The sequence below is a fragment of the Streptomyces sp. NPDC056373 genome, from assembly GCF_042262425.1.
Classification (GTDB): Bacteria; Actinomycetota; Actinomycetes; order Streptomycetales; family Streptomycetaceae; genus Streptomyces.
The window spans coordinates 140,732-197,003 of record NZ_JBHJPX010000007.1 but is presented as its reverse complement, the minus strand read 5'-3'; the positions used below and the strand labels follow the sequence as shown (position 1 = coordinate 197,003).

Sequence of the window (56,272 nt, the reverse complement as noted above, 5' to 3'; positions counted from 1 at the left end):
TGCGGATCGCCGTCGGCGTCACGCAGCAGGGAGACCGTCAGATTGGTCCACAGCACCGTTCCGTCGGGGCGGTAGAACGCCTTCTCCAGGTGGTAGTGCTCTCGCTCGCCGCGGACGAGTTCGTCGTAGAGCCGCCAGGTCTGGGGAGCGTCGTCGGGGTGGGTCCACTCCCGGACGTTGCGGCTGCGCAGCGTCTGCTCGGAGACCCCGAACATGCGCAGCAGCGCGCCGTTGACCTGCAGTATGTTCCCCTCGAGGTCGGCCATGCCGATTCCTATGGCCGCACCCTCGAACACGGCGCGGAAACGCGCCTCGCTCGCGTGCAGGGCCTGCGCCACCACGCCCTGCGCCTGGAGGGCGGCCTGCGCGATGGCCTCCTGCTCGGCCAGCGTCCGCTCGCGCAGCGCCCGGGCGAAACCGGCCGCCATCGCGTGCTGGAGCCGCGCACAGCGGGCCCGCAGGTCCTCCTGGTCGCCGTCACCCCCGCAGTACAGGACGAGGTAGGCGTCGACGCAGTCCAGGGTGCGGCTGAGCGCCTCCGGGTCGGTGCAGTGCGCGTTCACCAGGGCGGCTCCGACCGCCCTGCCCGCCTCGGAGTCGAAGGTACGGGCCAGCAGTGCCTCGCTCAGCCGCCGCGCCTGGGGCAGCAGTTGCGCCTCGAACTCGGTCCGGGTCGACGACGTCGAGGTCACCGGGAAGACGGCCCGGCTCCAGATCGTCGCGAACCGGCGCAGTCTGTCCTCCGGCCCGTCCGGTTCCGCGGTCACGCCGTACGCCCCACGCCCGCGAACCCGGAGAACGCATACGGATCCTCGTCCTCCGGTGCGGCGTCGGGCCGCCAGCGCGGCATCGCCACCAGTCCGGGTTCCACCATGTCGTACCCCTCGAAGAACCGCGCGATCTCCTCGCGCGAGCGCATGATCAGCGGGTTGCGGATGTCCCTGTACACGTCCACCGCACCCCCGGCCCGCTCCGGCGGCAGCGGGACCCCCTCGTAGGAGGCGTGGGTGAGCACGAGCAGGCTGCCCGGCGCGAGCGCCTCGCCCAGTTCGGCCACGGCCCCGTACGGGTCGTCCTCGTCTTCCACGAAGTGCAGTATGGCAACGAGGAGCAGCGCCACTGGCTGATTCAGGTCGATCAGCCGCTCCACCTCGGGGCTGCGCAGGATCTCCTGGGGCTTGCGCAGGTCCGCGGCGACGACCCCCGTGTCCTCGTTGCCCTCCAGGACCGCCTGGCTGTGCGCCACGGCCACCGGGTCGTGGTCGACGTACACCACGCGGGCACCGGGACGGGCGGCCTGCGCCTCCTCGTGCACATTGCCGAAGGTGGGGATGCCGGAGCCGATGTCGAGGAACTGGGAGATGCCCTGGTCGGCCGCGTAGCGAACGGCGCGGCGCAGGAAAGCGCGGTTCGCCTGCATGATCTTGGGGAGTCCCGGCATGAACTCCATGGCCCTGCGGGCCGCTTCCCGGTCGACCTCGAAGTTGTGCGATCCGCCCAGGTAGTAGTCGTACATCCGGGAAACACTGGGCACCGAGATGTCGATGCTCCGTGGGGCCCAGGCGGGACGCTCCATCTATCTCTCCAAGGCGTAGGCGATCCGGTGTTCGAGCAGAGGCTACTGATCGCCCGCCAATGGAGCGACCCGAAACGGAAATTGACCATCCGTTCCCGGTCACTGCCTGCGGCACGTGCCGAATTGATACCCCTGCGCATGCCCTTCGAACATATGACGAACAGTGTTCGGGGCATTCCGGAGAGTTCCGGTCCGGGAGGGAAGAGTGTCAGGAATTCGACGGGTTCCGGTGAAGCACGGCAAAACGGTCCACCCCTCCGTGGGTCACGGAGGGGTGGACCGGGTCTGCGCTTCGGGTGGACGAGATGATCAACCCTGGGGAGGTTTCCCTGCTACTCCGAGGCGCCGACCAGCTTTCCGTCGGGCCTGACGGCGTACCAGGTGCCGCCCACACCCTGGCCGTTGGTGTCGCCGGGGGCCTTGTCGCCGGCGAAGGTGTAGATGGGCGAGCAGTTGATCGTCTGCTGCTTGCCCTTGCCGTCGGTCCGGTCGAAGGTCATGTAGCCCTTCTTCTGGATGCCCTTGGTGTCGGCGAAGTCGACGGGCTCCACGAGCGGCCACTTCTCCAGGCACGCACCGGCGCAGTTGGAGACCGGCTTGGGCCAGGCCTCGTCCTTCTTGAACCGGTAGACGGTCATGCCGTTCTTGTCGACGACGATCTCGCCGAGCTTGGGGTCCTTGCGCGTGGACAGTCCGGCCTGGACGGCTTCGCCGCCGCCCTCCGCACCGGCCCCGGCACCCCCCTGCGCCTTCTTGCCGTCGGGGGCGAGCGCGTACCACTTGCCGCCCACACCCTGGCCCTTGACGTCACCGGCGTTGACGTCCTTGGCGTAGCGGTAGGCGGGCCAGCCGCCGACCGTGAGCTGCTTGGTGCCGTCGGCCCGGGTGACCGAGCCGAGCAGCGCCTTGTCGATGCCCTCGCCGGCCTCGGCGTCGTCGGCCGGAACCGGCGGCCAGGTCTTGGCGCAGTCACCGTCGCAGTTCGACTTGGGGGGCTGCTCGGTGTCCTGGTCGAACCGGTACAGGGTGAGGCCGAGACTGTCGGTGACCACCTTGCCGACCTTCTCGGCGGTGGAGACGGACAGCTTGCCCGCGGGGCTGGACGGGCTGGAGGCGCTCGGTGCCGCCGGCTGGCTCGGCGCGGCGCCGCCCGCCGCGCCCGCGGTGCCCGAGCCGATGTTCCCGTAGTCCCCGGGCGCGGCCGTGGCGCCCACGTTCTGGCTGGCCGCCGGTGGGCTGTCCTGACCGCACGCCGTCGTCAGCGCCAGGACCGCCGCGGCGCTCGCCACGAGTGAGGCGCTCCGCCAGGAGGTCTTCATCGTCAACTCCCCATAATCGCAAGGGTGTTGCAGCGCCCTGCTGCGCCGCCGCACGGTCATGAGTACGGATGGGGACGGCGATCGTGTTCAACCGTCGGCCAAATTTCTTTCCGGAACCTGCGGCGAGCGTCTCGAGTCGTCGTACACACGTCCACCTCGGACTCCCTGCGGGCGACCGCAGATCAAACCCTTGATGCCCGGATATCCCTCTTTCGGGGCAATCCCCTTGCACTCCGGCCCATCCGGGCGGCACAGGGCTCATGATCTTCGTCGTGCATGGACCCCTTTCGACTCAACCCGCCCTTGCGGCACGGGCCTTGGCGGCGGCGACGCTGACCTGGGCGCTCGTCGGCGCACCGGCCGGGGTCGCGGTGGCCGACGCCTGCGCGTACGCCTCGACGGGGCCGGACGGCACCGAGGCGGTGGCGTACGCCGGCAGCAAGAAGACGTGGCCGTGCCCGACACCCACGCCGACCCCCTCCCCGACTCCGACCCCGACGCCGCCGCCCCCGGAGCCGACCCCACCGCCGAAGCCGAGGCCGGAGCCTCCGCCCCCACCGAAGCCCCCGCCCCCCGAGCCGACCCCCACGGTCAGGCCCGAGCCGCCGGCACCGGCACCGCCCACGCCACGCCCGGCACCACCCCCGCCGCGGCAGGCCCCCAGGCCCGTACCTCCGGCGCCCCCGCCCCCCGCACCGGAGCCCGCTCCCCCGCCGCCGGCGCCGCCGGCCACCCCCGCGCCCGGCCCGTCCGCGACGCCCGTGCACTACCCGCGCTACCGCGCCGCGCCCCCGCGGCCACGGAGGGCCGACGGCACGCTGTCGCCGCTCACCTTCGTCCTGCTCGTCACGGTGCCCGCGGTGGTGGCCGTCGCCGCGCTGCGCGCGCGCTGATCCCTGAAGCCCAGGAGGTACCTCTTGCCGGAATGGCTTGTTCTCACCCTCGCGATGCTGGCCGCCTGTGCCGTGGTGGTCATCATCACCTTCGTACGCCACCGCGCGGCCCGCGAGGACGAGGACCCCAGTGAGACCCCTGACGTCATCGAGTACATGACGATGTGGATCGGCGTGGTCTACGCCATCGTCCTGGGCCTGGCGATCGCCGGTGTCTGGGAGGGACGCAGCGCCGCGCAGGACCACGTCCAGGCCGAGGCGACCGCACTGCACGAGATCTCGGAGCGGGTGCGGGTCTATCCGGCCGCGGAACGCGACCGCATCCGGGACGACATCCGGACGTACGTGAGTCATGTCGTGACCACCGAGTGGGACACCATGGCCGACAAGGGCGAGGTCACCCCGCGCGGCGCCGAGCTGTTCGAACGGATCCGCCAGGACGTCACCGACTACGAACCGGCGACGGACTTCGAGGCCCAGGCCTACCAGCCGCTGCTGGACCAGGTGACGGCGGCGAACCAGGCCCGGATCGCCAGGGCGGAGTCGACCGGGGAGACCATGCCGGGGGTGGTGTGGTTCGGGCTGATCGCCGGGGCCGTCATCACCATCGGGATGATCTTCGCGCTGCAGATCCGCAGAACGACCCGCGAACTGGTCCTCGCCGGGCTGTTCTCGGCGCTGATCGCCTTCCTGCTGTTCCTGATCTGGGACTTCGACTCGCCGTACAGCAGGGGCGTGACCGCCTCGGCGGACCCGTTCCTGAACCTCTTCCCGGGCGTCGGGGACTGACGGCGCCGCACAGCACGGATCCCGGCCGGGGGATGCGCGACACACCGTCGCCGTCCCCCGGCCGCCTGGGTGCCGTTCCCCCGGGCGGCGCACATCCATGCCCCATTCGCGCTACTGCGATCGCGCCGTCGCACGCCTCTTCTTAGCGTTTCGGGCATCGAGGTGCATGTGTGACGTGCGCGGAACAGGTCCGCGGCTGCTCCTCGGGGACCCGGAGGATTCCATGCGCGCGATATGTCTCGCCTCGGCCGTACTGCTGGGTGCCGGCGCCCTCACCTCCTGCGTGCCCGCCGCCGACGCGGCGGTCCGGACCGACTTCGGCTTCAACATCCTGCCCTCCACCGTGAGAGCGGGGGGCGAGGTGACCCTGCACGTCACGCGCAACCGGGCATGCCGGGGGGAGGCGACGGTCGACTCTCCCGCCTTCGACCGGGTCACCATCCCGCGGGACGAGTCCTGGACGACGGTGGTCGTCGACTGGGACACCAGGCCCGGCGCCGTCTACGAGGTCGAGTTCGAGTGCGACAGGTCGATCGGCATCGCGCGCCTGACGATCGCGGGTGCCCGGCCGCCGCACCACCCCACCCGTCACCCGACGCGCCACCCCGACAAGGGGGTGCACGCCGGTGAGGGCGGCACCCTGGCCGGGTTCGACCTCAAGAAGGTCGGTCTGGGCGCCGCTCTGATCACCGGGTCGCTCGGCGTCGCCTACCACTTCTCGCGCCGCCGCACCGACGGGGACGCCGGCTGACACATTGCAGGCCTTCGCCCCGGCTCCCCCTCATCAACAAGGGGAGCCGGGGCGAAACGCGTTCACGTGCGAGGTGGCGACTCGTCGAGCAGGCGATGCCCCGTGTCAGATGCGCCGCTCGGCCCGGCGGCGCATCCAGAACACACCGCCGCCGACCACCGCCGCGGCCACGAGACCGCCGCCGATGGCCATGTCGGCCGGCGTCGCACCGGTGGTGCTGCTGCCGCCGATGCCGCCGCGGACACCGCCGATGACGGTGAAGGCCTGCGGCTTGGTCATCCGCCTGCCGTTGCAGTCGACCGTGATGTCGTACGAGCCGGGGCGGGCGTTGCTGTTGATGGTGGCGGTGCCCCGCGCGGTCCCGTTGCCGGCGCCGCCCCGGTCGCCTTCGTTGCCCTTGCCGCCGCTGACCGGCGAGAGCCGCGTCGGCGAGAACGCGTTGGACGTCGCCGTGCCGCCGCCCCGGCAGCCGTCGACCGTGATGGTCAGCTGGCCGCCAGGGGCGATCACGCTGGGCAGGGCGGTGATGTTGCTCGGCGTGTCCCACGCGACGGCCGCGGGGGCGGAGAGGCCGAGGGCGGCGACCGCTGCGCCGGCGACCGCCAGGGCACGAGTGTTACGCATGTGAACCTCCGCGGAAGACGCCCCGGGACCCGTCCCCGGTCGATCGGCGAGAAAGCGCCTCCCAGAAAGACAGTCAGTTGCCGTGCCGCAAGCCGCATTTCGGGAATGGTCCGTACCGGTGAGAGAAGGCGCTGCGGCTGTGGCGTCCATTCGGATATCGCCGCAGGTCACAGACCGTCAGAAATTTCCTCGCGGCGGCAACTCGGATGGCTCACCTCATGTCCCCGCACCGCCCCTCGCGGTCCCCGGCCACCCGTTCGCCGCCGCCCCGTCGCCGGTTCGCCGCACGCCACTTAGCGTGTCGCTATGCGCGATGGACACGGCGACGGCCGCGTCGAGAGGGGATGGCGAATGTCTGCGTCCGAGCTGGCCCAGGCGGAAGAGGAGGCGCGGCCCAGGAAGCGCGCCCCGTGGGGCGTGATAGCGCTGGTCCTGCTGACCGGCCTCGCTCTCATCCGGAACGGTTCGGGAGAGTTCGACGAGGGCCCGCCACAGCCGGCGAGTGCGGCCGCGGCGGACAGCAGGGTGCCCGGCGGCACCTTCGCGGGAAGCGTCCGGCCCTTGCCCTACGCCCTCCCCGACCGGGTCAGGATCCCGGCCATCCAGGTCGACGCGCCGATCGTCCCCGTGGGCCTGGACGCGGACGGCTGGGTCGGCGCACCGCCGCCGGAGGACCCCAACCTGGCCGGCTGGTTCACCGGTGCCGTCACCCCCGGCGAGAAGGGCACCGCGATCGTGGTCGGCCATGTCGACAACCAGCAGGGTCCCGCCGTGTTCTACGGCCTCGGAGCCCTGCGGCAGGGACATCGCGTCGAGGTCGCCCGGCAGGACGGAAAGACCGCCGAGTTCGAGATCTACGGCGTCGAGGTGTTCGAGAAGAACAACTTCCCCGGCGACCGTGTGTACGCCTCCAAGGGCGCGCCGGAGCTGCGGGTCATCACCTGCGGGGGCGGCTTCTCCAAGCAGGAGGGCTACGCGGGCAATGTCGTCGCCTTCGCCCGCCTGGTCGCGGTGCGCTGAGCGCACGCGGCACGGCGGGCGAAAGCCCGGAGGAACCCCTTACGCGTAGCTCCGCCGGGGCACGGTGACGTGGTAGCCGGAGTCCAGCAGTTCCGGCAGATAGCGCCGCAGGGCCCGCACACTCTGCGAGCGGTCGCCGCCGGCGTCGTGCGAGAGCACCACGACGCCGGGTGCGGCGCCGCGCTCGACCCGGTTCGCGATGGACCGGACCCCGGGGGTGGTCCAGTCGAGGGTGTCGACCGTCCAGCCGAGGGGTTCCATGCCGAGTTCGGCGCCGAGCCGGAAGGCGGTGCGGTTCCAGGCGCCGTAGGGCGCGCGGAACCACTCGGGGCGCTCACCGTAGGCATCCTCGATGGCGTCGCTGGTGCGTTCCATCTCGGAGCGGATCTGCCGTCGGGTGAGACGGGTGAGCAGGGGGTGGGACCAGGTGTGGTTCCCCACGACATGGCCCTCGTCGGCCATCCGGGCCAGCAGGTTCCTGCCACCGGCGACCATCTCGCCGCACACGAAGAACATCGCCCGCACGTCGTACTCGGCCAGGGTGTCCAGGATGTGCGGGGTGTAGCGGGGATCGGGGCCGTCGTCGAAGGTGAGCACCATGGTGCGGCCACGGCCGGACACACGCAGCGGCGCCTCGCGGTGCACCAGGGTCCGGCGGGGTGCGGCGCGCGGGGGGCCGTAGCCGGTCAGGGGCTGCAGCCGGTACGCCGAGGACTTGACGAGGCGGCGGGCCTGGGGGCCCGCGGCGGCGGTCGAGGTGCCGGGTCCGTCCCCGGTGACAGCCGTGACCACTCCGGCCGTCGCGGCCGCTCCCACGGCGCCGGCGCCCGCGATCAAGGCGTGGCGCCTGGTGAACAGCCGGGTCGGCAACTGATCCTTCTTCATGACTCATGAGTCGCCCGGCGGAAGGCCGACGCACACGAGCAACACCGGTGCGGCGGCACACATTCACCCGTTCGGCCCACCCGTTCGGATCAGCGGCTGCGCACCAGCGGGAAGGGCAGGGTCTCGCGGATGGTGAGTCCGGTGAGGAACATGACCAGCCGGTCGACGCCGATGCCGAGGCCGCCGGTGGGGGGCATGGCGTATTCGAGGGCGTCGAGGAAGTCCTCGTCGAGTTCCATCGCCTCGGGATCGCCCCCGGCGGCGAGCAGGGACTGGGCGGTGAGGCGGCGGCGCTGCTCGACGGGGTCGGTGAGCTCCGAGTAGGCGGTGCCCAGTTCGGTGCCGAACGCGACGAGGTCCCAGCGTTCGGCGAGGCGCGGGTCGGTGCGGTGCTGCCGGGTGAGCGGGGAGACGTCGGTCGGGAAGTCCTTGTAGAAGGTGGGCAGCCCGGTCCGCTCCTCCACCAGCCGCTCGTACATCTCCAGGACGATGTCGCCGTGGCCGTCGTCGGCGACGTAGGGCACGCCGGCACCGTCGCACAGCCGTTTGAGCGTGTCGATGCCGGTGCCGGGACGGACCTCTTCGCCGAGGGCCTCGCTGATCGCCCCGTAGACGGTCTTGACGGGCCACTGCCCGGAGATGTCGTACTCCTTGCCGTCCTTGCGGGCGACGGGCCTGCCGAAGGCGGCGGTGGCGGCGCCCTGGATCAGTTCGCGCACGAGGTCGAGCATCACGTCGTAGTCGGCGTACGCCTGGTAGGCCTCCAGGATCGTGAACTCGGGGTTGTGCTTGTAGTCCGTGCCCTCGTTGCGGAAGGTACGGCCCATCTCGAAGACCTTCTCCACGCCGCCCACGCACAGCCGCTTGAGGTACAGCTCGGGGGCGATGCGCAGGTAGAGGTCGAGATCGTAGGCGTTGATGTGGGTGGTGAAGGGCCGGGCGTTGGCGCCGCCGTGGATCTGCTGGAGCACCGGCGTCTCGACCTCCAGGTAGCCGCGTGCCAGCAGGCCCTGACGCACGGCCTGGACGGCGGTGGAGCGGGCGCGGACCACGTCACGGGCGGCGGGGCTGGCGGCCAGGTCGAGGTAGCGCATGCGGACCTTGGCCTCGGGGTCGGCCAGGCCGCGGCGCTTGTCGGGCAGCGGGCGCAGGCACTTGCCGGTGAGCTGCCAGGAGGTGACGAAGACGGTCGGTTCGCCCTTGTCGCTGACGCCGGCGTGTCCGGTGGCGGTGATGTGGTCGCCGATGTCGGTGTCGGCGGTGAAGCGGTCCAGGGCGGGGCCGGAGCGGTCGCGGGTCAGGGCGAGCTGGTGGTCGCCGGACCAGTCGCGCAGGACGGCGAAGACGATGCCGCCGAAGTCGCGGACCAGCATGATCCGGCCGGCGACGGTGACCTCCTCGCCCCGCGGGACCTCGGCGAGGGTGTGGGTGCGGGCCGGGACGCCCACCGGGTAGGGGTCGGTGCCGTCGGCGCGCAGCCGTTCGAGTTTGCGGTGGCGGACGCGGACCTGGTCGGACAGGCCGGAGAGGGGGTCGGCGGGCTCGGTCCCGTCCCCTCCGGCGAGGCCGAGCGCCGCCAACGACGGCAGCCCCTCCGTGGTGGCGGGCCGCTGCCCGCCCCTCGGGTGCCCTTTTCCCCTGCCCCACAACGTGCGCATCGACGGTACGGAGACGAAGCCCTCGGCGATGCCGGAGGCGAGGCCGACCCGGGCGAGGGAGGCGGCCTCGGCGTAGCAGAGGAAGCGCGGGTACCACTCGGGGCGGTACTTGGCGTTGGAACGGTACAGGGCCTCCAGTTGCCACCACTTGGAGAAGAACAGCAGCAGGCGGCGCCAGAGGCGGAGCACCGGGCCGGCGCCGATGCGGGCGCCCTCCTCGAAGACGGAGCGGAACACCGCGAAGTTCAGCGAGACCTTGCGCACGCCCAGCTTCGGTGCGGCGGCGCACAGTTCGGCGACCATGAACTCCATGACGCCGTTGGGAGCGGTGCGGTCACGGCGCATCAGGTCCAGGGAGACGCCGTCCTTGCCCCAGGGCACGAAGGACTGGATGGCGAGGAGCCGGCCGTCCTGGTCGAGGGCCTCGGCGAGGAGGCAGTCGCCGTCTGCCGGGTCGCCGAGACGGTCCAGGGCCATGGAGAAGCCGCGTTCGGTCTCGGTGTCGCGCCAGGCGTCGGCGCGCTCCACGAGCCGGCGCATCTCGTCGTCGCCGAGTGTGGAGTGGCGGCGGACGCGGCAGGTGACCCCGGTGCGGCGGACCCGGTTGACGGCCTGGCGGGTGACGCGCATGTCGCGGCCGTCCAGGTCGAAGCCGAGGACGTGCAGGATGGCCTCGTCGCCGAGCTGGAGGGCGCCGAGCCCGGCGCGGACGAAGGCCCGGGCGCCCTCCTCGGAGGCGCCCATCACGGCGGGGACCCAGGCGTAGCGGCGGGCCACCTCCTGCCAGGCGGCGATCGCGTGCGGCCAGGCCTCGCGGTCGCCCACCGGGTCACCGCTGGCCAGGCACACCCCGGCCTCGACGCGGTAGGTGACGGCGGCCTTGCCGCTGGGCGAGAAGACGGCGGCCTTGTCGCGGCGGGTGGCGAAGTAGCCGAGGGAGTCCTGGTCTCCGTAGCGGCCGAGGAGGGCGCGGATCCGCGCCTCCTCGTCGTCGTGCAGAGCGGCTTCCAGGCGCTGGGAGCGGAAGAGGGTGGCGGCGGCGTTCAGCAGGACGAGTGCGCCGAACAGGCCGAGCAGGAAATACAGGGCGTGCGGCGGGCGTCCGTCGAAGGAGCCGGCGGGCACCAGGCCGCCGCAGACCCGGTTCGCGGCCCAGGCGAGCCGCTCGCCACGCGGCAGACTGCCCGGGAAGGCCTCGACCAGGGCCCAGCCGACCAGGATGGCCACGACCAGACCGGCCACCAGGACGGCCAGGGCCCGGCGTACGGCGGCGCGGCGGGAGGCGGCGTAGAACTCCTCGCGGGAGTAGATCAGCAGGATCAGGGCGAGGCCGCACACCACGAAGGAGGGGACGGACTCGGCGAACTCGCCGACGGCCATGCCGAGGACGTCGGTGAGGACCAGCAGGCCCAGGTAGACGACGACCAGCCACCAGGCGATCTTCTTGCGGGCGCCGGTCGCGGCGGCGAGCAGGAACAGGAAGACCGCGTAGGCGAGGTTGGCGCTGACCGGGACGAGCAGCCGGTCCAGGAAGTGGACCAGGGGGCGCAGCCCGGTGCGCAGCGGCGGGATCAGCGCCAGCAGGGCGCAGAGCAGACCGAGGGCGCCGAAGAAGACCGCGAAGCCCTGGGGTACCCGGCTCAGGAAGCCGTGCGCCCGGTGGGGCGGCCGTATCGCTCCTGAGGTGTCCTCGGCCGTCCCGGTGTCCGCGCTGACGCTCATGCTTTCGACTCTAGGAACACCGGCGCCTCCTCGCCCGTCGAGCGCTCGCGCCCCGTGCGGCACAGGAGGCCCGTGGCGTCGCCCCGCCGGTCCCCGTCCCGCCCGGCAGCCGGACCTGGGGGTTCCGATAGCCTCGCGGCTGTGACGGAACAGCACTCCCATCAGTTCGAGCGGGGCACGGACGGGCCGAAGGTGATCGTGGCCGGGGTGGACGGCTCCGACTCCTCCTTGCGGGCCGCGGCCTACGCGGCCGGCCTGGCCCGGCGGCAGCACGCGCTGCTCGCCGTGGTGTACGTGCAGCCCGTGCTGGCGGCGGGTGCGGCGCTGGGGGCGCCGGTGGCCGGGACGACGGACGAGATCGCCGAGGACCTGGTGGCGCAGATCCGGGACGCGGCCGAGCGGCTCAAGGGGGCCTTCGAGGTCCGCTGGGAGTTCCACACGTTCCGCGGCGACCCGTACAACGGCCTCGTGACGGCCGCCGACGAACTCAAGGCGGACGCGGTGGTCGTGGGTGCCTCGGAGCAGGCGGGCCACCGTATCGTCGGCTCGGTGGCGATACGCCTGGTGAAGGCGGGGCGGTGGCCGGTGACGGTGGTGCCGTAGGCGCTGCGGCACCCGCGACGCCGGCCCGCTTCGGCACCCATGACGCCGGCCAGCTTCGGCACCCGTGACGTCGGCCCGCTACTCCCCCATCACCAGTCCGTCCTCGGCCGCGCCCCGGCTGAGGACGACGTCGCGGATGCGGTCGCGGACGGCTCGGACGTCGGCGCCCTGGGCGAGTGCCCGGTTGAGGTTCACGACCCGGCCGGCGTCGACGTCGAAGAGCTGGGGGACGAACTCCGCCTTCGTCACCTTCCAGCGCTCTCCCGGCCGTGCGGGCGGGGCGAAGGTGAAGCGGCCGAGGGTGGACTGGTTGCCGCGCGGATCCTTGGCGCCCTGGTGGTTGGTCATCTCGCCGGCGATCTGGTCGCCCATGCCGTAGATCACCCAGGTGCCGTTGACCTTCTCGTAGGCCTGCGGGACGTGCGCGTGGGTACCGAGGATCAGGTCGATGTCGGGGCGGCCACCGGTGCGCGAGGCGGTGAGGCTCCCGGCCAGGGTCAGCTGCCGGTCGTCGGGGGCGTCCTGCCATTCGGTGCCCCAGTGCAGCGAGACCACGACCACGTCGGCGCCGGCCCGGCGCGCGGCCCGGGCGTCCTCGACGATCCTCGCCTCGTCGGTGAGGTTGACGGCCCAGGGCTGCCCGTCCGGGAACGGCAGGCCGTTGGTGTCGTAGGTGTAGGCGAGGTGGGCGACCTTGGCCGGGCCCGCCTCGAGGACCGTCACCGTGCGGGCCTCCTCCTCGGTGCGTGCCGAGCCCGCGTGCCGGACGCCCGCCCGGTCGAGGGCGTCGAGGGTGCGGTGGATACCGTCCGCGCCGTCGTCCAGGGTGTGGTTGGAGGCGGTGGAGCAGCCGTCGTAGCCGGTTTCGGCCAGGGCCCGGGCCACCTCGGGCGGGGACTTGAAGGTGGGGTAGCCGGTGTAGACGCCGTTCGCGCCGTAGACGGTCTCCATGTGGCACAGGGCGATGTCGGCGCGGGAGACGACGGAGCGGATCCCGGCGAGCATCGGGCGGAAGTCGTAGCCGGTGCCGCCGGCGTCGAAGCGGGCCCGGTCGATGATCGTGGTGTGCGGGAGGACGTCACCGGAGGCGACCAGTGTGAACCCGCGTCCCCCGGCGGCCGGTGCCGGGCGTCCGCGGTGGGACTCGTCGTGGCCGCGGGCCTGGCAGGCGGCGCCTGCGGCCAGGACGACGGTCAGGGCCAGGGCGATCTGTCGACTGCGCGTGAGCATGCATTCACCCCACTGTGGGCGTTGTGGTCATATTTACGCACCATCAGGAAAGAAGGCTCCTGGTGTCCCACACGTCTCCGACACGCTCATCAGCCCGTCCGGCACCCACATGGCCGGGTGCCGCGACCGTTCGTCGAACCGTTCGTCGACGCGATCGACCGTCCGTCGCACAGCCGGGTACGTGCCCTGTGCCCGGGCCACGCCCTGCGGTGGCATACGGCCATGACGGCCGGATCCACTCTCACGAACGGAACGACCGCCGAGCACGAGCTCGCCGCACTGCAGCGCGAGCACGGCCGGCCCCTCTTCGCGCTGCTGCTGCGGCTCTGCGACGGTGACCGGCAGCGCGCCGAGGACCTGGCCCAGGAGACGCTGGTGCGCGCCTGGCAGCACCCGGAGGCCCTGCGCGCCGACGACTTCGACTCGGTGCGGCCCTGGCTGATGACCGTCGCGCGGCGCCTCGCGATCGACGCCCGGCGGGCCCGCCAGGCCCGTCCGCCCGAGGTCGGCGACGCGGTGCTGGAGAACGCGCGGGTCATCTCCGACCACGCCGAGCGGGCGGCGGCGATGCTGGACGTCCGCGAGGCTGTGAAGACACTCACTCCGCAGCACCGTGAAGTCCTGGTGCTCGTGTACTTCCAGGGGGCGAGTGTGGCGGAAGCCGCGACGGCCCTCGGGATTCCGCCCGGTACCGTGAAGTCCCGCGCGTACTACGCGCTGCGCGCCCTGCGCAGGGTGCTCCCGGGGTACGCCGCCGACCTGCGATGAAACCAATGGGTCGGTCAAGCCTCCGTAAAGCGCCTTGCCGATGACCCCGGTTGAGTAATCGGCTGTTCCCATCCGTGTTCCGGAGGGGGCCGTCAGCGCCCCCGGGGCCCGGTGTCGGGCGACGCGCACGTACCGGAGGAAGGCAGGAAGGGATGCTGGACGAAGAGCAGGGGAGCACGGACGGTTCCGACGGCGAACTGACCGTCCCCATGGCGTGGTTGTACGCCGAGTACATCGCCGACGAGCTGCTGCGGACCGGCGATCTGATGCCGCCGACGTCCTTCGAGTTCCGTGCCGGGCGGGATGCCCTGGCGCTGACCGTCTTCCTGTCCGACACCGACGGGGAGCTGTCCGGCATCCGGGTCGTCACGCAGCTGGAGACGTGGCTGTCGCTGACGGCGTACGACCAGCCGTGGCAGGAGTGGGTGCGCGAACGGCTGGCCGAGCTCGCCGCCGGCGCCGCGACCTCGGGCCGGCCCGCGCCGGACCTGGACCTCGCGGAGGAGGCCTGGCGCTGGCTGCAGGAGACGGAACTGCTCGCGCCCGATCTGAACGCGGTCCCGGGCGGCGCTCCGGTGGTCGGGGAGGACGAGGGACCGAAGGTCTGGACGCCCGCCTGGCAGCTCGGACTGCCGCTGGGACACCTCGCGATCCATCTTTTTTGATTTCTGCGGCCCCGGACCAATCCGGGAGCCGGAGGGCTCCGAATCCTTTGGTTGCGATTGTGTCACCGGCTTGAGTGATTCAGCTGCCTGGTCCGTACCGGTGGGAGCAAGGAGTAACCCCACCCGCACCCAACGGCACGAGGATTCGGCATGAGGTCCCTGGAGAGGCATCGCGACGTCGCGGCCTACGCGCTCGGCGTGCTGGACGAGGCGGAGGCCTTCCGCTTCGAGGACCACCTCATGGAGTGCCCTCGGTGCGCTGCAGAGGTGACGGAATTCGGCCCGACCACACGGCAGTTGATGCTGTACCGGCGGTCGACACCACGGTTCGTGCACCCCATGGCCCAGCCCGGGCCGCGCATGCTGGACGGGTTGCTGGCCGAGGTGGCGACCCGGCACCGGGCCGGGCGCAGACGCCTGCTGTTCGCCCTGGCCGCCTCGGTCGTCTTCGCGGCGTCGGTCCCCGGCATCGCGATGATGGCCGAGGGCAGCGCCGAGGAGCAGCCCCGGACCGTCGCGGCGACCGACACGCGGACGGGGGTGTGGGCGCAGGTCACCACGGGGGACGAGGCCTCGGGCAGCCAGGTCGAGCTGAAGGTCAGGGACGGCGCGGGCCCGCGCGCCTGCCACCTGGTGATCATCGGCCACGACGGCACCGAGGAGACCGCGACCAGCTGGCACGGACCGGGCCACGACGACCCCAACACGATGATGGCCAGCTCCTCCCTGCACCCGGAGGACATCGCCCGCTACGAGATCCGCTCGGCGGCCGGCGAGGTCCTGTGGAGGATCCAGCCGAGCTGACCATCCGTCCGCCCCTGCCGCCGAGCGCCGGGCACCGGCCGGTGTGAGACTGCTGGACGACGCACCCGGAAGTCCGCCCGGGCGCCCACGGTCCCGCTGAGGGGAGACGAGGTGACGGCAGAGCCCGGGGACGGCCGGCTGGAGGAGTTCCTCGCCGACCCGGAGAACGCGACCCTGGACCTTCCCACCGCGGCGGCCCGCTGCACCAAGGCCCTCGGGCTGCAGAGCTCCGTCGTCTACCTCTCCGACATCCAGCAACGCCGGCTGGTACCGCTCACCGACGTGGCCTCCCCACTGCTCGTCGACGGCTCCCTCGCGGGCTGGACCTACCGCACCCAGTCCCTGCGCGTGGCGGTGTCCGACACAGGCGGCATGACCGCCTGGATCCCGCTCGTGGACGGCGCCGAACGCCTCGGCGTCATCGCCGTGAACTCCCCCGCGCTGACACCCGACGTGCTGCGCCGCGGCCGCGCCCTGGCCACGCTGCTCGCCATGATGATCACGTCGGCGCGGGCGTACCAGGACTCCTTCGTACGGCGTCTGCGCACCCGGCCCATGCGCCTGCCCGCCGAGATGCTGCGGGCCTTCCTCCCGCCCCGGACGATCGGCACCTCACACGTCGTGTCGACGGCCGTGCTGGAGCCGGCCTACGAACTCGGCGGCGACGCGTTCGACCACTCCCTGACGGAGACGACCCTGCACGTAGCGGTCCTCGACGCCATGGGGCACAACCTGGCGTCCGGGCTCACCACGGCGGTGTCGCTGGCCGCGTGCCGCAACGCCCGGCGCACCGGGGCGGATCTGCCCGAGCTGGTGGAGAGCGTCGACGACGCGCTGTCGCAGTGGCTCCCGGACCAGTTCTGCACCGGTGTCCTGGCCCAGCTGGACCTGGCGTCGGGGATGCTGCGGTGGGTCAACTGCGGGCACCCCACCCCGCTGCTCATCCGCGACCGGCGGCCGCTGGTCGACGCCATGCGGCGCGATCCGGACCTGCCGATGGGGATGCCGTCCCTGCTGAGCGAGCGGCGGCGGGAGACGCACGAGATCGCGTTGAAGCCAGGCGACCGGGTGCTGATGTACACCGACGGGGTCACGGAGGCCAGGGCCGTCGACGGCGCGGAGTTCGGGCTCGAACAGTTCGCCGACTACATCATCGGGGCGACGGCCGCGGGCGAGCTGCCGTCCGAGACGCTGCGACGGCTCATCCACTCCATCCTCGACTCGCCGACGAGCCGGCTGCGGGACGACGCGACCATCCTGATGTTCGAGTGGTCACCGCCGTCCCGGTAGCCGCGAGAGCGGGCCGGGTCACTTCAGCAGCCGGGACATCCTGCGGTCCGCCAGCGGCTTGCCGCCCGTCTGGCAGGCCGGGCAGTACTGGAGCGAGGAGTCGCTGAAGGACACCTCACGGATGGTGTCGCCGCACACCGGGCAGGGCCGGCCGGTGCGGCCGTGGACGCGCAGCCCGCTCTTCTTCTCGGCCTTGAGCCGCCCGGCCGCCACGCCCCGGGAGCGCTCGACCGCCCCCGTGAGCGTGTCGCGCAGGGCCGCGTACAGCCGCCCGGTCTCCTCCTCGCTCAGGGACCCCGCCGGTTTGAAGGGCGACATCTTCGCCACGTGCAGGATCTCGTCGCTGTAGGCGTTGCCGACGCCCGCGATCAGACCCTGGTCGCGCAACGCGCCCTTGAGCCGGCGCCGTTCACCGGCCAGGAGTTCCGCGAGGCGCCGCTCGTCGAAGTCGTCGGCGAGCGGGTCGGGGCCGAGCCGGGCGACTCCCGGGACCTCCTGCGGGTCGCCCACGACGTACACCGCGAGCCGCTTCTGGGTACCGGCCTCGGTCAGGTCGAACCCGGCGCCGGTCTCCAGGGCCACGCGCAGCGCGAGGGGGCCCTTGCCCGGGCGGGGCGGGCCGTCGGGGAGGCGGTCCTTCCAGTGCAGCCAGCCGGCCCGGGCCAGGTGCGTCACGAGGTGCGGGCCGCCGGCGGTCGCGAGGCCGAGGAACTTGCCGTACCGGCGTACGGCGGTGACCTCCTGGCCCTCCAGCGCGGACAGGGGAGGTTCGTACGTCTTCAGGACGCTGATCGCGACGGGCAGCACCCGGACGATCTCGTGGCCGACGAGGTGCTCGGTCAGGAAGTCCTTGAGCGCCTCGACCTCGGGGAGTTCCGGCATGAGTCCAGAGTGCCACGCCGGGTCAGCCGGAGCCGGGCACCACGAACTCGCACCACACGGCCTTGCCGCCGCCCCGGGCCTCCACGCCCCACACGTCGGTGAGCAGCTCGACCAGGAGCAGGCCCCGCCCGGAGACGCCCGACTCGCCCGCCTCGCGCCGGCGCGGCAGGGCGCTGGAGGGGTCCGCGACCTCGACGCGCAGCCGGCGCTCGGAGCCCGCGAAGGCCCGCAGGGTGACGACCGCGGAGCCCTCGGTGTGCATCAGGGCGTTGGTGATCAGCTCGTCGGCGACCAGTTCGATCTCGTCGGCGCGCTCGCCCGCTCCCCACGCTGCGACCGCGGTGCGGATCATGTGCCGGGTCTCGGCGAGGGCAGCGGGGTCGCCGGGGGCCACGCGCCGTTGGAGCGGGCGGCCGGACTGCGGGCCCTCGGGGCCGCGCCGGCGCAGCAGGAGCAGCGCCACGTCGTCGTCGCCGCCGCGCTCGGCGGCCACGTCGATGAGCCGCTCGGCGAGGTCCCGTACGTCGTCGGGGCCGGTGGCGACGAGCGCGCTCAGGGTGCGCATGCCGTCGTCGAGATCGGCCCCCGGCTGCTCCACCAGACCGTCGGTGCACAGCAGCAGGGTGTCGCCGGGGTCGAGCTCCATGGTGGTCACGGGGTACTCCAGACGGCCGAACTCGGCGGACAGGCCGAGCGGCAGCCCGCCGGGTACGGGGACGCGGCGGCAGAAGCCGTCGGGGTGCCGCACCAGCGGGTCGATGTGGCCGGCCCGGACCATCTGGAGCACGCCGGTGGCCAGGTCGGCCTCGGCGTAGAGGCAGGTCGCGGAGCGGTCGGTGTCGAGTTCGTGCAGGAAGACGGAGGCCCTGGCCATGACGGTGGCCGGGGGGTGCCCCTCGGCGGCGTAGGCGCGCAGCACGATGCGCAACTGTCCCATGACGGCGGCGGCGTGCGTGTCGTGCCCCTGGACGTCGCCGATGACGGCGCCGACCCGGCCGCCGGGCAGCGGGATCAGGTCGTACCAGTCGCCGCCGATGTCCCGGCCGACGGAGCCGCCGACGGAGCCGCCGATGGTGGCGGCGCGGTAGCGCACGGCGACGTCGGCGCCGGGCACGCTCGGGATGGTCCGGGGCAGCATGGCCTGCTGGAGGCCCTGCGCGAGGTCCATCTCCTGTTCGTAGAACATGGCCCGCTGCAGGCTCTGCGCGATGCTGCTGCCGAGGGCGACGAGGATGTTCCGCTCTTCGGAGGTGAAGCCGTACCGGTCGCTGTAGAGCAGGCCCATCGCGCCGATCGGGCGGGCCTGGACGATGAGCGGCAGGTAGGCGGCCGAGGTGATGTCGAGGTCGGTGATGTGCGGCCACAGGATCGGGTAGCGCTCGGCGAATTCCTCCGGTGACTCGATGAAGCACGGGCCGAGGGTCCGAACGGCCTCGCTCATCGGGTAGGGCTCGTCGATCCGGGTGACGCGGGTGCCGGGCACGAAGCTGTCCGCGGGGCCCTCGGCGACCAGGCGGATGCGGCCGGCCTCGACCAGGCCCATGACGAGGCTGGTGGCGCCCAGGTGGACCAGGCCGTGGGTGTCCTTGAGGACGTCGATGACGTCCTGGACGGTGCGGGCGTGGGCGAGGGCGGCCGTGGTGAGCTCGACGACGCTGGTCTGCTGCCGGCGGGCCTCGTCCTGGGCGGCCTGGTCGCGGCGGGCGTCGATCTCGCCGAGTTCCTGGGTGGCGTCCCGGATGATGCCGATGATGCGGCGGGGGCGGCCGGTGTCGTCGCGCCGGATGTAGCCCTGGGTGTGGGTCCAGCGCAGGCTGCCGTCGCGGCGGCGGATGCGGAAGTAGGCGCCGTAGTTCTCGCTGCCGTCCTTCAGCGCCTGGGAGACCGCGGTGTCCAGGCGGCGGGACTCGTCGGGCGGGACGCGCTTGGCGAGGGTCCCGGGGTGGTCGTCGTACTCGTCGGAGCGCACGTCGAAGACCTCGTGGGCCTGGGCGTCCATCTGCATCAGGCCGGTGTCCAGATCCCAGTCGAAGCTGCCCATCCGGTTGAGCGCGAGGATCGGGTCCGGGTGGGCGGGCCAGTCGTCCGGGAAGGACAGGGCGCTCGCTCCCCGATCAACCATGGGCCCACCTTGCCAGGATTCGTCCGATTCTTCGACCGATGCGCCGAGTCTACGAGCCGCCGCTCCGGATCGGTGCCCGGTTGCCCAAGTCGCCCAAGGGGCCGCCGGGGGTGCGGCCGGCGGCCCCGGACGTCATCCGGCTCCGCCGGGCGGATCACGGCCGTCCGGTACGGTGCCGGGCCCGGCACTATTGTGTGCTTCGGTCACTTCGGTCACGCAACCGCAGCGACGGGACACCGGGCGTGACGGCCGGGCGACCGGGCCCGGCGCCGCACGGGAAGGAGGCCCCACGGCCGTGGAGTGGTTCGCCGCATCCGACTACTGGCTGACCCGGCTGGTCTTCCAGCGGGCACTGGCGGCCATGTATCTGGTGGCGTTCCTGACGGCGGCACTCCAGTTCCGCCCGCTGATCGGCCGGCGCGGCATGCTGCCGGTGCCGCGGTTCGTCGAGCGGGTGCCGTTCGGGCGGGCGCCGAGCCTGTTCCAGTGGCACTACTCGGACCGCTTCTTCGCGCTCTGCGCCTGGGCGGGCTGCGCGGTGTCGGCGACCCTGCTGGCCGGGCTCGACTCGCTGTTGCCGTTGTGGGGCGGCATGCTGCTGTGGCTGGTGCCGTGGGCGCTGTACCTGTCGATCGTCAACGTCGGGCAGACCTGGTACGCGTTCGGCTGGGAGTCGCTGCTGCTGGAGGTCGGGTTCCTCGCGGTGTTCCTCGGCAACGACGAGGTGGCGCCGCCGGTCGCCGTGCTGTTCCTGCTGCGGTGGATCCTGTTCCGGGTGGAGTTCGGCGCGGGTCTGATCAAGATGCGCGGCGACGCCTGCTGGCGCAACCTCACCTGCCTGGACCACCACCACGAGACCCAGCCGATGCCGGGCCCGCTGAGCTGGTTCTTCCACCATCTGCCGGGGCCGCTGCACCGCGTCGAGGTGGCGGCGAACCACGTCACCCAGCTCGTGGTGCCGTGCCTGCTGTTCACCCCGCAGCCCGTCGCGACGGCTGCCGCGTCGCTGATGATCGTCACCCAGCTGTGGCTGGTGCTGTCGGGCAACTTCTCCTGGCTGAACTGGATCACGATCGTGCTGGCGCTGTCGGCGGTGCGGTTCCCGGCCGATCCGCCGGAGGTGCCCGACGCCCCGCTGTGGTATGTCGTCGTGGTGCTCGCGGTGTCGGCGCTGCTGCTGGGGCTCGGTTACCGGCCGGTCCGCAACATGGTCTCCCGGCGCCAGGTCATGAACCGTTCCTTCGACCCGCTCCATCTGGTCAACACCTACGGGGCGTTCGGCAGTGTGAGCCGGGTGCGGTACGAGGTGGTGGTGGAGGGCACCGCGGACGACGTGCCGCACCCGGACTCGGGCTGGCGGGAGTACGAGTTCAAGGGCAAGCCGGGCGATCCGCGGCGCTGGCCGCGCCAGTTCGCGCCCTACCATCTGCGGCTCGACTGGCTGATGTGGTTCGCGGCCCTCTCCCCCGCCTACGCGGACCCCTGGTTCGGGACTCTGGTCGAGCGGCTGCTGGAGAACGACCGCGCCACCCTGAAGCTGCTGCGCCGCTCCCCGTTCCCGCCGGACGAACCCCCTCGGTACGTGCGCGCCCGCCTGTTCCGCTACCGCTACACGACGTGGCGCGAGCTGCGGGAGACGGGCGCCTGCTGGGAGCGGACGTACGTACGGGAGTACTTGCCGCCGACGCGGCTGGCGGGGCCGGGGCGGAGGCCGTAGCCACCTCCCTGCCCGGCCCCGGCGCTGCGCGGTTACGCGAACCGGCCGGGCTCGTAGTCGCCCGCGGGCTGCTCGAGCATGACGTTCAGCCGGTTCGCGGTGTTCATGAAGGCGATCAGGGTCACCAGCGCCATGAGCTGTTCCTCGTCGTAGTGCTCGGCGGCCCGCCGCCACACGGCGTCCGGCACGCCGCCGGCTCCGTCCGCGATCCTGGTTCCCTGCTCGGCCAGCTCCAGCGCGGCCCGCTCGGCCTCGGTGAAGACGGTGGCCTCCCGCCACGCCGCGACGAGATGGAGACGTACGGAGCTCTCGCCCGCGGCGGTGGCCTCCTTGGTGTGCATGTCGACGCAGACCGCGCATCCGTTGATCTGGCTCGTGCGGAGCGAGACCAGTTCCCGGGTGGTGGCGGGCAGCGGCGACTGAACCACCAGCTGCCCCAGGGAGTAGAACTGCTTGACGACCTTGCTCGCGCTCGGGATGGCGAAGACGTCCAGTCGTGCGCTCATGGTGAGCTCCTCTGCCGTTTGTCGGTGCGTACACCCCTATGAGCCGGCGGCTCGGCACGATGTGACATGGGTGCACGTGACCTGCGCCACAAGGACCCGGTGCGCCCCTCGGTGAGTCGCCCCTGTCCCGTGGTGCGCCGGGGAACAGGACCGTTTCGCGGCCTCGACGCACGGCCGTCGGCGGGTGCACAGTTCTCCCTACGTACTCGTCAGTAAGTCCGCCCTCTCCCCTCCGAGGAGCCGCTGTGACCACGTGGGCCGGCCGCACCGCCGCCGAGATATCCGCCGCCGTACGCGAGAAGCGGGTGACGCCCCGCGAGGTGGTCGCCGAGCACCTCGCCCGGATCGAGCGGCTCGACGGCCGGGTCGGCGCCTTCCGCGCGGTGCGCGCCGAGGCGGCCATGGCCGAGGCCGACGAGGTGGCGGCGCGCGGCGACTTCGCCGAACTGCCGCTGGCCGGGGTGCCGGTGGCCGTCAAGGACAACCTCGCCGTGCGCGGTGAGTCCCGGCGCATCGGCTCGGCCGCGACGCCGGAGACGCCGAGCGCGCGGGACCATGTGACGGTGGCCCGGCTGCGGGCGGCGGGCGCGGTGGTCGTGGGGGTGACGAACGTCCCCGAACTGTGTGTCTTCGGCACGACGGACGGTGTGCTGGGCATCGCCCGCAACCCCTGGGACCCCAGCCGCTCGGCGGGCGGTTCGTCGGGCGGCAGCGCCGCGGCCGTGTCCGCCGGGATGGTGCCGATCGCCCTCGGCAACGACGGGATGGGCTCCCTGCGCATACCGGCCGCCAACTGCGGCCTCGTCACCATCAAGCCGGGGCAGGGGGTGGTGCCGACCGGCGAAGGGGACAGCACCTGGTTCGGCATGGCGGAGAACGGGCCGCTCGCCACGACCGTCGAGGACGCCCGTCTGATGTTCTCGGTCCTCGCCGGTGTCGAGCCGGGCCCGGTGCCCGCGCCCGGCGCCCTGCGGATCGCCGTGTCGCTGCGCAGCCCGCTGGCCGGCGTCACCATCAGCCGTCCGTACGCGGCGGCCGCCCGGGACGCGGCGGGGCTGCTGATGAGGGCGGGACATCAGGTCCGGCGCGCCGACCCGCCCTACCCGATGTCGCTCGCCACGACCTCCCTGACCCACTGGACGGCGGGCACCGCCGCGGACGCCCGGCCGCTGGACCCCCGGCTGCTGACGCGACGCACCCGCGTGCACTCCCGGCTCGGCCGGCCCTTCCTGGGCACCGCGAGCTCCGGAGCGAGCCGCGAGCGGCTGCGCCGGCGGCTGGAGCCGTTCTTCGACGAGCACGACGTGCTGCTCACGCCCGCGCTCGCCCGCCGCTCCCCGAAGGCCGGGCCCTGGCACGAGCGCGGCTGGCTGAGCAACGTGCTGGCGAACACGAACCACTCGCCCCTGACGCCCGCGTGGAACCTGACCGGCTGGCCCGCCATGTCCGTCCCCTGCGGCACCCTTCCCTCGGGTGCCCCGTGCGCCGTGCAACTCGTGGGCCGCCCCGGCACGGAGCACCGACTCCTGGCTCTGGCCGAGCAGTTGGAGGAGCGAAACCCGTGGCAGCGTACGGCGCCGATGGACTAGGGTCGGCCGGGTGACTGCCGGGTCGGCCGTAGGCCATGCACGAGTGAGGCGCCCGGCCTCGGAGTGAGCACGGCGGGGGTGACCCCGCCCGGGCCCGCCCGGGAGCCGGAGAGGGCACGCGCCCCTCCTCCCGTCTTCGTGTCCTCGTCCCCGCGCCCCTGTACGGCGCTTCCGCACGGATCCCGAGACTCGGAGAAGAACCCACGCATGTCCCACACCCCGCACGCCACCGCATCGCCGACCACGGTCGCACGCCTCGACCACACCGCCGTCTACGCATCCGACCGCCGGCTGTCCGCGCAGTTCCTGGCGGCCGTCCTGGGGCTGGAGGTCGGCGCCCCCTTCGGCCCGTTCCTGCCCGTCGACCTGGGCAACGGCGTGACCCTCGACTACTACGAGAAGACCGACGAGCCGATCCAGTCGCAGCACTACGCGTTCCTCGTGCCCGAGGAGCGGTTCGACGGCATGATCGACCGCCTGGAGGCGCTCGGCGTCACCTACTACGCCGACCCGAACCACACCCGGCCCGGCCGGGTCAACGACCTCTTCGGCGGTCGCGGCGCCTACTTCGACGACCCCGACGGCCACAACATGGAGATCATGACCCGGCCGTACGCCCGGCCCTGAGAGCCACGGACTCCCGACCGCCCTACAACGCCCGGTACATGATGTGCAGCCCCACCCGGCCCTGCCGGGGGTGGTCGAACGCGTCGGGCACCGTGCCGAGGATCGTGAAGCCGAGGGAGGTCCACAGCGACACGGCCGGGTTGGTCTCGACGACGGCGTTGAACACCATGCCCCGGTAGCCGGCGGCCCGGGCTTCGGCCAGGAGGTGTCCGGCGAGGGCCCGGCCGTGACCCCGGCCACCCTGGTCGGGGTCGACCATGAAGCCGGCGTTGGCGATACGGGCGGCGGGGCCACCGTAGTTGGGGGTGAGGTAGGCGGAGGCGACGACGGCACCGCTGTCGTCCTCGACGACGTAGACGCGCTTCGCCGGGTTCATCCACAGGACCCGGGCCGCCTTCTCGGAGGTGCCCGGGTCCCATGCGTAGGTCTCGCCCGCGGCGACGATGCGGTGCCAGAACGGCCAGATGCGAGGCCAGTCGTCAGCCGTTGCTTCCCTGATCAGCATGGTCGCGAGTCTGGCACGGCCATGCGCTCGGAGGTCGCGGAGGGGTGCGCCCGATGTCAGTCGACGCTGGGCAGGATGTGGGGCTCTGCGAGGTCGTCCTCGTAGCCCGCGAGGCGGATCGGGGCCGAACGGGCCCACACGTCGAGGCTGCCGAGCTCGTCGGCCCGTCGGCCGGCGCGCTCGCCGCGTTCCTTGGGGCGCTGATCGCGATTCGTCTTCTCCGGTGTCACCGCGCACTCCTTATGTGTCGGTCACCCTAGGGACGTACGCGCCGGTCCTGCTGCGCCTGACGCCCGCTCGGGCCTCTATGTCAAATGCAGTTCGGACGCGGTGGCGCCGGTCGACTCACGGGAGAGCAGGCCGTGGTGAACCGGCTGGTCCCATGACGGACCGTGGGTGTGGGTAGGACCCCGTGCTGCTGTCCGTCCGCATCAGACTAACCAAATGAGCAGGGCCCCGCTCGATGGGGCTGAAAACAACCGGTAACGATCGCGCGTCATCCCGCGTTCAACTCCGGTTTACGTACCGATTCGTAGATGTAAGAGCGTTTTGTGAATCACTCGAACGGCGTACATCGACGACGGCGTTTTTCGGACGGTGCGCAGTTCAGGTGCCGTTGGCCGAGTCGAAAGCTCGCCATGTTCTGCTGCCGTACGGCAACGGCCGTCCCGCGGGAGGACTGACGCATGGAGCTGCGCAGCGTCGAGGAGCTGATGGATCTGCTGTACGCCTGCCGGGGCACCTGGGACGCTCCGGACCCCGCCCGCCCGTCGGCCGACCTGCACGACCACGCGCTGCGGACCGCGGCACTGCTGCGTCGCGGACGCCCGGCCGACAAGGAGCTCCAGGTCGCGGGCCTTGTCCAGCCCCTGGGCGAGCTGCTGTGGCCCGGCGACCCCGCCGGGCGCGCGGACCACACGGCCGAAGCGGTACGCGCCCTGCTGGGTGAGCGGGTGGCCCGCCTCGTGCGTCGCCGCCCCCGCCGGGACGTCCCGGCCGACGACGACCTCCTCACCCTCCGCCAGGCATCCGAGGAGGGCCGCTCGGCCCGCTTCGACGCCGGGGTGCTGGAGGACTGGCGCACGGTTCTGGAACTGCTGGCTGCCCGCAACTCCCGTCTGGGAGCGGTGGACTGACGGGCCGTCGGCACAGGTGCGCCCCGAGGGCATGACCGGCTCGAGGGCGCGGGCGGCCGGCCCCGCCTACCACTTGCCCGGCGCGTAGTCCTTCATGAAGACGCCGTACAGGTCCTCGCCCGACTCGCCCCGCACGATCGGGTCGTAGACCCGGGCCGCACCGTCGACCAGGTCGAGCGGCGCGTGGAACCCGGCCTCGGCGAGCCGCAGCTTGTCGTAGTGCGGCCGCTCGTCCGTGATCCAGCCCGTGTCGACCGAGGTCATCAGGATCCCGTCGGTCTGGAACATCTCCTGTCCGCTGGTCCGGGTCACCATGTTCATCGCGGCCTTCGCGGCGTTGGTGTTCGGATGCCCGGCGCCCTTGTAGCCGCGGCCGAAGACACCCTCCATCGCGGACACGTTCACCACGTACGCGCGCCCGCTCTCCGCCTTCTTCGCGGCCTCGGCCATGGCCGGCCGCAACGCGCTGATCAGGATGAACGGCGCCGTGTAGTTGCACAGCTGCGTCTCCAGCAGCTCGACGGGCGAGATCTGCTCGATCGTCTGCACCCACGTGTTGGAGTCGACCACGTCGGGCACGAGGCCACCCGCGTCGATCGCCGTGCCGTCCAGGTGCCGCTCGACGCTGGCGTTGCCAGCGACCAGGGCGAGGTCGGCGACCTTCTGGGCGTCGAGGCCGCTGGTCCCCAGCGGCAGCGCGGCGATGCCGTCGACCGCGCCGGAGTCGAAGGCGCCGATGACGTGGTGGGCGGGCAGTTCACCGGCGGGCAGCGGGGCGTTCTCGCCCTCGACCAGCGCGGCGTAGGCGGAGGGCAGGCGGCGCACGGTCTGCGTCGCGTTGTTGACGAGGATGTCGAGCGGGCCCGCCTCGGCGACCTGCTCCGCGAGGGCCACGGCCTGCGCCGGGTCGCGCAGGTCGATCCCGACGACCTCCAGGCGGTGCATCCAGTCCGCGGAGTCGTCCATGGCCTTGAAACGGCGGATGGCGTCCTTGGGGAAGCGGGTGGTGATCGTGGTGTGCGCACCGTCGCGCAGCAGCCGCAGCGCGATGTACATGCCGATCTTGGCCCGGCCGCCGGTGAGCAGGGCCCGCTTGCCGGTGAGGTCCGCGCGGACGTCGCGCTTCTCGCGGTTCACGCGGGCGCAGTCCGGACAGAGCTGGTGGTAGAAGTAGTCGACTTCCACGTACCGGGTCTTGCAGGTGTAGCAGGAACGGGGGCGCTGGAGTATGCCCGCGACCCGGCCCTCCTCGGTGGCCGACGACGGCAGGAGACCCTCGGTCTCGTCGTCGATGCGCTGGGCGGAGCCAGTCGCCGTGGCCTCCGTGACCGCCTTGTCGTGGGCGGTCTTGGCGGCCCGGCGCTCCTGGCGGCGGCGCTGCTTGACCGTGCGGTAGACCCCGGCGGTGGCCCGGCGTACCGCGATGGCGTCCGGGTGGTCGACCTCCAGCTTGTCGAGTTCCTCGAGCACGCCGAGGCAGACGGCGAGGCGCTCCGGGTCGATGCCGGGTCCGTACGAGGGCCCGCCGGCCTCGTCCATGGCCTGCGGGCCGTCCTGTGTCACCGTCATCGCCGCTGTCGTTCCCTGCTCTGCCGTTCGCGGCGCGCCGGTCGCGCCCGCTTTCGAAGGGCGAATTTTACTTCAGCGCCGGGCCGCACCGCCAAATCACCCGATCACGACCGGCAGGCCTTGATCAGCGCCGCCACCTCCTTGGAGACGGCGGTGGCGAACAGGTCGAGGTCGGGGACGGCCTCGGCGTCGGCGACGAGGCCGTAGTGGACACTCCCGCGGTACGTGGAGACCGCGACCGCCAGGGAGTGGCCGGGGGCGAGCGGGGCGAAGGGGAAGAGGGCGGTGAGGGGGTGGCCGCCGAGCTTCAGGCCCAGGCTGGGCAGGGGCACGCTGGTGACCAGGAGGTCGAACCAGAGCCGGGCCGCCTGGCCGACCAGGGGCCCGCCGAGCCGGTGGGCGAGGGCGGGGACGTGGTCGGCGAGCAGGGCGACGGCGCCCGCGCCCCGGTTGGGGCCGGCGTCCTTGTTGCGATCCATGGCGTCCCGGACCGAGGCCAGGCGGGCCAGCGGGTCCGGGTCGTCGACCGGAAGCCGTATCAAGTACCCGGAGAGCCGGTTGCCCTGCGGGTACGCGGTGCGCGGGCGGCGCTTGGAGACGGGGATCAGCGCGCGGGGGGTCACGCCCTCGCTGCCGTCGCCGCGCTCGTCGAGCCAGCGGCGCAGGGCGCCCGCGACCACCGCGATGAGGACGTCGTTGACGGTGCCGCCGACGGTCTTGCGGACGCGGTGGACGTCGTCGAGGTCGAGCACCACCCCGGCGGTGCGGCGGGTGCCGCTGGGCTCGCAGGTGAGCGCGGGGGTCGAGCGCACGTCGAGGGAGGAGCGCGCGACGGCGGCGCCGATGTCCAGGGCGCGGCTCACGTCGGACAGGGCCCCGCGCATCATCGCGGGCAGATCGCGCACGTCCGGCACGAGAGCGCGCGGGGTCGCGGCGGGGCGGGGACGGGGCGGGGGCATGTCCATGGGGTCCATGACGCCCGCGGCGAGGGTCAGCGCCCGCAGCCCGTCGGCCAGGGCGTGGTGGAACTTGAACAGCACGGCGAAGCAGACGCCGTCCTCGCCCGGCAGCACATGGGCCTCCCAGGGCGGGCGGTCGCGCTCCAGGGGGCGCCCCATGAGCCGGCCCGCCACCGCGTGGAAGTCGGCGGTGGGGGCGTGCAGCCGTACGTGGTTCAGGGGGTCGAAGTCCGGGTCCGCCTCACGGGCCGCGCCTCCGAAGGCGAGCGGCCGGCGCAGGGCGGAGGGCAGCGGCTGCCACACGTCGCGGATGCGCATCCGCAGTCCGGGGACACCGGCGGCCCGGGCCGCGAGCAGGTCCGCCGCATGGGCACCCGCGGCGGGCGAGTGGGCCGAGAAGATCCCGAGCGCACCGAGGTGCATCGGGTGCTCGGCGGACTCGAGGTTCCAGAACGCCAGGTCGAGAGGAGCGAGCAGATCAGCAGTCAAGGGCTTGCCTCGCGTCGACGACGGGTGGGTCAGCAGTCAACCGCCCCCAGCCGATTACGGTCAAGTACGATCAGGCTACGTACAGTTAACAGCAGATTAAGTCCCACCCCGGCGGAAGGGGCGGGACTTATGGTGCATGTGCCGTCAGTTCAGCACAGGTTGCGTCGCCGGGCACTCCGTGGGAGTCACCCGGGAGGCGTCACGGATCGACGCGATGCGCCGAAGGTCACTGCCCAGTGGGCCGACGGTGCCGAGGCGCCCGTCGGTCTTCTCTTCGGTCTCGCCACACCGGTCATGTCAGGACAAAGCACCCGGCCGCCCCGTGTCAGGTGACCAACTGCCCCTTGCCGAGAGCGATGACCCCGCCCTTGGACACGGTGTACAGCTCCGCGTCCCGCTCGGGGTTGACACCGATCGTCGCGCCGGGCGGCACCTCGACGTTCTTGTCGAGGACGGCGCCGCGCACCACCGCGCCCCGGCCGATGTGCACGTTGTCGTGCAGCACCGAGCCCTGCACCACGGCCCCCGGGTCGACCACCACACCGGGCGACAGCACGGACCGCGTGACCTGCCCGCGCACCAGGCAGCCGGCGCTGATGATGGACTCGCTGGCGATGCCGCCCGCGTTGAAGCGGGCCGGCGAGAGCTGGTACGAGTGCGTGTAGATGGGCCAGCTGCGGTTGTACAGGTTGAAGGCGGGGCGCTCGGCGATCAGGTCCATGTGGGCCTCGTAGTAGGCGTCCAGCGTCCCGACGTCGCGCCAGTAGCCCTGGTCGCGGGTGGTCTCGCCGGGCACGTGGTTGGCGCTGAAGTCGTACAGCGCCGCCTCGCCCCGGTCGGTGAGCTGGGGCAGGATCGAGCCGCCCATGTCGTGCACGGACGACTCGTCCTCCGCGTCCCGCTTGAGCGCCTCGATGAGGGCCTTGGTGGTGAAGATGTAGTTGCCCATCGAGGCGAAGACGCAGGTCGGGTCGTCCGCGAGACCCGGCGGGTCGGTCGGCTTCTCCAGGAACCGGTCCACCGTCCGGCCGTCCGAGCCCGGCGTGATCACCCCGAAGGACGAGGACTCGGTGCGCGGCACCCGGATGCCCGCGACCGTCACGCCCGCGCCGCTCTCGATGTGCTGGGCGAGCATCTGGCGCGGGTCCATGCGGTAGACGTGGTCGGCGCCGAAGACGGCGACGTACTCGGGCTGCTCGTCGTAGACGAGGTTCAGCGACTGCAGGATCGCGTCGGCGCTGCCCAGGTACCAGCGCGGGCCGAGGCGCTGCTGGGCCGGCACGGGCGTGACGTAGTTGCCCAGCAGGTTGGACATCCGCCAGGTGGTCGTGATGTGCCGGTCGAGCGAATGCGACTTGTACTGCGTCAGGACGCAGATGCGCAGGATGTCGCCGTTGACGAGGTTGGACAGGACGAAGTCGACCAGGCGGTACGTGCCGCCGAAGGTCACCGCCGGTTTGGCACGGTCCGCGGTCAGGGGCATCAGCCGTTTGCCCTCGCCGCCCGCCAGCACGATCCCCAGGACCGAAGGACCACCACCTCGCATGGCCGCTCCCCTCACGCCGATTTCCCGATGCCTGCCCCTGAGCAGTACCCGCTAAGCCTGTTTGACGATCTCCTCGTAGAGCCGGACCGTGCGGCGGGCCACCGCGTCCCAGCCGAACTCGCCGACCGCGCGCTCCCGCCCGGCCTCGCCCATCCGCCGGGCCGCCTCCGGATCCCCCAGAACCGTGTCCATGGCCCGGGCGAGAGCCGACTCGAAGTCGTCGCCGGCCGGGACGAGCAGGCCGGTGGTGCCGTCGTCCACGACCTCGGGGATGCCGCCGACCGCCGAGGCCACCACCGGTGTGCCGCAGGCCATCGCCTCCAGGTTCACGATGCCGAGCGGCTCGTACACCGACGGGCAGACGAAGAGGGCGGCGTGCGTGAGGAGCTGGATCACCTCCGGGCGCGGCAGCATCTTCGGGATCCAGAACACCCCGTCGCGGACTCCGCTCAGCTCCCCGAACAGCTCGCGGAACTCCTGGTCGATCTCCGGCGTGTCCGGGGCGCCCGCGCACAGGACGACCTGCGCGGCCGGGTCGATGTCGCGCACCGCCCGCAGCAGGTGGGGCACGCCCTTCTGGCGGGTGATCCGGCCGACGAACAGCACGTACGGGCGGGAGCGGTCGAGGCCGATCCGGTCCAGGGCGTCCGTGCCGGGGTCGGGCCGGTAGAGCGTGGTGTCGATGCCGTTGTGCACGACGTGGACCCGCTCCGGTTCCAGCGCCGGGTAGCAGCCGAGGATGTCCTCGCGCATGGCGCCCGACACGGCGATCACCGCGTCCGCGGCCTCGATCGCGGTGCGCTCCGCCCAGCTGGACAGTTCGTAGCCGCCGCCGAGCTGCTCGGCCTTCCAGGGGCGCAGCGGCTCCAGGGAGTGCGCGGTCATCACGTGCGGAATGCCGTACAGCATCTTCGCGAGGTGGCCGCCGAGGTTGGCGTACCAGGTGTGGGAATGGACCAGCTCGCGGCCCTCCAGGGCGGCTGCCATGGCGAGGTCCACGGAGAAGGTGCGCAGCGCGTCGTTGGCGCCGTCGAGCGCCGACCAGGGCCGGTGCCGCCGCACACCGTCGGCGCGCCCCTCGCCCCAGCAGTGCACGTCCAGGTCGACGAGCGGCCTGAGCTCACGGGCGAGGAACTCCACATGGACACCTGCGCCGCCGTACACGTCCGGCGGGTACTCCCGGGTCAGCAGTCCGACTCGCACCCGCAACTCCCTGCTCTCAGCGGTCGTTCCCTTTCATGGTCACCCAGATGGGGCGCGTGGGGAAGAGCGGGGCGGTCGTGGGAAGCAACAGTCACCGCAGACGCCCCCTCCGGGGACCCGGTAGTAGAGGCAGCAGCTGCGGCGCCGGAAGGCGGTGCCGGTGAGGGTCCCGGCGCCGGTGAGCAGGGAGTGCCCGAGGAGTTCCGCGGCCAGGGAGCGGGCCCGGGCGGCGACGTCCGTACGGCCGTGCCGCCGGGCCCAGCGCTCCAGTTCCCGGGCGGCGCCGGCCAGCGCGGAGGCCGCGTTGCCCCGCAGCAGGCCGGGGGCGAGCCCGTGCCGGGCGCGCAGGGCCGCCGCCAGGGGGACGAGATGGCCCTCCAGCACGACCTCCGCGACGGTCGGCGCGTCACCGGGAAGAGGTGTCACGCCCGAGAGCCACAGGTCGTCGGGGGCACTGCCGTCGGCGTCCCAGTGCAGCAGCCGGGCGTCCAGGTCGGGAACGCGGCCGTACAGCGCGGCGCAGCCGAGGGCGATCGACCAGAGCCGGGCGGCGAGGCCCAGATGGGTCACGGACGCGGCGACACGCAGCTCCGGGGCACGCAGGGCGGTCGCGACCTTCCGCACGCGAAAAATCAGGGGATTTAGGGATACATCTGGTGCCGTTGTGGCATACGCCTGTGCGAGAGTGGGAAGGGACCCGGCCGGTGCTCCTTCCGTGCGCAGCACGAAGAAGCCGGCGAGCGGGCGGAGCGCGGCGAGGTCGGGGTCAAGGTCCACGCAGCAGTAGTACCAAGACCCCTCAGGGACGCGACCCGGTGGCCCCCGACCGGACTCGCCCACCCTGGGGATGACGGTGCTCCCCTCGTACTCCATCGGCAGTAGGACCCAATGAGTGCTCAGGGACGACGACGGGAAGACCTGGACACGGCAGGGTGTTGGTCATGAAAGCCCCCCTTTCGCCGCGCCGGGCCCCTAGCCCCCGCCTCACGCAGAGGAGCAGCCGATGAGCGCCCTCGCGTTGTCCGTCCTGCTGTCGCTCGTCTCCGCGTTCGCCTACGCGGGCGGGGCGATCGTGCAGGAGCGGGTGGCGGAGTCCTCGCCGGGCGAGCAGTACGCGCCGCTGCGCCGGCCGGGCTGGTGGGCGGCGGTAGGGCTGAACGGCCTCGGTGGAGTGCTGCACGTGGTGGCTCTGGCCTACGGTCCGCTGAGCCTGGTGCAGCCGCTCGGCGCGCTGACCATCGTGGTGGCGCTGCCCATGGCGGCCCTGTTCGTCGGCCGCAAGGCCGGTGCCACGGCCTGGCGGGGCGCGATCATGGCGACGGTGGGGCTCGCCGGTCTGCTCTCCCTGGTCGCCGCGTCCGACGCGCGGTCGCTGGACACGGCGCAGCGGGTCGCCGTCGCCGTCGTCACCGCCGGTGTGGTCGTCTCGCTGATGATCGCCGCCCGGGCGGCGCACCGGCACCCGGCGGTGCGCAGCATGCTGCTGGCGACGGCCTCGGGTATCGCGTTCGGCATGTCCTCGGTGTTCACCAAGACCGTCGCGGTCGACTGGACCGGCGGTGTGTCGGCGGCGGACGTGCCCTCCCTCGCCGTGATCGGCGTCCTCGCCACGGCGGGCATGCTGCTGTCGCAGGCCTCCTACCGGGGCGCGGGCCTCGCGGCCCCGCTGGCCACTCTGACGGTCGTGAACCCGGTGGTGGCGGCCGCGGTGGGCATCACGATGTTCGGAGAAACCTTCCGCTACGGCGCGACGGGGACGGCGCTCGCGCTGAGCTGTGGTGTGGTGGCGGCCGGTGGCCTGATCCTGCTGACGACGGAGCGGCTCACGCAGGGGCAGCCCGCGGACGCGGAGGGCCTGCCGGCGGCGTCGCCGGTGCTCGCGCCACAGGCCGCTGGTGCCGGTTCCCCGGAGGTGCCCGCACGGGTGGACGGCCGGCCCGGGCCCGTGGCTGCCGGAGCCGAGACCCTGCCCGCCGGTGGGCGTCTGCTCGTGGAGGACGTGCTCGCGGCCGGGCCGAGGACGGGGACGGTTTCGGCGGTGCTCGTGCCGGGGCCGGGGACCGTTGCGGCTGTGCTCGTGCCGGGGCCGGGGGCCCCTGCCGCGGTGCCGGTCCCGGGGTCGGAGGTCACCGGGCCGCGGGGCGAGCAGGAGACCCCGGCGGAGGTGCCGGGCCCGGTACTCGTGCCCGGGCCGGATGCGGTTGCCGCCGCGGCAGCGGTGGTGGCTTCCGTGGCGGATTCCTCGTACGAGAGCGGGGAGCCGTCGGCGGTGGCGGTCCCCGACGACGAACGCCCGCTCTCCTACGTTCCCTACTACGGCATCCCCTACGTCCCGCTGCCCACGGTCGACCGGCACCGCATGCGGATCAGATCCTGACGCCGCCGGCCCGCAGGTACGCCACCGGGTCGACGTCCGAACCGAAACCGGGCCCCGTCCGCACCTCGAAGTGCAGATGCGGGCCCGAGCTGTTGCCGGTGGAGCCGGAACGGCCGATGCGCTGGCCGGCGCTCACCGACTGCCCGTCCCGTACCGAGATCGCGGACAGGTGGGCGTACTGGCTGTACCGGCCGTCGGCGTGCCGGACCACGACCTGGTAACCGAACGAGCCGCCCCACCCCGCGCTGACGACGCTGCCCGCCGCGACCGACTTGACCGAGGTCCCCGTGGGCACGGGGAAGTCGATGCCGGTGTGGTAGCCCTTCGACCAGGAGGAGCCCGCCTTGCGGTAGGGCGTCCCGAGGGAGGCGCCGACGGGGGCGACCAGGCCCTGCCGGGTCGCAGTGGACCGGCCGGCGCGCTCCTTGCTCTCGTCCCGCGACCGCTCCTTGGAACGCTCCTTCGGCTGCTCCTTGGCGCGGTCCTGGACCGGCTTCTTCGTCGAGGGCTTCACCGACGGCGCCGGCCGGTGCGCGGGCCGCGTCTTCGTGGCGCCCTCGCCACGCAGCGCGAGACGCTGGCCGGGCACGATCAGGTCGGGGTCGGACCCTATGGCCGAGCGGTTGGTCGCGTACAGGCCCCGCCAGCCGCCCCGCACGTCCTGGTCGTCCGCGATACCGGAGAGGGTGTCGCCGCGGACCACGGTGTACATCTCGGCGTTGCCCGCGCGGGACTGCGGCGTGGCCTGCGGCCGCACCTCCTCGATGGAGGTCTTCGGCTTCGTCTGCCTCTGCTTCGTGCGCTCTGCGGTCGGCCGGATCCCGGGCTCGCCGCCGCCCCTGGTCAGTCCGGCCCGCACGGAACAGACCGGCCAGGCGCCCGGGCCCTGCCCGTCGAGCACCTTCTCCGCGACGGCGACCTGCTGGTCCTTGCTCGCCAGGTCCGCACGCGCCGCGTAGGCGCGGCCGCCGTAGGCCTCCCAGGTGGACTGGGTGAACTGCAGCCCGCCGTAGAAGCCGTTGCCGCTGTTGATGTTCCAGTTGCTGGTGGACTCGCAGGCGGCGACCTTGTTCCAGGTGTCCATGTCCGCCGCCTGAGCGGCGCCGGTGCCCATGAACGGCAGTGCCATGCCCGCGCCGCCCGCCGTGACGGTGAGTGAGGCGCGGTTGATCCTGTTCGGCTGATACCGGCGGTGCCGGCCGCGTACGGCCATCGAAAGCCCCCCTAGACATGCGTCAGGAGGGGCAAAAGTAAGCGCTGCGAACCGGCCAGAACAAGACGGCTTTTCGCCGCCCGGGAGCCCAAATGGCCGGTATGAGGCCCCTGTTGCGCGACGTGCGCCTCGGTGGTGCACCGTGTACGGCACCCGGTGCGCGGGTGCGCCGTGCGCGGGGACGCGTGGGTCGGCTGAGCGCGACGGGGCTCTCGTCCGTATCAGCCTGGGCCACGCCGTGCGACCCGGGCGTGCGGACGAAGTAGCGGCACGTCAGGATGGTCGCGGGAGATGCCCTGGGGCACCGCCCACCGGCAGCACCGATACCGAGGTCTTTAGGAGCGAACCGAATGAGCAGTACAGCGCAGATCGGCGTCACCGGTCTCGCGGTCATGGGCCGCAACCTCGCCCGTAACTTCGCCCGCAACGGCTACACGGTCGCGGTGCACAACCGGACGCCCGCGCGTATGCACGCGCTGGTGGAGGAGTTCGGCGGCGAGGGAGAGTTCGTCGCGTGCGAGAGCGCCAAGGACTTCGTTGCCGCGCTGGAGCGTCCGCGGCGTCTGGTCGTGATGGTGAAGGCCGGTGAGCCGACCGACGCGGTGATCCAGGAGTTCGCGCCGCTTCTGGAGCCCGGCGACATGATCATCGACGGTGGCAACGCGCACTTCGCGGACACCCGTCGCCGGGAGCGGGACCTGCGCGAGCAGGGCATCCACTTCGTCGGCATGGGTGTCTCCGGCGGCGAGGAGGGCGCGCTGAACGGGCCGAGCATCATGCCGGGCGGCCCGCGGGAGTCGTACGACTCGCTGGGCCCGATGCTGGAGAAGATCTCGGCGAAGGCCGCCGACGGCACGCCGTGCGTCTCGCACGTCGGTCCGGACGGTGCCGGGCACTTCGTGAAGATGGTGCACAACGGCATCGAGTACGCGGACATGCAGCTGATCGGTGAGGCATACCAGCTGCTGCGGGACGTCGCCGGGTACTCCCCCGCCGAGATCGCGGAGATCTTCCGCACCTGGAACCGGGGCCGGCTCGACTCGTACCTGATCGAGATCACGGCCGAGGTGCTGTCGCACGTGGACGCGGAGACGGGCAAGCCGTTCGTGGACGTGGTGGTCGACCAGGCCGAGCAGAAGGGCACCGGCCGCTGGACCGTGCAGATCGCCCTGGACCTGGGTGTGCCGGTGTCGGGTATCGCCGAGGCGGTCTTCGCGCGCTCCCTGTCGGGGCACGCGGCGCTGCGGGACGCCTCGCGCGAGCTGGCCGGCCCGAAGGCTCAGCCGCTGAGCGAGGCGGAGGCCCGGGCGTTCGCGGACCGGGTGGAGCAGGCGCTGTACGCGTCGAAGATCGTGTCCTACACGCAGGGCTTCCACGAGATCGACGCGGCCCGCGACGAGTACGGCTGGGACATCGACCTCGGTGCGGTGTCGGCGCTGTGGCGGGGCGGCTGCATCATCCGCGCGGCGTTCCTGGACCGGATCCGCTCCGCGTACGACGCCCGGCCGGACCTGCCGAGCCTGCTGTCCGACGCGACGTTCGCGCAGGAGATCGCGGACGCTCAGGACGACTGGCGCGAGGTGCTGGTCGCCGCGACCCGCCAGGGTGTGCCGACGCCCGGTTTCGCCGCGGCCCTCGCCTACTACGACGCCCTTCGCGCGGAGCGGCTGCCCGCGGCGCTGACGCAGGGGCAGCGGGACTACTTCGGTGCGCACACGTACCGCAGGGTGGACCGCGACGGCTCGTTCCACACGCTGTGGGGCGGGGACCGGTCGGAGACCTCCGCGTAGGCGCTGCCGCTCGGTGAGCGAGCGGGGCGGTGGACGGCACGTGCAGCCGTCCACCGCCCCGTTCGCGTACCGGGGTCAGGACAGTGGCGGGCCGGGCTCCGGGTTCGGTACCGGCTCCGGCCCCGGGGGGATCGGGGACGGGCCGGGGCCCGGCACGGGGCCGGGGCCCGGGGGCGCCGGCGGGGTGGGCGCGGGCGGCGGAGGGGTCGGCTCCGGGCCCGGCGGGGGCTGCGGGTTCGGCACCGGGTCGGGGTGCGGGTCCGGGCGCTGGGGATCGGGGCCCGGTGTCGGCGACGGCGGCACGGGGTCGGGAATCGGGTTCGTCATCAGGTCCTCCAGCCAGTGGGACGACTCCGGCTCTGGACTAATCCCCGCCTACCCGGCACCCGCGCCGGCAGTCACTCCCCCGCGGGACGGGCGTGGCCCAGGTGGGGGTAGAGGGCCGGGGCGGGGGCCGGAGTGGGACGGGGCCGGGTCGGAGGGCGGTCGGCCGGGTCAGGAAGGGACGGAGCCGGGTCGGAGAGGGGTGGGCCCGGGTCAGGAAGGGAAGGGCCCTCGGGCAGGGCCTGGCCAAGGCCGGGAGAGGGACGAGGCCGGGCCCGGAGGGAGGCCGGGTCAGAAGCGTCCGGGATGGGCCCGCAGCCACTCCTTCGCCGCCACGACCAGGTCCTGGTCGGCAGGCGAGGCCTCGTCGGGGTGGCGTTCGATCCACTTGGTGACGTAGGGGCAGAGGGAGGCGACCGCGCTGTGCTCGCGGCCGGCGAGGGCGAACAGCTCGCGTGCGAGCGAACCGGCGATGCCCTTGCCCTCGTGGGCCGGCTCGACGATCGTGTGGACGGGCACGAGCGCGCGCTCGGGGCTTTCGAGTACGAAGTACTCGATACGGCCGACGACTTCACCGCCGGACACGGCCTCCAGCAGGCCTGCCGCCCGGTCGTCGCGGATCTCCGGGTCGCTCATGGACACGCTCCTCCTCTGCTGCCGATGCGTCCGTCAGGCCCCGACGGCCTGCGGACTGCGCTGCTGGTCCGAGCCGGGCACCGGCTCGGACGGGTCGGCGCCCAGGGCCACGATCTTGTTGTCGCGGTCCACGTGCACGACCCGGGGGGCGAGTGCCCGCGCCTCGGCGTCCGTCACCTGGGCGTAGCTGATGATGATCACGAGATCGCCGGGGTGAACGAGATGGGCCGCGGCCCCGTTGATCCCGATCACGCCGGATCCGCGCTCGCCCTTGATGACGTACGTCTCCAGGCGGGCGCCGTTGGTGATGTCCACGATGTGCACGAGCTCACCGGGCAGCAGATCGGCGGCGTCGAGCAGGTCGGCGTCGATGGTCACGGATCCCACGTAGTGCAGGTCGGCCTGGGTGACGGTGGCGCGGTGGATCTTGGACTTGAACATGGTGCGAAACATGGACAAACTCCCGATTTGTCTGCTCCCTGCCTGCTTTCCGCAGGTCAAGGGCGGTCTTCGGAGCGTACAACGATTCGCAGGTCCGGTCAGCCGCCCCCAGGTGTTCCAGGGCTCACACCGCCCACCGCCGACTTCCCTGATGGGCCATCAGTCCTGAGGACCATGGGCCGTCGGCCGGCCGCGCGGCCTCACCGCACCTGGTCGGACTCCATGGCCGCGGCGACCTTCTCGCAGAGTTCCGCGAACAGGGCGCTCTCGCCCTTGGTGAGGACTGAGGCGGCGAGCCGTGCGACGTCGTGGTGGCCCCGGGCGATCCGGGCGAGGAAGAGGTGCCCCTCGGGGGTGAGGGAGGTGCTCAGCTCGCGCCGGTCCTCCCCGGCGGCCACCTGCGTCACCAGGTTCAGGTCCTTCAGCACACGCAGGGCCTTCGACGTGGTCTGCCGGGAGACCTCCAGCACGTCGCTCAGTTCGGAGGGCCGCATGGAGCCGCGCGCCCGCAGGAGTTCGAGGACGTCGTACTGGTGCCAGTTGACACCCTCGGGGTTGACGCGGGACCTGCGTGCGACCAGGAGGCACTGAAGGTGGGTCAGGGCTGCTTGCAGAACGGTCGGTTCCGGATGGCGGGTGGGGGTCGAGCCGTCTCGTGGAGTCATGAGAGCTTCCGGTACGGGGGTAACCGGTGGGGGGCGTTACCAAGATATCAAGGGCCCGCCGCCGGGCCGCCACGGTCAGCCGGAAATGATTTCCCTGAGGACACCATCTGGGGGCGTGAGGGCCCGAAGCAGGGGTACGGGAGTGCGGGGACCGGTCACGGACACGCACCGGTCGCTCGCACCGAACGGGCACAGAGGACAGAACGGACCGGCACGGAAGCGGGGCGACACACGCCACCCCGTGCCGTCCGTCGGCACGCGCGCACGACGCACGAAATTTCCGCTCAACTCGCTTCACGGCACAGGAGTTTGACATCGATGCGAAATCGTGATTAGCATCGATTTCCATAAGGAAACCACCTGTTCACCTTTGCACGCTGACCCTGCACCAGCCCGCCTCAGGCCCTCCCGAGAATGCGCGGTGCGCGTTCCCCGGGAACCGCGGGAGCCCTTCCTCCGGACCTCCACCAGAGGAGATCAGCAATCATGGAGAACAACGTCCCGTCCTTATCGACGAAATCGGCGGAATCGGCGGAATGGAAAGAGCCGGCACAGCCGAGTAAGTCGACGGAAGAATCAGGAACCGCATTACGGGTGGGAGGTCCACCGACCGCGGACCCTCCCCTCGTCCTCACCACCCTCTTCGAACAAACGGTCCGCGACCACGGCGGGGCCGTCGCCCTGGCGGACGGCGCGGAGCGCGTCACCTACGACCGTCTGAACCGGCGGGCCAACCGCATGGCCCGGCACCTCCAGGACCGCGGCGTCAGCAGAGGCGACCGCGTCGGAGTGCACCTGCGCCGGTCCCCCGACCTCTACGCCGTCCTCCTCGCGGTCCTCAAGGCCGGCGGCTGCGTGGTCCCGCTCGACCCCGCGTACCCCACGGAGTACCTGGCCCGCATCCTCCGCGAGGCCCGCCCGTCGCCGGTGATCTGCGACGACCCGGACGACCTGCCCCCCGACGCCCGCGCCGTCGCGCTCACCCGGGACGACCTGGTCCGAGGCGCCGAGGGTCTCCCCGACGGCGACCGGGACACCGGCACCGGCCCGGAGGACACCGCGTTCCTCATGTACACCTCCGGCTCCACCGGCCGGCCCAAGGGCGTACGGATCGCGCACCGCGGACTGGCGCGGCTCGGCCCGCACAGCGGCCCCCTCGACATCACCCCCCGGGACGGGCTGACCCAGTCGGCCGCGTTCTCGTTCGCCGCCTCGACCATCGAGATCTGGCTCGCCTTCCTGCACGGCGCCACCCTGCTGCCGATGCCCCCCGGACTCCCCTCGCTGCCGGTCCTGCGCGAGGCCGTCGAGGAACGCGGCGCGACCGTGCTCAGCCTCCCCTGCGGCCTGTTCAACGCCCTGGTCGACCAGGAACCGGAGTGCCTGCGCTCGGTGCGGATCGTGCTGCTCAGCGGCGACTTCCCCTCTCCCGGCCACCTGCGCCGGGCCCTGGCGCACACCGACGCGGTCGTCTACAACGGCTACGGCTGCACCGAGAACTCCTCCATCACCGCCCTGCACCCGCTGACCTCGCCCGAGGACGTCGACGGCGCGGGCGTCGTCCCGATCGGCCGCCCGCTGCCGACGGTCACGCTGGAGGTCTACGACTCGCTGCTGCGCCCCTGCGACACCGACGAGGTGGGCGAACTCTGCGTGGGCGGCACGGGCGTGGCCCTCGGCTACGCCGACCAGCCGGAGCTGACCGCCGAGAAGTTCAGCCGGGACCCGGACGGCGACGGGCTGCTCTACCGCACCGGCGACCTCGCCCGACGGAACAAGAACGGCGACATCGTGCTGGTCGGGCGGTCCGACAGCATGGTGAAGATCCGCGGGTTCCGGGTGGAGACCAGCGCCGTCACGCTGGCGATGCGCGCCCTCGACGGGATCGCGGACGCCGCCGTGAAGGCGTTCGAGGACGACGGCACCCGCGAGAAGCGTCTCGTGGCCTTCTACACCACCCGTGACGACCGCCCCGCCGACCCCGCGGACCTGGTCCGGCGGCTCTCCGCGGCCGTGCCCTCCCACATGGTCCCGTCCGTGTTCCGGCACCTGGAGAAAATGCCGACGAACGTGAACGGGAAGATCGACCGCACCGCGCTCACCGTGGAATCCCGAAACGACGAGAAAAGCAGGAACAACCGGAACGAGAAATCCAAGAAAGGCGAGAAGACCATGCAGAACCCCCTCGAGGCTGTCGTCCTCCAGTCCTGGATCGAGATCTCCGGAATGGACGGCTTCTCGACCACCGACTCCTTCCTGGGACACGGCGGGAATTCCCTGCACTTCGTGCAGCTGGCCTCCCGCCTGCAGAAGATATTCGGGATCGAGATCACCACCGAGTCGGTCTTCCGGCACGGCACGGTCGAGCAGCTGGCGCGCTTCATCGAGGAGTCCCGCGCCCAGGCCACCACCTCTTCGTCGCACGGCTGACGAAGTGCCCGACAGCGACCGGCACGCGCGCCGCGCCGGCCGCCCGATGTCCGCGGAGGGTGGCGACCCGTGAACAACCCTTTGACCTCGGCAATTCTGGAGCTGGCACGGAGAACGCTCCGGTCCCCCGGCCTCGGACCGGACGAGGCCTTCTCGGACCACTGCGACGACCCCGCGCTGCTGGACGAACTGGGCGCCGTGCTGCGGGCCGTGTTCGCCGTCGACCCGCCGGCCGGGCAACGGTTGGGCGCGCAGAGCGCAGCGGCCGTGGCCGAGCGGTTCGCGAGGGGCCGGTCCGGCTCCGGCGGGCAGGAGGTGACGGCCGGGTCCGCGCCGCGCACCGGCGGTACCACGGAGGCCTCGTTCGGCCAGAGCGGCATCTGGCTCATCGACCAGTACCTGCCGACCCCGCAGGCGTACAACGGTCCGTTCCTGGCGCGGCTGCCGTTCCGGCTCGACGGGGAACGGCTGCGCCGGGCCGTCGCCGGGGTGCTGCGGCGGCAGGAAGTGCTGCGCACCACCTACGCATTGCGCGACGCCCGGCTCCTCCAGGTCGTCTCCGACGACGACACGGCCTTCCACTACGGCGTCGAGCACTACGGCGACGACAAAGAACTCGACGCGCTCGCCCAGCGAGTGGCGAACACCCGCTTCGACCTGGAGCACGGGCCCGTGGTCTCGGTGACCTGCGCGCTCGGTCCGGGCGAGGAGAGCGCGATCGTCTGCAACATCCACCACATCGCCTCCGACGCCGCCTCGGCCGGGATCTTCCTGCGCGAACTCCTCGACGCCTACGACCGCACCGGGCGGGGCCTGCCGGTGGAGGCCGTGCCGGGACGCCCGCAGTACGCCGACTTCGCGCACTGGCACCGCACGCACCTCACGCCCGAGCGGACCACACGGCTGCTCGACGAGTGGGCCGAGCGGCTCGCCGGGGACCTGCCGGTGCTCGCCCCTGCCCTCCGACCGGCCCCGGCCCGCCGCGCAGGAACACCGTGGCGGCACCGTCCCGTTGCGCGTCCCGGCCGGGGTGACCGAGAAGCTGGAGCGGCTCGCGGAGCGCGAGGGCGTCACGCTGTTCATGGCGCTGCTCGCGGTGTACGGCACGTTCCTCGCCAAGCTGTCCCGGCAGGAACGGGTCCTCATCGGCTCGCCCGTCTCCCTGCGGGACGACCCGCAGACCAAGGACCTCGTCGGCTACTTCGTGAACATGGTCGTGCTGCGCCAGGACGTCACGGGCGCGATGACCGTGCGCGAGGTGCTGGGCCGGGCGCGGGAGGAGGTGGCCGACGCCCTGCGGCTGAAGTGGGCCCCCTTCGACAAGGTCGTCGAGCGGCTGCGACCCGACCGCACCGCAGGGCACACGCCGGTCGTCCAGACGATGCTCGTCCTGACCGGCCCCGGCTCCGCCCACGTCACCCACGGCGGACAGCCGCTGACGATCCGGCGGGACATGGCGCACGGCGCGAAGTACGACCTGTCAGTGGTGTTCGCCCGCGAGCCGGACGGGCTGCACGGCACCCTGGAGTACGACGCGCACCTCTTCGACGAGGCGACGGCGCGGAGCATGGGCGAACGGCTCGGCCGGCTGCTGGCCCGGTTCGCCGGGGCCGCCCCGGACACACCGGTCCGCGACCTCGGCCTGCTCGCCGCCGACGAGGAGCGGAAGGTGCTGGCGCACGACGACCGAGTGGACCGCTCGGCGCCCCCGCCGCCGGTGGCCGAGCTGTTCGAGCGGCAAGCGGCGGCCACCCCGGACGCCGTGGCCGTGACCGACGGCGGCCGCGAGTGGACGTACCGGGAACTCGACGAACGCGCCGGACGGCTCGCGCGGGTCCTGCGCGAGGAGGGGGCGGCGGCCGGGCGCCGGGTGGCCATCGCGCTTCCCCGGTCGTTCGACATGGTCGCCGGGCTGCTCGCCGTGGTGAAGTCCGGGGCGTCCTACGTCCCGCTGGACCCCTCGCACCCGCCGGAGCGGGTGGCGTACGTCCTGGACGACGCCGAGGCCCTCCTCGTCCTCACCGACAGCACCACGGGAGCACAACTCCCGCCCGGGACACGGCTGCTGGCGATCGACCGGGAGGCGCACCGGATCGCCGCGGCCGCCCCCGGACCGCTCGGCCCGACCCGGACGCCCGACGACGAGATCTACGTCATCCACACCTCCGGGTCCACGGGCGCCCCCAAGGGCGTCGTCATCCGGGACCGCACGATCGGCAATCTGGTCGCCGCCCAGCACCGGGTCTCCCCGTGCGGGGCGACGGGCACCACCCTCCAGTACATGACGCTCTCCTTCGACGTCTCCGTGATGGAGATCCTGGGGACGCTCTGCGTCGGCGGGACACTCGCCCTCATCCCCGACGAACTGCAGAAGGACCTCCACCGGCTGGCCGCGTTCGTCGCCGAGCACGACGTCACCCGCCTGTACCTGCCGTACATCGCGCTCCAGCGGTTCGCGGCGCTCGCCGTCGCGGAGGACCTGCGCTGCGACGCGCTGCGCGAGGTGACCTCGGTGGGCGAGGCGCTGGTCGTCTCCCCGCAGATCCGGGAGTTCTTCGCCCGGCACCCCCGGGCCCGGCTGCTCAACATGTACGGCCCGTCCGAGACCCACCTCGCCACCTGGCACGAGCTGTCCGGCGACCCTGCCGACTGGCCGGAGGCCCCGCCGATCGGGCGGGCGGTCGACGGGATGCGGCTGCGCGTCCTCGGCCCGGACCGCGAACCCCTGCCGCCGGGCGTCACCGGCGAGCTGTACATCGGCGGTCCGTACCTGTCGCCCGGCTACCGGGGCCGCCCCGAGGAGACGGCACGCCGCTTCCCCCCCGACCCCTACGGCGGCCGGGGCGAGCTGATCTACCGCACGGGGGACCTCGTCCGGTGGAACGCGCGCGGCGACCTGGAGTACCTGGGCCGCGCCGACGACCAGATCAAGATCCGCGGCTACCGTGTGGAGCCCAGCGAGGTCGAGGCCGCTCTCGACGCCCTCGACGGAGTGCGCGACTCGGCGGTGGTCGCCGTGGACTTCGGGCCCGGGGACCGGCGCCTGGTGGCCGCCGTCACGGGCGACGGCGCCGACGACACCGCACGGCTGCGGGCGGCGCTGGCCCAGCGGCTGCCGGAGTACCTGGTGCCCGCGCACCTCGTCCGGCTGGACCGGCTTCCGACCACGCCGAGCGGGAAGATCGACCGGGGCGGGCTGGCCGGGCGGCTCGCCGGGGAGGTGCGCGACCGGGGCACGGACGAGGGCCCGGGGGCGGGGGAACCGCCGCGGACCACGACCGAGCGCGCCATCGCCGAGGCGTGGGCGGACGTCCTGGGCGGCGGTGTCCCCGGGCGCCAGGGCGACTTCTTCACGCTCGGCGGCAACAGCATCCTCGCCACCGAACTCGTCTACCGGCTGCGGACGTCGTTCGACGTCGACATCCCGCTGCGGACCCTGTTCGACAACCCCACGGTCGCCGGGATGGCCGCGCGGATCGACGAGCGGCGGGCGGGTGACACCACCGCGTTCACGGAGCCGGCGGCCGACCTGCGCGCCGACGTGACCCTGCCGGACACCGTCCGTCCCGGCGAGCGCACACCGGTCCCGCCGGACGCCGCGACCCGGTTCCTGCTGACCGGCGCGACCGGCTTCCTCGGCTGCTGGCTGCTGCGGGAGCTGGCGGCCGTCCCCGGACACACCGTCACCTGCCTGGTGCGCGCCGACGACGCGGACGCAGCCCTCGCCCGGCTGCACGCCACGGCCGACCGGTACGGCATCGCCGGTGACATCGCCTGGGAGCGGGTGCGTGCCGTCGCCGGCGACCTCACCCGGACCCGGATGGGCCTGTCCGACGCGGACCACGCCGAGCTGGCCGAGTCCGTCGAGGCGGTCCACCACGCGGCGGCGCACATCAACTTCGTGCTGCCGTACGCCTCGGTGAAGCCGGCCAACGTCGACGGGCTGCGCTCGGTGCTGGAGTTCGCCGCCACGGGACGGCTCAAGCACGTGCACCACATGTCGACCGTCGCGGTGTTCGCCCCCGGCCGCGAGGGCGGGCCGATCACCGAGGAGGCGGTGCCCGGCACGTGCGAGGGGCTGGGCATCGGCTACACGCAGAGCAAGTGGGTCGCCGAGGGCGTCGCCCGGCTGGCCCGTGAGCGCGGGATGCCGGTGACCGTCTACCGCATCGGCCGGATCTCCGGCGACAGCGTCACCGGCGCCTGCCAGAGCGACGACTTCCTGTGGCGCCAGATCAAGAGCTTCATCGAGCTCGGTTCCGCCCCGCCCGCCGAGGAGCTGACCACCGACCTGCTGCCGGTGGACTTCGTCGGCCGGGCCGTTCTCGCCCTCTCCCGCGAGCCGTCCGCCGACGGCGCCACGTACCACCTGTTCCACCCGCGCGGCTCCGACTTCACGCCCGTGCACGCCGCCGTCCGCGACTGCGGCCACCCGCTGGACACGGTGCCCGCCGAGGAGTGGCTGACCCGCCTGGAGGAGTCGGCCCGCCGCCCCGGGGGCAACGCCCTCGCCGCGGCCGTGCCGCTTTTCCGGGAGGGCGCGCTGGAGCTCGGCGAGAACACCTACGGCAACGAGCGGACCACCCGGCTCCTCGACCGGCTCGGGCTGCGCTGGCCCGACATCGACCGCCGCTCCCTGGCCCGCATGATCCGCTGGTTCGAGGCGGCCGGTGAGCTTCAGGGCCGGCCCCCCGCGCGGGAGAGCGCGTAGAGCGGGCCGCCCAGCGGCTCCCCCCACCCAGACATCCGCAGGCGGCCACCCCCACGGGCCCGTCTCCGAACGAAGGCCGACAGCATGTCTCGATACCCCTTTCCGGGCGCCGGACACGACCCGTTGATCACCTCGATGGTGGCCGGGCTCCCCGCCCGCCAGCAGCCCCGGTGGCCCGACCGTTCCCTCCTGGCCCCGGTGCACGACCGGCTGGCCCGCGAGTCCCCGCTGGTGTCGTACGCGAGCGTCCGCGAGCTGCGCGGGCTCCTCGCGCGGGCCGCGGAGGGCGAGTTCTGCCTCATCCAGGCCGGCGACTGCGTGGAGCTGACCACCGAGTGCGAGCCCCGCGACGTCGAACGCAAGGTGGAGATGCTCGACGTGCTCGGTGACGTCATGCGCACCGGCTCCGGGCTGCCCGTCGTACGCGTCGGGCGGATGGCCGGGCAGTTCGCCAAGCCGCGCTCCGACGACTGGGAGACCGTGCCCGGCGGACGGCTCCCGGTGTTCCGGGGCCCCGTCGTCAACGCGCCGGACGCCTGCGGCGAGGCCCGCACCCCCGACCCGTTCCGCGTCGTCGCCGGGCTGGAGGCCGCCCGCTGCGCCGTCACCGCCCTCGACCGGCTCGGACGCGGTGAGAGCGCCGCTCCCGAGGACCGGGTGTGGACCAGCCACGAGGCGCTCCTGCTCGACTACGAACTCCCCCAGGTACGGCGGCACGCGGACGGCGGCAGCTACCTGGCGTCCACGCACTGGCCGTGGATCGGCGAGCGCACCCGGCAGGCCGACTTCGCGCACGTGCGGCTGATGGCCGAGCTGGACAACCCGGTGGCCTGCAAGATCGGGCCCGAGGCGACGGTCGACGAGGTGCTGGACCTGTGCGCGGTGCTCGACCCGCACCGCACCCCGGGCCGCCTCACCCTCATCGCCCGGTTCGGTGCCGGCCGGATCGCCGGGCTGGCCCCGCTGGTGCGGGCGGTCCGGCAGGCCGGGCACCCGGTGCTGTGGATGTGCGACCCGATGCACGGCAACACCGTCAAGACGCCCGACGGGCTCAAGACGCGCCGCCTCGACGCGATCATGTCCGAGATCCGGCAGTGCGTGGACCTCCTGGCGGAGAACTCCGAGCGGTGCGCGGGCCTGCACCTGGAGGCCTCCCCCGACGACATCTCCGAGTGCGAGGGCGCGGGCTGCGTCCCGGTGCGCGGGCCGGGTTACCGCAGCCTGTGCGACCCCCGGCTCAGCCTCGTCCAGGCCGTCGCGGCCGCCGCGCACTGGCGGCTGCCGGTGGGGGCGGCGGCATGAGTGCGCCCCCCACCCCCGCCACCGCTCCGGTGGAGGCCCACGACGCTCTGCTGCCGCCGCCGGGCCGCCCCTTCGCGGTGCTGCACCGCCCCGGCGCCGACCGCGCGGCGCCGGTGGAGATCCTCAGCGGCCCGGTACGGCACGCCGACGACCTGGACTCTCTCGGCCTGGACCGGCCCGGCTGCACGGACCGGGGCGGCGGCGCCGACACCAAGGACGCCACGGACACCCTCGTCCTCGCTCCCTACCGCCAGATCCGGGAGCGCGGCTTCGCGCACCCCGACGACGGCGAGCCGCTGCTGGCCATGGAGGTGCGCGAGCACCGGCGCGTCCCGCTCGACCGGCTGCTGGCCTGCCTGCCGGTCCGGGCGCCGCGGGTGGAGGAGACCCGCTTCGACATCGACGACGACGCCTACGCGGCGGCGGTGGACGGCATCGTCCACCACGAGATCCACCGCGGTGAGGGCTCCAACTTCGTGCTGGCGCGCAGTCTGTACGGCAGGATCCGCGCCTTCGACCGCACGGCCGCGCTGGCGGTGCTGCGCGGGCTGATGACGGCGGAGACCGGGGCGTACTGGACGTTCCTGATCTTCACCGGCGACCGGTACCTGATCGGCTCCACCCCGGAGCAGCAGGTGCGGGTGCGGGGCGACCGGGTGGAGATGAACCCGATCAGCGGGACCTACCGCTATCCGCGCACCGGCGCCGACCTGCCGGGGCTGCTGCGCTTCCTGCGCGACCCCAAGGAGACCGACGAGCTGTACATGGTCGTCGACGAGGAACTGAAGATGATGGCCGCCCTGTGCGGCGACGGGGTGCGGGTCAGCGGGCCGTCCCTGAAGTGGATGTCCCGGCTCGCGCACACCGAGTACTACCTCTCCGGTCGCTCGGACCGCCCGCTCACGGAGATCCTGCGCACCACGATGCCCGCCCCGACGGTGACCGGCAGCCCGGTGGAGAACGCGTGCCGGGTGATCGAGCGGTACGAGCCGCGCGGCCGGGGCTACTACAGCGGGGTCATCGCCCTGCTCGGCCGCGAGGGCGGGCAGCGGCGGCTGGACGCGGCGCTGATGCTGCGGACGGCGGACCTCGGGGCGGACGGCTCGGTGCGGCTGACGGCGGGCGCCACGGTCGTCCGGGAGTCGGTGCCCGCGCACGAGACGGCGGAGACCACCGCCAAGCTGTCGGGCCTGCTGGACGCCCTGTCCGGGCGGCGGTCCGCGAAGGAGCCGGTCCCGGCGTCCGCCGCGGCCCTCGCCGAGGCCGGTCCGGTGCGCGGCGCGCTGGCCGCCCGCAACGACGGGCTGGCGGCGTTCTGGCTGCGCGGCACCGGCGGCGCCCCCGCCGCCCGGTCCGTCGCGGGCGCCGAGGTGACCATCGTCGACGCCGAGGACGGATTCACGTCGATGCTCGCCTGCCAACTGCGGTCGCTGGGCTGCGCGGTGCGGCTGGTGCCCTGGCACCGGGCGGCGGGCGCGGGCGGCGGGGTCGCCGGGGCGCCGGGGTTGCTCCTGCTCGGCCCGGGGCCGGGCGACCCGCGGGACGTGTCCGATCCGCGGGTGCGTGCCCTGCGGGCCACGGCCGCCGACCGGCTCGCGGCCGGGCAGCCGCTGGCGGCGGTCTGCCTGGGGCACCAGGTCGTGTGCACCCTGCTGGGGCTGCGGGTGGCCCGGCTGCCGGACCCGGCGCAGGGCAGGCGGCGGCGGGTCCCGCTGTGGGGCAGGCCCCGCATGGCCGGCTTCTACAACAGCTACGCCGCGCGGGCCGACGACGACCGGCTGCACCCGCCGCCGGCCGGCGGGCCGGTCCAGGTGCAGCGCGTCGGCGACGAGGTGATCGCGCTGCGCGGCCCGGCCCTGTCCACGATCCAGTTCCACGCGGAGTCGTTCCTGACCGAGGACGGCCCCGGCATCCTGGCCGACCTGCTGACCGGCGCCCTGGCACCGGCCGCGGCCCACCGGCCGGGCGTTCACGACAGCTGTGCGGCCGGTGTCCACGGCGCCGGCCCCCGGGAGTCCAGGGGGACCCATGAGCATGCCTGAGCGAGGGGGCGTGGACACCGCGCCCCACCCGATCGACCCGCGCGCCCTGCGCAGGTGCATGGGCCAGTTCGCCACCGGGGTCACGGTGATCACCTGCCGCCGCGGCGACCTCGTCCACGGCACGACGGTCAACGCCTTCACCTCGGTGTCGCTGGACCCGCCGCTGGCCCTGGTGGCGCTGGACCGGCGCAGCCGGGCGGGCGCGCTGCTGCGGGAGGACGGCGACTACGTCGTCAACATCCTGGACGCCTCGCAGCGCGACCTGGCCATGCACTTCGCCGGGCGGCCCATGGCGGAGCCGGTGCGGTGGGTGGACGAGGACGGGCCGCACCCACGGCTGGCGGGCACGGTGGCCCACCTGGTCTGCCGGCCCTGGCAGATGCACGACGGCGGCGACCACACGCTGCACATCGGAAGCGTCCAGGAGTTCGAGAGCCGCCCGGGGCGGCCGCTGCTGTTCCACGGCGGCGCCTTCCCGGAGCTGGCGCCGGACGACTCCGCCGTCGCCTGGTCGCTCTGCCTGGACGGCATGGACCCGGTGGCGCACCTCCCGGTGCACGACTAGCCCGACGAGCCCGACCGGACCGATCGCACTGACCGACCGACAGGACAGGGGACTGACGCACATGACGGACACGACGCACACCGCGGGCACGCCGGGCGGCCCCGGCACCGGCACCGGCACCGCCGGGGGCACCGGACCGCGCCGCACGACCCGCCCGATGACGGGCGACGAGTACCTGGAGAGCATCCGCGACGGCCGGGAGATCTGGGCGTACGGAGAGCGGGTCGACGACGTCACCAAGCACCCGGCGTTCCGCAACACGGCCCGGATGACCGCGCGGCTGTACGACGCGCTGCACGACCCGGAGCACCACGACACGCTGACCACGCCCACGGACACCGGCAGCGACGGCTGCACGCACAAGTTCTTCCGGGTGCCGCGCAGCGTGGAGGACCTGGTCGGCGACCGGGACGCGATCGCCCGGTGGGCCCGGATGACGTACGGCTGGATGGGCCGCAGCCCGGACTACAAGGCGAGTTTCCTGGTGACGCTGGGCGCGGACCCGGAGTACTACGGGGAGTTCGCGGACAACGCCCGCCGCTGGTACGCGGAGGCACAGGAGCGGGTGCTGTTCTGGAACCACGCGGTGATCAACCCGCCCGTGGACCGCCACCGGGCGCCGGACGAGGTCGGGGACGTCTTCGTGCACGTCGAGAAGGAGTGCGACGACGGCCTGGTGGTCAGCGGCGCCAAGGTGGTGGCCACGGGGTCGGCGCTGACCCACTTCAACTTCGTGGCGCACTACGGACTGCCGGTGAAGAAGAAGGAGTTCGCGCTCGTGGCGACGCTGCCGATGGACGCGCCGGGGGTGAAGCTGATCTGCCGTCAGTCGTACGAGCTGGCCGCGAACCGGATGGGCAGCCCGTTCGACTACCCGCTGTCGAGCCGCCTCGACGAGAACGACACCGTCTTCATCCTGGACAAGGTGAAGATCCCCTGGGAGAACGTCTTCATCTACGGGGACACGGCGAAGGCCGGGACCTTCCTGAACACCTCCGGGTTCACGCACCGGCTCACCTTCCACGGCGTGACCCGGCTCGCGGTGAAACTGGACTTCCTCGCCGGTCTCCTGCTCAAGGGGCTGGACGTGACCGGGACAAAGGATTTCCGGGGCATCCAGACCCGGGTGGGCGAGGTGCTCGCCTGGCGGAACATGTTCTGGGGTCTCAGCGACGCGATGGCACACAATCCGAACGCGTGGCACGACGGCGGGCTGCTGCCGAACCTGGATTACGGCATGGCGTACCGCTGGTTCATGACGATCGGTTATCCGCGCGTCCGCGAGATCATTCTGCAGGACCTCAGCAGCGGCCTCATCTACTTGAATTCACACGCCAAGGACTTCCAGAACCCGGAACTGCGGCCGCATCTGGACCGGTACATGCGGGGGTCGAACGGATACGACTCGGTGGAGCGGGTCAAGCTGATGAAGCTGATCTGGGACTCGGTGGGCACGGAGTTCGCGGGCCGGCACGAGCTGTACGAGCGCAACTACTCGGGCAACCACGAGAACGTGCGCATCGAGCTGCTCATGGCGCAGACGGCGTCCGGTCTGGTCGACGACTACCGGGGCTTCGCCGAGGAGTGCATGGCGGAGTACGACCTGGACGGCTGGACGGCGCCCGACCTGATCGGGCCCGACCAGGCATGAGCGGCCGGGCGTCAGGGCAGGTCGGCCGCCTCGGACCGGTCGTCCGGACGGGGCAGGATCACGGCCAGAGTGAAGCCGTCGTAGCCCTTGGCGCCCACCGTCTGGATCGTGGTGGCGCTCACCCGGGGCTCCGCGGCGACCTTCTCGTGGAAGCGCCGCATCCCGCGGACACCGCCATCGGGGTTGTCGGCGTCGGCGACCGCGCCGCCGAGCACGACGTTGTCGACGACGATCACGCCGCCGGGCCGGGAGAGTTCGAGCGCCCAGTCGAAGTACTCGGGGGTGTCGGGCTTGTTGGCGTCGATGAAGACCAGATCGAACGGCTCCTCGGCGGTCTTCGCGAGGTCGGGCAGGATGTCGAGGGCGCGGCCCACCCGCTGTTCGACGCGGTCGGCGACACCGGCCCGCGCCAGGTGACCGGCGGCGGTCTCGGCGAACGAGCGCTCCCACTCGATGGTGACCAGTCGGCCGCCGGGCGGCAGGGCGCGGGCCAGCCAGATGGAGCTGTAGCCGCCGAAGGTGCCTATCTCCAGAATGCGCTCGGCGCGCTGGACGAGGGCCAGCAAGTGCAGCAGCTTTCCCTGGGAGCGGGAGACCCCGATATCGGGGAGGTCGAATCCTATGTGTGCCTCGGCGGCGGCGGCCAGAGCGGGGTCTTCGTCACCGAGAACCGCGTCGAAGTAGCCGTCCACCGCGCTCCACTGATTCTGTGTCATGACCCCAGTGTTCCCTGCGAGGAGGAAATTCGACACCCGGAAGGAAGAAATTCCAGAAAATCGACGGATTCACGTCGTCCACTTATCACCGTCGGTTAGCGAACTGAATTTCCGGGAAATCGCCTGCCTGAACGGGAAAGAGAACGCCTTTTCATCCATCCCGGCACGACCGCACCGAGAGGAGCGCAGTACCTTGCCCCCAACCGGGACCACGACGAAGCGACCGACGAACCTCGATCTCGATCTCGTACCTGAGCTGCACCACGTGGGCGTGCAGACGGACGACCTCGACAACTGCGCCGCCTGGTACGAGGAGTTCTTCGGCTGCCGGACCAACTGGACGCTGGACACCTTCTCCGACCTGACGCTGAGCCGCCTGCCCGGCATCACCCGGCTGACCGAGGTGACGGTGGCCGGACTGCGCTTCCACCTCTTCGAGCGCACCGGGCACGACGGCGCCGTCCCCGGCGCCAACACCCGCCAGTTCCAGCACATCTGCCTGGCCACCGGCTCCCCCGAGGAGCTGCGGGCCTGGCGCGAGCGCTGGTTCCGGCTGTACGAGTCCGGCCGCTTCACGTTCGCCGGTGACGAGAAGCCCACCGACATAGTCATCGACGCGGACGGCGTCCAGAGCTGTTACGTCCTCGACGTCAACGGCCTGGAGTTCGAGTTCACCTACGTGCCGCCAGGAGGAGACCGATGAGCACGCGTGTCCACCGCACCGTCACCGAGCTGCCGGTGCCCGACGGCTGGGACTTCGGGGATTTCCCGTACGGCCTGGAGCCGCTGACGCTGCCCGAGCCGCCGGCGCCGGGGACCGAGACCGCGATATCCGACGTGCTGCCCGCCGACGCGTCCCGTGCGGACCGCGGCGTCCCGTGCCCGCGGACCGGACCGGCCCTCGCCGCCGAGGAGATCTCCCACCAGCTGTTCTGGTTCCGCTGGATCACGGGTCACCAGGCCACCTTCGCCATCTGGCAGCTGACGGCGCACGCCCTGCACCAGGCCCGCTCGCGCTCCGACCCGGCGCCCTCCCTGCGGGCGATGACGGACCTCACCGACGCCTACACCGCGATGCTGCTGTACACCAGTTCCTGCCCCGCCGACGTCTACGGCACGGTCATCCGGCCCTCGATGTACCTCCAGCACCGCAGCTTCAGCGGGACCTGGGCCCCGGACTTCGTCCCCGTGCGCTCGCTGCTGCGCGGGAAGAAGACCGAGTGGGAGGGGACGCCCGAGGCCGAGCGGCTGAAGAAGGCGGTGCGGATGTACCACACGGTGCACGCGGGGGTGGCGGCCAAGCTGGTGCCGGGCGGCCGCTCGCTGCTCCAGGAGTCGGCCGCGGAGGTCACGCCGACCCGCCCCGAGACCCAGGCCCTGATCTACGACCACTACTTCCTGACCCTGCGGGCGCCGGTCGACGCGACGGAGCTGGTCGGCCAGTTGCGGTGCCGGCTGCGCGCGATCACCCAGGACGTGGCGACCAACGGGCTCTACCCCGGCCTCACGCCCGAGGACGAAGCCGCCTTCCCCGAGGAACTGCGGGGCGAGCAGGTGCGGCGGGAGTACGAGGAGGGCTTCGCCGCCGTCCTGGGCCGGATCGACGCCGCCGCCCGGCAGCTCAGGCCGAGGGTGCTGCACCACAGCGCCCCCTGACCGGCCGGCGGACGGCGCACCGAGGGACGAGACGAGCACGGACGAGCACGAACAAGGAGGAGTACGCGTGCGGCACGGAGTGGTGATCCTGCCCGAGCGGCGCTGGTCGCGGGCGCGCGAGCAGTGGGTCCTGGCCGAGCGCCTGGGCTTCGACCACGCCTGGACCTACGACCAGTTGATGTGGCGGTGGCTGCGGGACGAGCCCTGGTTCGCCTGCGTGCCCACGCTGGCCGCCGCGGCGGCCGTCACCTCGCGGATCACACTGGGCACGATGGTCGCCACGCCCACCTACCGCCATCCGGTGACGCTGGCCAAGGAGGTGATGTCGCTGGAGGACGTCGCCGGGGGCCGCTTCGTCTGCGGACTGGGCACGGGGGCGGGCGGCCTCGACGACCGGGTGGTGGACCCCACCGAGCGGACCCCGCGCCAACGCGCCGACCGGTTCACCGAGTTCGTCGAGGCGCTGGACCGGCTGCTCACCGAGCGGACCGCCTCGTACGCGGGCGAGCACTACGCCTTCGAGGGCGTGCCGGTGAACCCGGGGTGCCTGACGCGGCCCCGGGTGCCGTTCGCGATCGCCGCGACCGGCCCGCGCGGGATGCGGCTCGCGGCCCGGCGGGCGGACACCTGGGTCACGGCGGGTCCGCCGGGCCGCTTCGACGCGCTGCCCTACGAGAAGACGCTGCCGGACATCGCCCGGCAGCTGGACGAGCTGGACGCCGCCTGCGAGGCGACCGGCCGCGATCCGGCCACGCTGAACCGGCTGCTGCTGACCGGCGCCCTGGTCGGCGGCGTGCTCGACTCCGTCGAGTCCTACCGGGACGCGGTGGGCCGCTTCGGCGAGCTGGGCGTCACCGACCTGGTGGTGCACTGGCCGCGCGCGTCCTTCCCCTACCAGGGGGATCCGCGCGTGCTGGAGGCGGTCGCGGAGGAGGTGCTGCTCCCCGCGCGGGAGGCGGCGCCGGGGACCGGGCCCGCGCCGGTGCGGCCGGGCGGCGGCCCGGACGGCGAAGGAGAGGGACGTTGATCGCGTACGAGATCGTCGACATGTTCACGGACACCCCCTACGACGGCTGCGCCCTCGGTGTGGTCCCTGACGCGGCGGGGCTCTCGGCGGCCGACATGCTGGCCGTCGCCCGGGAGACCGCCCTGACGGAGACGGCGTTCGTGGTGCCGCCCCGCCTGCCCGGATCAACGTACGGGGTGCGGGTGATGACCCCGGCCGGGGAGTCGCCGTTCGGCGGCCACAGCGCGGTGGGCACCGCCAGCGTGCTGGTGCGCGCCGGCCGGCTGGCGGCCGGGGAGGCGGTGCAGGAGTGCGGCGGGCGGCAGCTCGCCGTGACCGCCGGCGCCGACGGCTCGACCCTGTGCGTCGCGGGCGAGCCCCTCCTGCACCCCGAGTGGGATCCCGGCCCGCTGCTGGCGGCCTGCGGGCTGACGGACGCCGACCTGGCGGGCACCCCACACCTGACCGGCTTCGGGCCGGCGTTCCACGTCCTGCCGGTGGCCCCGGAGGCCCTGGCCCGCGCCTCGGCTCACCTGACCGACCCGGTCTGGGCGGACTGCGCGGACGCGGTGCTCGTCGCGCGGGACCCCGCGGGCGGCGCCGCCCGCGTCCGCGTGTTCGCCCCGGGCTACGGCATGCCCGAGGACCCCGCCTGCGCATCCGCCGCGCTGGGCCTGGGCGCCTGGCTGGCGCGGGAGAAGGCGCTGCCCGGCACCGACGGCCGCTACTCCTACCAGGTCCGCCAGGGCGAGGACATCGGCCGCCCGGCCACCCTGTCCTGCACGGTCGACCTGACCGAGGGCCGGGCCACCGCCGCCACGGTCCACGGCCGGGTCACCGCCACCGCCTCCGGCCGGATGACACTCCCCGGGCGGCCCTAGGACCGGCCGGTCTCCCGTACGCGTTACGACCTCGGACGACCGGATGACCAGAAAGGAATACCTCGGTGCTCTTCCGACCGGAACTGCACGGCACCCGCGGTGCCGTCGCCTCGACCCACTGGCTGGCCTCCTCGGCGGGCATGTCCATGCTGGACCGCGGCGGCAACGCCTTCGACGCCGCGACCGCCGCCGCCTTTGTCATCCAGGTGGTGGAACCTCATCTCAACGGGCCGGGGGGCGACGTGCCGATCCTCGCCCACCGCTCCGGGACCGGCGCGGTCGACGTCGTCTGCGGGCAGGGACCGATGCCCGCGGCGGCCACCATGGAGGCCTTCACCGGGCGCGGTCTGGCCGTGATCCCCGGTTCCGGGCTGCTGCCCGCCGTCGTCCCCGGCGCCTTCGGCGCCTGGCTCCGCCTG

49 protein-coding genes and 1 pseudogene (2 of these 50 cut by a window edge) are annotated in these 56,272 nt (G+C 72.6%); 27 read left to right on the top strand and 23 right to left on the bottom strand.

Annotation, left to right across the window (positions count from 1 at the left end; translation table 11 throughout):
* From ACFCXS_RS16670 to ACFCXS_RS16655, 4 genes are all read right to left on the bottom strand, one after another.
* Positions 1–767, bottom strand: partial view of a putative bifunctional diguanylate cyclase/phosphodiesterase gene (locus ACFCXS_RS16670; RefSeq protein WP_376644058.1) — the start only. Its footprint begins 1,378 nt before the window's first position; the window shows 767 of its 2,145 coding nt (coding positions 1–767); its start codon is at positions 765–767; its stop codon lies beyond the left edge, outside the window.
* Positions 764–1,576: an SAM-dependent methyltransferase gene (locus tag ACFCXS_RS16665; RefSeq protein WP_376644057.1), complete on the bottom strand. Its 813-nt coding sequence runs from the start codon at positions 1,574–1,576 to the stop codon at positions 764–766. Before ACFCXS_RS16665 ends, ACFCXS_RS16670 begins: the two co-directional genes overlap by 4 nt.
* Positions 1,577–1,908: 332 nt before the next feature.
* Complete coding sequence (locus ACFCXS_RS16660) at positions 1,909–2,895, bottom strand: SCO0930 family lipoprotein (RefSeq protein ID WP_376644056.1); 987 nt, start codon at positions 2,893–2,895, stop codon at positions 1,909–1,911.
* A 292-nt stretch (positions 2,896–3,187) separates the two neighbouring features.
* Positions 3,188–3,520 (bottom strand): hypothetical protein, encoded by a 333-nt coding sequence (locus ACFCXS_RS16655; RefSeq protein WP_376644055.1) that lies wholly within the window; start codon positions 3,518–3,520, stop codon positions 3,188–3,190.
* 136 nt (positions 3,521–3,656) lie between these two features.
* On the opposite strand from ACFCXS_RS16655, the gene ACFCXS_RS16650 reads away from it, so the two are divergent.
* The 3 genes from ACFCXS_RS16650 (at position 3,657) to ACFCXS_RS16640 (ending at position 5,328) form a co-directional block, all read left to right on the top strand.
* Positions 3,657–3,788, top strand: coding sequence for a hypothetical protein (locus tag ACFCXS_RS16650; RefSeq protein ID WP_260419336.1), 132 nt, complete (start codon positions 3,657–3,659; stop codon positions 3,786–3,788).
* Positions 3,789–3,842: 54 nt separating this feature from the next.
* The gene (locus tag ACFCXS_RS16645) at positions 3,843–4,577 is read left to right on the top strand and encodes a DUF4239 domain-containing protein (protein WP_376644249.1); all 735 of its coding nucleotides are present in this window, start codon (positions 3,843–3,845) and stop codon (positions 4,575–4,577) included.
* 223 nt (positions 4,578–4,800) lie between these two features.
* On the top strand, positions 4,801–5,328 hold the full coding sequence (locus ACFCXS_RS16640) for a hypothetical protein (protein WP_376644053.1): 528 nt from the start codon (positions 4,801–4,803) through the stop codon (positions 5,326–5,328).
* A 105-nt stretch (positions 5,329–5,433) separates the two neighbouring features.
* On the opposite strand, the gene ACFCXS_RS16635 is transcribed toward ACFCXS_RS16640, so the two are convergent.
* Positions 5,434–5,952 carry a hypothetical protein gene (locus ACFCXS_RS16635; RefSeq protein ID WP_376644051.1) on the bottom strand — a complete coding sequence of 173 codons (519 nt, stop codon included), beginning with the start codon at positions 5,950–5,952 and terminating at the stop codon, positions 5,434–5,436.
* A gap of 351 nt (positions 5,953–6,303) precedes the next feature.
* On the opposite strand from ACFCXS_RS16635, the gene ACFCXS_RS16630 reads away from it, so the two are divergent.
* Positions 6,304–6,972, top strand: coding sequence for a class F sortase (locus ACFCXS_RS16630; RefSeq protein WP_376644049.1), 669 nt, complete (start codon positions 6,304–6,306; stop codon positions 6,970–6,972).
* A gap of 39 nt (positions 6,973–7,011) precedes the next feature.
* Here ACFCXS_RS16630 and ACFCXS_RS16625 read toward each other — a convergent pair whose 3' ends face one another.
* Both ACFCXS_RS16625 and lysX read right to left on the bottom strand, forming a co-directional pair.
* Positions 7,012–7,857 carry a polysaccharide deacetylase family protein gene (locus ACFCXS_RS16625; protein ID WP_376644047.1) on the bottom strand — a complete coding sequence of 282 codons (846 nt, stop codon included), beginning with the start codon at positions 7,855–7,857 and terminating at the stop codon, positions 7,012–7,014.
* Positions 7,858–7,946: 89 nt separating this feature from the next.
* On the bottom strand, positions 7,947–11,237 hold the full coding sequence (lysX, locus tag ACFCXS_RS16620; protein ID WP_376644045.1) for a bifunctional lysylphosphatidylglycerol synthetase/lysine--tRNA ligase LysX: 3,291 nt from the start codon (positions 11,235–11,237) through the stop codon (positions 7,947–7,949).
* A gap of 141 nt (positions 11,238–11,378) precedes the next feature.
* Between lysX and ACFCXS_RS16615 the strand changes: the two genes are divergently transcribed.
* A complete protein-coding gene (locus ACFCXS_RS16615; protein ID WP_376644043.1) occupies positions 11,379–11,840 on the top strand; it encodes a universal stress protein in 462 nt (153 codons plus the stop codon).
* Positions 11,841–11,918: 78 nt separating this feature from the next.
* Here the strand turns inward: ACFCXS_RS16615 and ACFCXS_RS16610 are convergent, their stop codons facing one another.
* Positions 11,919–13,070: a CapA family protein gene (locus ACFCXS_RS16610; RefSeq protein WP_376644041.1), complete on the bottom strand. Its 1,152-nt coding sequence runs from the start codon at positions 13,068–13,070 to the stop codon at positions 11,919–11,921.
* A 222-nt stretch (positions 13,071–13,292) separates the two neighbouring features.
* Between ACFCXS_RS16610 and ACFCXS_RS16605 the strand changes: the two genes are divergently transcribed.
* The 4 genes from ACFCXS_RS16605 (at position 13,293) to ACFCXS_RS16590 (ending at position 16,597) form a co-directional block, all read left to right on the top strand.
* A complete protein-coding gene (locus tag ACFCXS_RS16605) occupies positions 13,293–13,838 on the top strand; it encodes a sigma-70 family RNA polymerase sigma factor (RefSeq protein WP_376644039.1) in 546 nt (181 codons plus the stop codon).
* A 152-nt stretch (positions 13,839–13,990) separates the two neighbouring features.
* Positions 13,991–14,503, top strand: coding sequence for a hypothetical protein (locus ACFCXS_RS16600; protein WP_376644037.1), 513 nt, complete (start codon positions 13,991–13,993; stop codon positions 14,501–14,503).
* A gap of 150 nt (positions 14,504–14,653) precedes the next feature.
* Positions 14,654–15,307, top strand: coding sequence for a zf-HC2 domain-containing protein (locus tag ACFCXS_RS16595; RefSeq protein WP_376644035.1), 654 nt, complete (start codon positions 14,654–14,656; stop codon positions 15,305–15,307).
* Between the two features lie 111 nt (positions 15,308–15,418).
* Positions 15,419–16,597, top strand: coding sequence for a PP2C family protein-serine/threonine phosphatase (locus ACFCXS_RS16590; protein WP_376644033.1), 1,179 nt, complete (start codon positions 15,419–15,421; stop codon positions 16,595–16,597).
* 18 nt (positions 16,598–16,615) lie between these two features.
* On the opposite strand, the gene ACFCXS_RS16585 is transcribed toward ACFCXS_RS16590, so the two are convergent.
* Both ACFCXS_RS16585 and ACFCXS_RS16580 read right to left on the bottom strand, forming a co-directional pair.
* Positions 16,616–17,479 carry an Fpg/Nei family DNA glycosylase gene (locus ACFCXS_RS16585; RefSeq protein ID WP_376644031.1) on the bottom strand — a complete coding sequence of 288 codons (864 nt, stop codon included), beginning with the start codon at positions 17,477–17,479 and terminating at the stop codon, positions 16,616–16,618.
* A gap of 22 nt (positions 17,480–17,501) precedes the next feature.
* Positions 17,502–19,601 (bottom strand): SpoIIE family protein phosphatase, encoded by a 2,100-nt coding sequence (locus ACFCXS_RS16580; RefSeq protein WP_376644029.1) that lies wholly within the window; start codon positions 19,599–19,601, stop codon positions 17,502–17,504.
* Between the two features lie 295 nt (positions 19,602–19,896).
* On the opposite strand from ACFCXS_RS16580, the gene ACFCXS_RS16575 reads away from it, so the two are divergent.
* Positions 19,897–21,318 (top strand): lipase maturation factor family protein, encoded by a 1,422-nt coding sequence (locus tag ACFCXS_RS16575; protein WP_376644027.1) that lies wholly within the window; start codon positions 19,897–19,899, stop codon positions 21,316–21,318.
* A 32-nt stretch (positions 21,319–21,350) separates the two neighbouring features.
* Here ACFCXS_RS16575 and ACFCXS_RS16570 read toward each other — a convergent pair whose 3' ends face one another.
* Positions 21,351–21,824 carry a carboxymuconolactone decarboxylase family protein gene (locus tag ACFCXS_RS16570; protein ID WP_376644025.1) on the bottom strand — a complete coding sequence of 158 codons (474 nt, stop codon included), beginning with the start codon at positions 21,822–21,824 and terminating at the stop codon, positions 21,351–21,353.
* A gap of 245 nt (positions 21,825–22,069) precedes the next feature.
* Between ACFCXS_RS16570 and ACFCXS_RS16565 the strand changes: the two genes are divergently transcribed.
* Both ACFCXS_RS16565 and ACFCXS_RS16560 read left to right on the top strand, forming a co-directional pair.
* Entirely contained in the window at positions 22,070–23,413 is a 1,344-nt protein-coding gene (locus tag ACFCXS_RS16565; RefSeq protein ID WP_376644023.1) for an amidase, read from the top strand.
* A 207-nt stretch (positions 23,414–23,620) separates the two neighbouring features.
* Positions 23,621–24,040, top strand: coding sequence for a VOC family protein (locus ACFCXS_RS16560; RefSeq protein ID WP_376644022.1), 420 nt, complete (start codon positions 23,621–23,623; stop codon positions 24,038–24,040).
* Positions 24,041–24,062: 22 nt separating this feature from the next.
* Here ACFCXS_RS16560 and ACFCXS_RS16555 read toward each other — a convergent pair whose 3' ends face one another.
* Complete coding sequence (locus ACFCXS_RS16555) at positions 24,063–24,545, bottom strand: GNAT family N-acetyltransferase (RefSeq protein WP_376644020.1); 483 nt, start codon at positions 24,543–24,545, stop codon at positions 24,063–24,065.
* Positions 24,546–24,601: 56 nt separating this feature from the next.
* Positions 24,602–24,775 (bottom strand): hypothetical protein, encoded by a 174-nt coding sequence (locus tag ACFCXS_RS16550; RefSeq protein ID WP_167526749.1) that lies wholly within the window; start codon positions 24,773–24,775, stop codon positions 24,602–24,604.
* A gap of 456 nt (positions 24,776–25,231) precedes the next feature.
* Between ACFCXS_RS16550 and ACFCXS_RS16545 the strand changes: the two genes are divergently transcribed.
* Complete coding sequence (locus ACFCXS_RS16545) at positions 25,232–25,681, top strand: hypothetical protein (protein WP_376644018.1); 450 nt, start codon at positions 25,232–25,234, stop codon at positions 25,679–25,681.
* 66 nt (positions 25,682–25,747) lie between these two features.
* Here ACFCXS_RS16545 and ACFCXS_RS16540 read toward each other — a convergent pair whose 3' ends face one another.
* The 5 genes from ACFCXS_RS16540 to ACFCXS_RS16520 all read right to left on the bottom strand — a co-directional run bounded on the left by ACFCXS_RS16540 (position 25,748) and on the right by ACFCXS_RS16520 (position 32,224).
* Positions 25,748–27,250, bottom strand: coding sequence for an SDR family NAD(P)-dependent oxidoreductase (locus tag ACFCXS_RS16540; RefSeq protein WP_376644016.1), 1,503 nt, complete (start codon positions 27,248–27,250; stop codon positions 25,748–25,750).
* A gap of 104 nt (positions 27,251–27,354) precedes the next feature.
* Positions 27,355–28,698 carry a wax ester/triacylglycerol synthase family O-acyltransferase gene (locus tag ACFCXS_RS16535; RefSeq protein ID WP_376644015.1) on the bottom strand — a complete coding sequence of 448 codons (1,344 nt, stop codon included), beginning with the start codon at positions 28,696–28,698 and terminating at the stop codon, positions 27,355–27,357.
* A gap of 325 nt (positions 28,699–29,023) precedes the next feature.
* Complete coding sequence (glgC, locus tag ACFCXS_RS16530; RefSeq protein ID WP_376644013.1) at positions 29,024–30,244, bottom strand: glucose-1-phosphate adenylyltransferase; 1,221 nt, start codon at positions 30,242–30,244, stop codon at positions 29,024–29,026.
* A gap of 51 nt (positions 30,245–30,295) precedes the next feature.
* A complete protein-coding gene (glgA, locus tag ACFCXS_RS16525) occupies positions 30,296–31,447 on the bottom strand; it encodes a glycogen synthase (RefSeq protein ID WP_376644011.1) in 1,152 nt (383 codons plus the stop codon).
* Between the two features lie 39 nt (positions 31,448–31,486).
* Positions 31,487–32,224 carry a (2Fe-2S)-binding protein gene (locus ACFCXS_RS16520; protein WP_376644009.1) on the bottom strand — a complete coding sequence of 246 codons (738 nt, stop codon included), beginning with the start codon at positions 32,222–32,224 and terminating at the stop codon, positions 31,487–31,489.
* Between the two features lie 226 nt (positions 32,225–32,450).
* Here ACFCXS_RS16520 and ACFCXS_RS16515 point away from each other — a divergent pair, with 226 nt between their 5' ends.
* Positions 32,451–33,824 carry a DMT family transporter gene (locus ACFCXS_RS16515; protein ID WP_376644008.1) on the top strand — a complete coding sequence of 458 codons (1,374 nt, stop codon included), beginning with the start codon at positions 32,451–32,453 and terminating at the stop codon, positions 33,822–33,824.
* On the opposite strand, the gene ACFCXS_RS16510 is transcribed toward ACFCXS_RS16515, so the two are convergent.
* Entirely contained in the window at positions 33,814–35,037 is a 1,224-nt protein-coding gene (locus tag ACFCXS_RS16510; RefSeq protein ID WP_376644006.1) for a transglycosylase family protein, read from the bottom strand. The genes ACFCXS_RS16515 and ACFCXS_RS16510 overlap by 11 nt on opposite strands.
* Before the next feature lie 350 nt (positions 35,038–35,387).
* Between ACFCXS_RS16510 and gndA the strand changes: the two genes are divergently transcribed.
* Positions 35,388–36,827 (top strand): NADP-dependent phosphogluconate dehydrogenase, encoded by a 1,440-nt coding sequence (gene gndA, locus ACFCXS_RS16505; RefSeq protein WP_376644004.1) that lies wholly within the window; start codon positions 35,388–35,390, stop codon positions 36,825–36,827.
* Positions 36,828–37,442: 615 nt separating this feature from the next.
* On the opposite strand, the gene ACFCXS_RS16500 is transcribed toward gndA, so the two are convergent.
* The 3 genes from ACFCXS_RS16500 to ACFCXS_RS16490 all read right to left on the bottom strand — a co-directional run bounded on the left by ACFCXS_RS16500 (position 37,443) and on the right by ACFCXS_RS16490 (position 38,893).
* A complete protein-coding gene (locus tag ACFCXS_RS16500) occupies positions 37,443–37,787 on the bottom strand; it encodes a GNAT family N-acetyltransferase (RefSeq protein WP_376644002.1) in 345 nt (114 codons plus the stop codon).
* A gap of 33 nt (positions 37,788–37,820) precedes the next feature.
* Complete coding sequence (panD, locus tag ACFCXS_RS16495; RefSeq protein WP_376644000.1) at positions 37,821–38,240, bottom strand: aspartate 1-decarboxylase; 420 nt, start codon at positions 38,238–38,240, stop codon at positions 37,821–37,823.
* 188 nt (positions 38,241–38,428) lie between these two features.
* Complete coding sequence (locus ACFCXS_RS16490) at positions 38,429–38,893, bottom strand: MarR family winged helix-turn-helix transcriptional regulator (RefSeq protein WP_376643999.1); 465 nt, start codon at positions 38,891–38,893, stop codon at positions 38,429–38,431.
* A 594-nt stretch (positions 38,894–39,487) separates the two neighbouring features.
* Between ACFCXS_RS16490 and ACFCXS_RS16485 the strand changes: the two genes are divergently transcribed.
* The 7 genes and pseudogenes from ACFCXS_RS16485 (at position 39,488) to ACFCXS_RS16455 (ending at position 51,594) form a co-directional block, all read left to right on the top strand.
* Complete coding sequence (locus ACFCXS_RS16485; protein ID WP_376643997.1) at positions 39,488–41,323, top strand: amino acid adenylation domain-containing protein; 1,836 nt, start codon at positions 39,488–39,490, stop codon at positions 41,321–41,323.
* Between the two features lie 69 nt (positions 41,324–41,392).
* A pseudogene (locus tag ACFCXS_RS16480) lies at positions 41,393–44,789 on the top strand (amino acid adenylation domain-containing protein); the annotation flags it as partial.
* Positions 44,787–46,034, top strand: a complete 1,248-nt coding sequence (locus ACFCXS_RS16475; RefSeq protein WP_376644248.1) for a thioester reductase domain-containing protein — start codon at positions 44,787–44,789, stop codon at positions 46,032–46,034. The pseudogene ACFCXS_RS16480 and the gene ACFCXS_RS16475, both read left to right, overlap by 3 nt.
* A gap of 84 nt (positions 46,035–46,118) precedes the next feature.
* Complete coding sequence (locus tag ACFCXS_RS16470; RefSeq protein WP_376643995.1) at positions 46,119–47,336, top strand: 3-deoxy-7-phosphoheptulonate synthase; 1,218 nt, start codon at positions 46,119–46,121, stop codon at positions 47,334–47,336.
* Entirely contained in the window at positions 47,333–49,378 is a 2,046-nt protein-coding gene (locus tag ACFCXS_RS16465) for a chorismate-binding protein (RefSeq protein ID WP_376643993.1), read from the top strand. Before ACFCXS_RS16470 ends, ACFCXS_RS16465 begins: the two co-directional genes overlap by 4 nt.
* The gene (locus ACFCXS_RS16460) at positions 49,371–49,943 is read left to right on the top strand and encodes a flavin reductase family protein (protein WP_376643992.1); all 573 of its coding nucleotides are present in this window, start codon (positions 49,371–49,373) and stop codon (positions 49,941–49,943) included. Before ACFCXS_RS16465 ends, ACFCXS_RS16460 begins: the two co-directional genes overlap by 8 nt.
* A gap of 157 nt (positions 49,944–50,100) precedes the next feature.
* Complete coding sequence (locus ACFCXS_RS16455) at positions 50,101–51,594, top strand: 4-hydroxyphenylacetate 3-hydroxylase family protein (protein WP_376644247.1); 1,494 nt, start codon at positions 50,101–50,103, stop codon at positions 51,592–51,594.
* A gap of 11 nt (positions 51,595–51,605) precedes the next feature.
* Here the strand turns inward: ACFCXS_RS16455 and ACFCXS_RS16450 are convergent, their stop codons facing one another.
* Positions 51,606–52,310, bottom strand: a complete 705-nt coding sequence (locus ACFCXS_RS16450; protein WP_376643990.1) for an O-methyltransferase — start codon at positions 52,308–52,310, stop codon at positions 51,606–51,608.
* Between the two features lie 193 nt (positions 52,311–52,503).
* Between ACFCXS_RS16450 and ACFCXS_RS16445 the strand changes: the two genes are divergently transcribed.
* The 5 genes from ACFCXS_RS16445 to ACFCXS_RS16425 form a co-directional block, all read left to right on the top strand.
* Positions 52,504–53,013 carry a VOC family protein gene (locus tag ACFCXS_RS16445; protein WP_376643989.1) on the top strand — a complete coding sequence of 170 codons (510 nt, stop codon included), beginning with the start codon at positions 52,504–52,506 and terminating at the stop codon, positions 53,011–53,013.
* Complete coding sequence (locus ACFCXS_RS16440) at positions 53,010–53,966, top strand: hypothetical protein (protein WP_376643987.1); 957 nt, start codon at positions 53,010–53,012, stop codon at positions 53,964–53,966. Before ACFCXS_RS16445 ends, ACFCXS_RS16440 begins: the two co-directional genes overlap by 4 nt.
* Positions 53,967–54,033: 67 nt before the next feature.
* A complete protein-coding gene (locus ACFCXS_RS16435) occupies positions 54,034–54,993 on the top strand; it encodes an LLM class flavin-dependent oxidoreductase (protein WP_376643985.1) in 960 nt (319 codons plus the stop codon).
* Entirely contained in the window at positions 54,990–55,853 is an 864-nt protein-coding gene (locus tag ACFCXS_RS16430; RefSeq protein WP_376643983.1) for a PhzF family phenazine biosynthesis protein, read from the top strand. Before ACFCXS_RS16435 ends, ACFCXS_RS16430 begins: the two co-directional genes overlap by 4 nt.
* A gap of 65 nt (positions 55,854–55,918) precedes the next feature.
* Positions 55,919–56,272 carry the beginning of a gamma-glutamyltransferase family protein gene (locus ACFCXS_RS16425; protein ID WP_376643981.1) on the top strand. It continues 1,440 nt past the right edge of the window, so 354 of the gene's 1,794 nt are visible here — the first part of the coding sequence; the start codon lies at positions 55,919–55,921; its stop codon lies beyond the right edge, outside the window.

What these genes read in the sequence shown, in the direction of transcription:
- ACFCXS_RS16490 (WP_376643999.1), bottom strand. Translation starts at nt 38,893, where the DNA reads ATGACTCCACGAGACGGCTCGACCCCCACCCGCCATCCGGAACCGACC.
- ACFCXS_RS16630 (WP_376644049.1), top strand. Translation starts at nt 6,304, where the DNA reads ATGTCTGCGTCCGAGCTGGCCCAGGCGGAAGAGGAGGCGCGGCCCAGG.
- ACFCXS_RS16570 (WP_376644025.1), bottom strand. Translation starts at nt 21,824, where the DNA reads ATGAGCGCACGACTGGACGTCTTCGCCATCCCGAGCGCGAGCAAGGTC.
- ACFCXS_RS16540 (WP_376644016.1), bottom strand. Translation starts at nt 27,250, where the DNA reads ATGACGGTGACACAGGACGGCCCGCAGGCCATGGACGAGGCCGGCGGG.
- ACFCXS_RS16500 (WP_376644002.1), bottom strand. Translation starts at nt 37,787, where the DNA reads ATGAGCGACCCGGAGATCCGCGACGACCGGGCGGCAGGCCTGCTGGAG.
- panD (WP_376644000.1), bottom strand. Translation starts at nt 38,240, where the DNA reads ATGTTTCGCACCATGTTCAAGTCCAAGATCCACCGCGCCACCGTCACC.
- ACFCXS_RS16440 (WP_376643987.1), top strand. Translation starts at nt 53,010, where the DNA reads ATGAGCACGCGTGTCCACCGCACCGTCACCGAGCTGCCGGTGCCCGAC.
- ACFCXS_RS16455 (WP_376644247.1), top strand. Translation starts at nt 50,101, where the DNA reads ATGACGGGCGACGAGTACCTGGAGAGCATCCGCGACGGCCGGGAGATC.
- glgC (WP_376644013.1), bottom strand. Translation starts at nt 30,244, where the DNA reads ATGCGAGGTGGTGGTCCTTCGGTCCTGGGGATCGTGCTGGCGGGCGGC.
- ACFCXS_RS16465 (WP_376643993.1), top strand. Translation starts at nt 47,333, where the DNA reads ATGAGTGCGCCCCCCACCCCCGCCACCGCTCCGGTGGAGGCCCACGAC.
- ACFCXS_RS16665 (WP_376644057.1), bottom strand. Translation starts at nt 1,576, where the DNA reads ATGGAGCGTCCCGCCTGGGCCCCACGGAGCATCGACATCTCGGTGCCC.
- ACFCXS_RS16510 (WP_376644006.1), bottom strand. Translation starts at nt 35,037, where the DNA reads ATGGCCGTACGCGGCCGGCACCGCCGGTATCAGCCGAACAGGATCAAC.
- ACFCXS_RS16580 (WP_376644029.1), bottom strand. Translation starts at nt 19,601, where the DNA reads ATGGTTGATCGGGGAGCGAGCGCCCTGTCCTTCCCGGACGACTGGCCC.
- ACFCXS_RS16600 (WP_376644037.1), top strand. Translation starts at nt 13,991, where the DNA reads ATGCTGGACGAAGAGCAGGGGAGCACGGACGGTTCCGACGGCGAACTG.
- ACFCXS_RS16560 (WP_376644022.1), top strand. Translation starts at nt 23,621, where the DNA reads ATGTCCCACACCCCGCACGCCACCGCATCGCCGACCACGGTCGCACGC.
- ACFCXS_RS16605 (WP_376644039.1), top strand. Translation starts at nt 13,293, where the DNA reads ATGACGGCCGGATCCACTCTCACGAACGGAACGACCGCCGAGCACGAG.
- ACFCXS_RS16585 (WP_376644031.1), bottom strand. Translation starts at nt 17,479, where the DNA reads ATGCCGGAACTCCCCGAGGTCGAGGCGCTCAAGGACTTCCTGACCGAG.
- ACFCXS_RS16470 (WP_376643995.1), top strand. Translation starts at nt 46,119, where the DNA reads ATGTCTCGATACCCCTTTCCGGGCGCCGGACACGACCCGTTGATCACC.
- ACFCXS_RS16645 (WP_376644249.1), top strand. Translation starts at nt 3,843, where the DNA reads ATGCTGGCCGCCTGTGCCGTGGTGGTCATCATCACCTTCGTACGCCAC.
- ACFCXS_RS16595 (WP_376644035.1), top strand. Translation starts at nt 14,654, where the DNA reads ATGAGGTCCCTGGAGAGGCATCGCGACGTCGCGGCCTACGCGCTCGGC.
- ACFCXS_RS16660 (WP_376644056.1), bottom strand. Translation starts at nt 2,895, where the DNA reads ATGAAGACCTCCTGGCGGAGCGCCTCACTCGTGGCGAGCGCCGCGGCG.
- ACFCXS_RS16555 (WP_376644020.1), bottom strand. Translation starts at nt 24,545, where the DNA reads ATGCTGATCAGGGAAGCAACGGCTGACGACTGGCCTCGCATCTGGCCG.
- ACFCXS_RS16460 (WP_376643992.1), top strand. Translation starts at nt 49,371, where the DNA reads ATGCCTGAGCGAGGGGGCGTGGACACCGCGCCCCACCCGATCGACCCG.
- gndA (WP_376644004.1), top strand. Translation starts at nt 35,388, where the DNA reads ATGAGCAGTACAGCGCAGATCGGCGTCACCGGTCTCGCGGTCATGGGC.
- ACFCXS_RS16635 (WP_376644051.1), bottom strand. Translation starts at nt 5,952, where the DNA reads ATGCGTAACACTCGTGCCCTGGCGGTCGCCGGCGCAGCGGTCGCCGCC.
- ACFCXS_RS16610 (WP_376644041.1), bottom strand. Translation starts at nt 13,070, where the DNA reads ATGCTCACGCGCAGTCGACAGATCGCCCTGGCCCTGACCGTCGTCCTG.
- ACFCXS_RS16625 (WP_376644047.1), bottom strand. Translation starts at nt 7,857, where the DNA reads ATGAAGAAGGATCAGTTGCCGACCCGGCTGTTCACCAGGCGCCACGCC.
- ACFCXS_RS16545 (WP_376644018.1), top strand. Translation starts at nt 25,232, where the DNA reads ATGGAGCTGCGCAGCGTCGAGGAGCTGATGGATCTGCTGTACGCCTGC.
- lysX (WP_376644045.1), bottom strand. Translation starts at nt 11,237, where the DNA reads ATGAGCGTCAGCGCGGACACCGGGACGGCCGAGGACACCTCAGGAGCG.
- ACFCXS_RS16475 (WP_376644248.1), top strand. Translation starts at nt 44,787, where the DNA reads ATGGCCGCGCGGATCGACGAGCGGCGGGCGGGTGACACCACCGCGTTC.
- ACFCXS_RS16450 (WP_376643990.1), bottom strand. Translation starts at nt 52,310, where the DNA reads ATGACACAGAATCAGTGGAGCGCGGTGGACGGCTACTTCGACGCGGTT.
- ACFCXS_RS16515 (WP_376644008.1), top strand. Translation starts at nt 32,451, where the DNA reads ATGAGCGCCCTCGCGTTGTCCGTCCTGCTGTCGCTCGTCTCCGCGTTC.
- ACFCXS_RS16640 (WP_376644053.1), top strand. Translation starts at nt 4,801, where the DNA reads ATGCGCGCGATATGTCTCGCCTCGGCCGTACTGCTGGGTGCCGGCGCC.